General features: G+C 68.4%; 47 protein-coding genes (1 of these 47 only partly in view). 18 read left to right on the top strand and 29 right to left on the bottom strand.

Features of this window, described 5'->3' with window-relative positions; genetic code table 11:
- The 5 genes from FM069_RS17325 to FM069_RS17305 form a co-directional block, all read right to left on the bottom strand.
- Positions 1 to 2536: the 5' portion of a multidrug efflux RND transporter permease subunit gene (locus FM069_RS17325; RefSeq protein ID WP_143489632.1), read on the bottom strand. It extends 566 nt beyond the left edge of the window; 2536 of the gene's 3102 nt are visible here — the first part of the coding sequence; its start codon is at positions 2534 to 2536; the stop codon falls past the left edge of the window.
- Between the two features lie 34 nt (positions 2537 to 2570).
- Entirely contained in the window at positions 2571 to 5645 is a 3075-nt protein-coding gene (locus tag FM069_RS17320) for an MdtB/MuxB family multidrug efflux RND transporter permease subunit (RefSeq protein ID WP_143489631.1), read from the bottom strand.
- Positions 5645 to 6892, bottom strand: a complete 1248-nt coding sequence (locus FM069_RS17315) for an MdtA/MuxA family multidrug efflux RND transporter periplasmic adaptor subunit (protein ID WP_143489630.1) — start codon at positions 6890 to 6892, stop codon at positions 5645 to 5647. The genes FM069_RS17320 and FM069_RS17315 overlap by 1 nt, the downstream gene beginning before the upstream one ends.
- A 219-nt stretch (positions 6893 to 7111) precedes the next feature.
- Positions 7112 to 7612, bottom strand: a complete 501-nt coding sequence (gene tpx, locus FM069_RS17310) for a thiol peroxidase (protein ID WP_143489629.1) — start codon at positions 7610 to 7612, stop codon at positions 7112 to 7114.
- Between the two features lie 38 nt (positions 7613 to 7650).
- A complete protein-coding gene (locus FM069_RS17305) occupies positions 7651 to 8592 on the bottom strand; it encodes a LysR family transcriptional regulator (RefSeq protein WP_143489628.1) in 942 nt (313 codons plus the stop codon).
- A gap of 123 nt (positions 8593 to 8715) precedes the next feature.
- Here FM069_RS17305 and FM069_RS17300 point away from each other — a divergent pair, with 123 nt between their 5' ends.
- Positions 8716 to 9711, top strand: a complete 996-nt coding sequence (locus FM069_RS17300; RefSeq protein ID WP_143489627.1) for an aldo/keto reductase — start codon at positions 8716 to 8718, stop codon at positions 9709 to 9711.
- Between the two features lie 233 nt (positions 9712 to 9944).
- Here the strand turns inward: FM069_RS17300 and FM069_RS17295 are convergent, their stop codons facing one another.
- Genes FM069_RS17295 through FM069_RS17285 form a run of 3 tightly spaced genes read right to left on the bottom strand, consistent with a single transcriptional unit; the run spans position 9945 to position 16090 of the window.
- Positions 9945 to 13601: a translocation/assembly module TamB domain-containing protein gene (locus FM069_RS17295; RefSeq protein ID WP_143489626.1), complete on the bottom strand. Its 3657-nt coding sequence runs from the start codon at positions 13599 to 13601 to the stop codon at positions 9945 to 9947.
- Complete coding sequence (locus FM069_RS17290; protein WP_143489625.1) at positions 13598 to 15403, bottom strand: autotransporter assembly complex protein TamA; 1806 nt, start codon at positions 15401 to 15403, stop codon at positions 13598 to 13600. The genes FM069_RS17295 and FM069_RS17290 overlap by 4 nt, the downstream gene beginning before the upstream one ends.
- A gap of 45 nt (positions 15404 to 15448) precedes the next feature.
- A complete protein-coding gene (locus FM069_RS17285; RefSeq protein ID WP_143489624.1) occupies positions 15449 to 16090 on the bottom strand; it encodes a GNAT family N-acetyltransferase in 642 nt (213 codons plus the stop codon).
- A gap of 159 nt (positions 16091 to 16249) precedes the next feature.
- On the opposite strand from FM069_RS17285, the gene xthA reads away from it, so the two are divergent.
- From xthA to FM069_RS17260, 5 genes are all read left to right on the top strand, one after another.
- Complete coding sequence (gene xthA / locus FM069_RS17280) at positions 16250 to 17062, top strand: exodeoxyribonuclease III (protein WP_143489623.1); 813 nt, start codon at positions 16250 to 16252, stop codon at positions 17060 to 17062.
- 112 nt (positions 17063 to 17174) lie between these two features.
- Positions 17175 to 18539: a substrate-binding domain-containing protein gene (locus tag FM069_RS17275; protein WP_143489622.1), complete on the top strand. Its 1365-nt coding sequence runs from the start codon at positions 17175 to 17177 to the stop codon at positions 18537 to 18539.
- 499 nt (positions 18540 to 19038) lie between these two features.
- The gene (locus FM069_RS17270) at positions 19039 to 20346 is read left to right on the top strand and encodes a phosphate ABC transporter substrate-binding/OmpA family protein (RefSeq protein ID WP_143489621.1); all 1308 of its coding nucleotides are present in this window, start codon (positions 19039 to 19041) and stop codon (positions 20344 to 20346) included.
- An 80-nt stretch (positions 20347 to 20426) separates the two neighbouring features.
- The gene (locus FM069_RS17265) at positions 20427 to 21404 is read left to right on the top strand and encodes a TerC family protein (protein WP_143489620.1); all 978 of its coding nucleotides are present in this window, start codon (positions 20427 to 20429) and stop codon (positions 21402 to 21404) included.
- A 12-nt stretch (positions 21405 to 21416) separates the two neighbouring features.
- Positions 21417 to 21611 (top strand): hypothetical protein, encoded by a 195-nt coding sequence (locus FM069_RS17260; RefSeq protein WP_143489619.1) that lies wholly within the window; start codon positions 21417 to 21419, stop codon positions 21609 to 21611.
- Between the two features lie 129 nt (positions 21612 to 21740).
- Here the strand turns inward: FM069_RS17260 and FM069_RS17255 are convergent, their stop codons facing one another.
- Both FM069_RS17255 and sohB read right to left on the bottom strand, forming a co-directional pair.
- Positions 21741 to 22733: a YhdH/YhfP family quinone oxidoreductase gene (locus FM069_RS17255; protein ID WP_143489618.1), complete on the bottom strand. Its 993-nt coding sequence runs from the start codon at positions 22731 to 22733 to the stop codon at positions 21741 to 21743.
- A 9-nt stretch (positions 22734 to 22742) separates the two neighbouring features.
- The gene (gene sohB, locus FM069_RS17250; protein ID WP_143489617.1) at positions 22743 to 23765 is read right to left on the bottom strand and encodes a protease SohB; all 1023 of its coding nucleotides are present in this window, start codon (positions 23763 to 23765) and stop codon (positions 22743 to 22745) included.
- Positions 23766 to 23961: 196 nt separating this feature from the next.
- On the opposite strand from sohB, the gene FM069_RS17245 reads away from it, so the two are divergent.
- From FM069_RS17245 to FM069_RS17230, 4 genes are all read left to right on the top strand, one after another.
- Positions 23962 to 24672, top strand: coding sequence for a histidine phosphatase family protein (locus FM069_RS17245; RefSeq protein WP_143489616.1), 711 nt, complete (start codon positions 23962 to 23964; stop codon positions 24670 to 24672).
- 63 nt (positions 24673 to 24735) lie between these two features.
- Entirely contained in the window at positions 24736 to 25047 is a 312-nt protein-coding gene (locus FM069_RS17240; protein ID WP_143489615.1) for an SCP2 sterol-binding domain-containing protein, read from the top strand.
- A gap of 193 nt (positions 25048 to 25240) precedes the next feature.
- The gene (locus FM069_RS17235; protein WP_143489614.1) at positions 25241 to 26308 is read left to right on the top strand and encodes a phosphotransferase family protein; all 1068 of its coding nucleotides are present in this window, start codon (positions 25241 to 25243) and stop codon (positions 26306 to 26308) included.
- A gap of 20 nt (positions 26309 to 26328) precedes the next feature.
- Positions 26329 to 27096 (top strand): SDR family oxidoreductase, encoded by a 768-nt coding sequence (locus FM069_RS17230; protein ID WP_143489613.1) that lies wholly within the window; start codon positions 26329 to 26331, stop codon positions 27094 to 27096.
- A gap of 198 nt (positions 27097 to 27294) precedes the next feature.
- Here the strand turns inward: FM069_RS17230 and FM069_RS17220 are convergent, their stop codons facing one another.
- Complete coding sequence (locus FM069_RS17220; protein ID WP_143489612.1) at positions 27295 to 27945, bottom strand: hypothetical protein; 651 nt, start codon at positions 27943 to 27945, stop codon at positions 27295 to 27297.
- Positions 27946 to 28045: 100 nt separating this feature from the next.
- Here FM069_RS17220 and FM069_RS17215 point away from each other — a divergent pair, with 100 nt between their 5' ends.
- Positions 28046 to 28831, top strand: coding sequence for a TSUP family transporter (locus FM069_RS17215; RefSeq protein ID WP_143489611.1), 786 nt, complete (start codon positions 28046 to 28048; stop codon positions 28829 to 28831).
- Here FM069_RS17215 and nudC read toward each other — a convergent pair.
- The 13 genes from nudC to FM069_RS17150 all read right to left on the bottom strand — a co-directional run bounded on the left by nudC (position 28799) and on the right by FM069_RS17150 (position 43520).
- A complete protein-coding gene (nudC, locus tag FM069_RS17210; RefSeq protein ID WP_143489610.1) occupies positions 28799 to 29632 on the bottom strand; it encodes an NAD(+) diphosphatase in 834 nt (277 codons plus the stop codon). The two genes, FM069_RS17215 and nudC, sit on opposite strands and share 33 nt — an antisense overlap.
- A complete protein-coding gene (locus FM069_RS17205; protein WP_143489609.1) occupies positions 29632 to 31314 on the bottom strand; it encodes a penicillin acylase family protein in 1683 nt (560 codons plus the stop codon). Before FM069_RS17205 ends, nudC begins: the two co-directional genes overlap by 1 nt.
- A 38-nt stretch (positions 31315 to 31352) precedes the next feature.
- Positions 31353 to 32165 (bottom strand): crotonase/enoyl-CoA hydratase family protein, encoded by an 813-nt coding sequence (locus FM069_RS17200; RefSeq protein ID WP_143489608.1) that lies wholly within the window; start codon positions 32163 to 32165, stop codon positions 31353 to 31355.
- 156 nt (positions 32166 to 32321) lie between these two features.
- A complete protein-coding gene (locus FM069_RS17195; protein ID WP_143489607.1) occupies positions 32322 to 34577 on the bottom strand; it encodes an Orn/Lys/Arg family decarboxylase in 2256 nt (751 codons plus the stop codon).
- A gap of 126 nt (positions 34578 to 34703) precedes the next feature.
- Positions 34704 to 35459, bottom strand: a complete 756-nt coding sequence (gene dnaQ, locus FM069_RS17190; RefSeq protein WP_143489606.1) for a DNA polymerase III subunit epsilon — start codon at positions 35457 to 35459, stop codon at positions 34704 to 34706.
- A gap of 252 nt (positions 35460 to 35711) precedes the next feature.
- Complete coding sequence (locus FM069_RS17185) at positions 35712 to 36983, bottom strand: OprD family porin (RefSeq protein ID WP_143489605.1); 1272 nt, start codon at positions 36981 to 36983, stop codon at positions 35712 to 35714.
- 118 nt (positions 36984 to 37101) lie between these two features.
- Positions 37102 to 38487 carry a tripartite tricarboxylate transporter permease gene (locus FM069_RS17180; protein ID WP_143489604.1) on the bottom strand — a complete coding sequence of 462 codons (1386 nt, stop codon included), beginning with the start codon at positions 38485 to 38487 and terminating at the stop codon, positions 37102 to 37104.
- Positions 38487 to 39023, bottom strand: coding sequence for a hypothetical protein (locus FM069_RS17175; RefSeq protein WP_143489603.1), 537 nt, complete (start codon positions 39021 to 39023; stop codon positions 38487 to 38489). The genes FM069_RS17180 and FM069_RS17175 overlap by 1 nt, the downstream gene beginning before the upstream one ends.
- An 86-nt stretch (positions 39024 to 39109) precedes the next feature.
- Positions 39110 to 39523, bottom strand: coding sequence for a hotdog family protein (locus tag FM069_RS17170; RefSeq protein ID WP_218570310.1), 414 nt, complete (start codon positions 39521 to 39523; stop codon positions 39110 to 39112).
- Between the two features lie 2 nt (positions 39524 to 39525).
- Positions 39526 to 39981, bottom strand: a complete 456-nt coding sequence (locus FM069_RS17165; protein WP_143489602.1) for an FAS1-like dehydratase domain-containing protein — start codon at positions 39979 to 39981, stop codon at positions 39526 to 39528.
- Between the two features lie 49 nt (positions 39982 to 40030).
- Positions 40031 to 41269, bottom strand: a complete 1239-nt coding sequence (locus tag FM069_RS17160; RefSeq protein WP_143489601.1) for a CaiB/BaiF CoA transferase family protein — start codon at positions 41267 to 41269, stop codon at positions 40031 to 40033.
- Positions 41270 to 41322: 53 nt separating this feature from the next.
- Positions 41323 to 42231, bottom strand: a complete 909-nt coding sequence (locus tag FM069_RS17155; RefSeq protein ID WP_143489600.1) for a hydroxymethylglutaryl-CoA lyase — start codon at positions 42229 to 42231, stop codon at positions 41323 to 41325.
- Positions 42232 to 42233: 2 nt separating this feature from the next.
- Positions 42234 to 43520, bottom strand: coding sequence for a hydroxymethylglutaryl-CoA reductase, degradative (locus FM069_RS17150; RefSeq protein WP_143489599.1), 1287 nt, complete (start codon positions 43518 to 43520; stop codon positions 42234 to 42236).
- 123 nt (positions 43521 to 43643) lie between these two features.
- Between FM069_RS17150 and FM069_RS17145 the strand changes: the two genes are divergently transcribed.
- From FM069_RS17145 to FM069_RS17130, 4 genes are all read left to right on the top strand, one after another.
- Positions 43644 to 45041, top strand: coding sequence for an aminotransferase-like domain-containing protein (locus FM069_RS17145; protein ID WP_143489598.1), 1398 nt, complete (start codon positions 43644 to 43646; stop codon positions 45039 to 45041).
- 187 nt (positions 45042 to 45228) lie between these two features.
- On the top strand, positions 45229 to 45621 hold the full coding sequence (locus FM069_RS17140) for a GFA family protein (RefSeq protein ID WP_143489597.1): 393 nt from the start codon (positions 45229 to 45231) through the stop codon (positions 45619 to 45621).
- A 244-nt stretch (positions 45622 to 45865) separates the two neighbouring features.
- Positions 45866 to 47041, top strand: a complete 1176-nt coding sequence (locus FM069_RS17135) for a MerR family transcriptional regulator (protein WP_143489596.1) — start codon at positions 45866 to 45868, stop codon at positions 47039 to 47041.
- A gap of 315 nt (positions 47042 to 47356) precedes the next feature.
- Complete coding sequence (locus FM069_RS17130; RefSeq protein ID WP_218570309.1) at positions 47357 to 47857, top strand: GNAT family N-acetyltransferase; 501 nt, start codon at positions 47357 to 47359, stop codon at positions 47855 to 47857.
- Between the two features lie 273 nt (positions 47858 to 48130).
- Here FM069_RS17130 and map read toward each other — a convergent pair whose 3' ends face one another.
- The 4 genes from map to FM069_RS17110 all read right to left on the bottom strand — a co-directional run bounded on the left by map (position 48131) and on the right by FM069_RS17110 (position 50811).
- Positions 48131 to 48910 (bottom strand): type I methionyl aminopeptidase, encoded by a 780-nt coding sequence (gene map, locus FM069_RS17125; RefSeq protein ID WP_143489594.1) that lies wholly within the window; start codon positions 48908 to 48910, stop codon positions 48131 to 48133.
- Positions 48907 to 49119 (bottom strand): ParD-like family protein, encoded by a 213-nt coding sequence (locus tag FM069_RS17120; protein WP_143489593.1) that lies wholly within the window; start codon positions 49117 to 49119, stop codon positions 48907 to 48909. The genes map and FM069_RS17120 overlap by 4 nt, the downstream gene beginning before the upstream one ends.
- Before the next feature lie 492 nt (positions 49120 to 49611).
- On the bottom strand, positions 49612 to 50049 hold the full coding sequence (gene rnhA / locus FM069_RS17115) for a ribonuclease HI (protein WP_143489592.1): 438 nt from the start codon (positions 50047 to 50049) through the stop codon (positions 49612 to 49614).
- Entirely contained in the window at positions 50050 to 50811 is a 762-nt protein-coding gene (locus FM069_RS17110) for a methyltransferase domain-containing protein (RefSeq protein WP_143489591.1), read from the bottom strand. It lies immediately after the preceding gene.
- Positions 50812 to 51058: 247 nt separating this feature from the next.
- On the opposite strand from FM069_RS17110, the gene gloB reads away from it, so the two are divergent.
- Both gloB and FM069_RS17100 read left to right on the top strand, forming a co-directional pair.
- Positions 51059 to 51838 (top strand): hydroxyacylglutathione hydrolase, encoded by a 780-nt coding sequence (gloB, locus tag FM069_RS17105; RefSeq protein ID WP_143489590.1) that lies wholly within the window; start codon positions 51059 to 51061, stop codon positions 51836 to 51838.
- Positions 51839 to 51936: 98 nt separating this feature from the next.
- Entirely contained in the window at positions 51937 to 53571 is a 1635-nt protein-coding gene (locus FM069_RS17100) for a lytic transglycosylase (protein WP_143489589.1), read from the top strand.
- Between the two features lie 222 nt (positions 53572 to 53793).
- Here the strand turns inward: FM069_RS17100 and FM069_RS17095 are convergent, their stop codons facing one another.
- The gene (locus tag FM069_RS17095; protein WP_233282074.1) at positions 53794 to 55224 is read right to left on the bottom strand and encodes an HDOD domain-containing protein; all 1431 of its coding nucleotides are present in this window, start codon (positions 55222 to 55224) and stop codon (positions 53794 to 53796) included.
- 352 nt (positions 55225 to 55576) lie between these two features.
- On the opposite strand from FM069_RS17095, the gene FM069_RS17090 reads away from it, so the two are divergent.
- On the top strand, positions 55577 to 57393 hold a 1817-nt coding region (locus FM069_RS17090; RefSeq protein WP_143489588.1), incomplete at its 3' end, for an extracellular solute-binding protein.

Genomic DNA, 57393 nt, shown 5'->3' with positions numbered 1-57393 from the left:
TGTCGCCGCTGCCCCCCATGCGCCCCTGCACCTCGGTGGGCATGCCGATGCCGGCCACCGCCCGGTCGATGGCGCGGGTCGCCTGGTCGAGGCTGACCCCGGGGGCCAGGTCGAAGGAAATGCTTTCCGAGGCGAACAGCCCGTCGTGGCTGACCCGGTCCTCCTGCAGGCTGCGCTCGTAGTGGGAGAAGGCCGAGAGGGGCACGCGCTTGCCGTCGCCGGTGATCACCTGCACCTGGTCCAGCACCTCCGGGTTCTGGGCGAAGGCCGGGTCCACCTCCATCACCACCTGGTACTGGTTGAGGCTCTCGTAGATGGTAGAGATCTGCCGCTGGCTGAAGGCGTTGTTCAGCAGGGTGGTCACCGTGCTCATCTCCACCCCCAGGCGGCGGGCGGCGTCGCGGTCGATCTTCAGGCTGACCTGCTGGGCGCCGCCGCCTTCGTTGGCGTCGATGGCGGTGAGTTCCGGCAGGGTCTTGAGGGCCTGGGTCAGCTTGGGCAGCCAGGTGCGCAGGTCGGCCAGGTCGCCGGCCAGCAGGGTGTATTCGTACTGCGAGCTGCGCTGCTCGCGCCCGCCGAACATCAGGTCCTGGTCGGCCATCAGGAACAGCTGGCCGCCGGGCACCTGGGGCATGTTGGCGCGGATACGCTCCAGCACCTGCTGGGCCGAGGCCTGGCGCTCGGCCATGTTCTTCAGGCGGACGATCATGAAGGCGTTGTTGATGCCGCCGTTGCCGCCGATGAAGCCCGCCACGCTGGCCACCGCCGGGTCGGCCAGCACCGCGCGGCGGAACACTTCCATCTTCGGCTGCATCACCTGGAACGACAGGCCGTCGTCGCCGCGGATGAAACCCATCAGTTGCCCGGTGTCCTGGGCCGGCAGGAAGGTCTTTGGCACCAGGATGTACAGCGCGACGTTCAGCACGATGGTGGCGATCAGGCTGGCCAGGGTGATGCGCGGGTGGCGCAGCGCCCAGCCCAGGCCGCGGTCGTAGACCGCCACCAGCCGCCCGTGGATACGGTGGCTCCAGCGTTGCAGGCGGTTCTCCCGCGGCCCGTGGGGCTTCAGCCAGCGGGCGCAGAGCATCGGTGTGAGGGTCAGGGAGATCAGCAGCGACACCAGGATCGCCGCCGCCAGGGTGATGGCGAACTCGCGGAACAGCTGGCTGACGATACCGCCCATGAACAGGATCGAAACGAACACCACCACCAGCGAGAGGTTCATGGACAGCAGGGTGAAGCCCACCTCGCGGGTGCCCTTGTAGGCGGCGCGCAGGGGCGTCTCGCCGTCGTCGATGTGGCGGGCGATGTTCTCCAGCACCACGATGGCGTCGTCCACCACCAGGCCGGCGGCGAGGATCAGCGCCATCAGCGAGAGCACGTTGAGGGAGAAGCCGAAGAGGTACATCACGGCGAAGCTGCCCACCAGGGAGATGGGTACCGCCAGGGCCGGGATCATCGAACTGCGCAGGCTGCCGAGGAACAGGAACACCAGCACGATCACCAGCCCCACGGCGATCAGCAGGGTCCGCTCGGCCTCGTGGAGGGTGGCGCGGATCACCGGCGAGCGGTCCATGGCCACGTCCAGCTCGGCGCTGCCCGGCAGCACCGCGCGCAGCGACGGCAGCTGGGCGCGGATACCCTGGGTGGTCTCGATGATGTTGGCGCCGGCCTGGCGGTTGACCACCAGCAGCACCGCCGCCTCATCGTTGAAGAAGCCGCTGTTGTAGCGGTCCTCGACGCTGTCGCGGACCTTGGCCACGTCCTGCAGGCGCACCGCCGCGCCGTCCTGGTAACGGATGATCAGCGGCTCGTAGTCGGCAGCCTTGCGCAACTGGTCGTTGGCCTGCACCTGCCACTGCCGCTGGGCATCCTCGACGAAGCCCTTGGGCCGGCGCTGGTTGCTTTGGGAAATCGTCGTGCGCACCTCGTCCAGGGTGATGCCGTACTGCTCCAGCTGCTTGGGCCGCAGCTCGACCCGCACCGCCGGCAGCGAGCTGCCGCCGATCTGCACCTCGCCGACGCCACTCACCTGGGACAGCTTCTGCGCCACGATGGTGGAAGCCAGGTCGTACAGCTGGCTCTTGTCCAGCACCGAGGAGGTCAGGGACAGCACCATGATCGGCGCCTGGGACGGGTTGACCTTCTTGTAGGTGGGCATGCTGCGCATGCCGCTGGGCAGCAGGTTGCGCGAGGCGTTGATGGCCGCCTGCACGTCCCGGGCGGCGCCGTTGATCTCCCGGTCCAGGTCGAACTGCACGATGATCCGCGTCGAGCCCTGGCTGGTGCGGCTGGTCATCTGGCTGATCCCGGCGATGCTGCCCAGGGCCCGCTCCAGGGGCGTGGCGACGGTGGCAGCCATCACTTCGGGGCTGGCGCCGGGCAGGCTGGCCTGGATGGTGATGGTGGGGAAATCCATCTCCGGCAGCGGCGCCACCGGCATCAGCCGGAAGCTCATGGTGCCCAGCAGGAGGATCGCCAGGCTCATCAGCAGGGTGGCCACCGGACGCGCGATGAACGGCGCGGACAGGTTCACCGCCGGCGCTCCGGGAGGGATACGGGGCGCCGGGTCATGCCGGCACGTCCAGCGGCCGGTGACGGCGCCAGCGGGTGGCCAGGCGGTCGAAGGCCAGGTAGATCACCGGGGTGGTGAACAGCGTCAGCAGCTGGCTGACCAGCAGCCCGCCCACCATCACCAGGCCCAGGGGCTGGCGCAGTTCGGCGCCGGAGCCGCTGGCGAACATCAGCGGCACGGCGCCGAACAGCGCCGCCAGGGTGGTCATCAGGATCGGCCGGAAGCGCAGCAGCGCGGCGCGGTAGATCGCGTCCCGCGGGCTCATGCCCTGGCCCCGCTCCGCCTCCAGGGCGAAGTCGATCATCATGATCGCGTTCTTCTTGACGATGCCGATCAGCAGGATGATGCCGATGATGGCGATCAGCCCCAGGTCGTTGCCCGACAGCAACAGCGCCAGCAACGCCCCCACCGCCGCCGAGGGCAGCGTGGAGAGGATGGTCACCGGGTGCACGTAGCTCTCGTAGAGCACCCCCAGCACGATGTACATGGTGACCACCGCCGCCAGCACCAGCCAGAGGGTGCTGGCCAGGGAAGCGCGGAACGCCTCGGCGGCGCCCTGGAAGCGGGTCTGGACGCCTTCGGGCAGGCCGATGTCGCGCTGTGCCTGCTCGATGATCTCCACCGCCTGGCCGAGGGACACGCCGGGGCTGAGGTTGAACGACAGGGTCACCGCCGGGAACTGGCCGACGTGGTTGATCAGCAGCTGCGCCGGACGCTCCTCGATGCGGGCCAGGCTCGACAGGCGCACCTGCTTGCCGTCGCCGCCGGGTACGTAGAGCTGCTCCAGGGCCTGGGGCCCGAGGCGGCTGCCGGCCTGGGCCTCCAGCACCACCCGGTACTGGCTGGCCTGGGTGAAGATGGTGGAGATCTGCCGCTGGCCGAAGGCGTCGTACAGCGCGTCGGTGAGGGCAGACACGCTGACCCCCAGGCGCGAAGCGGCATCCCGGTCGATCTCCAGGAAGGTCTGCAGGCCCTGGCTCTGCAGGTCGCTGTTGACGTCGGTGAGCTCGGGGTGCTGGCGCAGCGCCTCCACCAGCTTCGGCGTCCAGCTGTCCAGCAGCGCCGAGTCCGGCGACTCCATGGTGAACTGGTACTGGGTGCGGCTGATCCGGTCCTCGATGGTCAGGTCCTGCACCGGCTGCAGGTACAGGCGGATGCCCGGCAGCCGCGCCAGTTCGGGTCGCAGCCGCTCGATCACCTCGGCGGCGCTGGCGTCGCGCTCGCCGTGGGGCTTGAGGTTGATCAGCAGGCGTCCGCTGTTGAGGGTGACGTTGTCGCCGTCCACGCCGATGTAGGAGGTCAGGCTGGCCACTGCCGGGTCGGCGAGGATCACCGAGGCGAGGCTCTGCTGGCGCTCGCTCATGGCGGCGAAGGACACCGACTGCGGCGCCTCGGAGATGCCCTGGATGGTGCCGGTGTCCTGCACCGGGAAGAAGCCCTTGGGCACCACCAGGTAGAGCAACACCGTGAGGCCTAGGGTGGCCAGCGCCACCAGCAGGGTGAACGGCTGGTGCCGCAGCACCCACTCCAGCCAGCGGCCATAGCCCTCCACCAGCCGCTCCAGCCACAGCGGCTGGTGCTCCCGGGCGGTCTCCGGGCGCAGCAGGCGTGCGCACATCATCGGCGTGAGGGTCAGGGACACCACCAGGGAAATCAGGATCGCCACCGCCAGGGTGATGGCGAACTCGCGGAACAGCCGGCCCACCACGTCCTGCATGAACAGCAGCGGGATCAGCACGGCGATCAGGGAGAAGGTCAGGGAGATCAGGGTGAAGCCGATCTGCCGGGCGCCCTTGAGGGCCGCCTGCAGGGGCGTATCGCCCTCCTCCAGGTGGCGGGCGATGTTCTCCAGCATGACGATGGCATCGTCCACCACGAAGCCGGTGGCGATGGTCAGGGCCATCAGGGTCAGGTTGTTCAGGGAGAAGCCGGCCAGGTACATCACGCCGAAGGTGCCGATCAGCGACAGCGGTACGGCGATGGACGGGATCAGGGTGGCGGAGAGCTTGCGCAGGAAGATGAAGGTGACCATCACTACCAGCGCCACCGCGAGGAACAGCTCGTGCTGCACGTCGGTGACCGCCGCGCGGATGGTCTGGGTACGGTCGGTGAGCACCGTCACCTCCAGCCCCGCCGGCAGGCTGGCGCGCAGCTGCGGCAGCAACGCCTGGACCCGCTCCACCACCTCGATGACGTTGGCGCCGGGCTGGCGCTGGACGTTCAGCAGGACCGCCCCGGCGCGATCGGCCCAGGCCGCCAGGCGCTCGTTCTCGGCGCCCGCGACGATGTGGGCGACGTCCTTCAGGCGCAGGGCCGAGCCGTTGCGGTAGGCGAGGATCAGCTCGGCGTATTCCGCCGGGGTCTTCAACTGGTCATTGGCGTCCAGCATCGACACCCGGGTCGGGCCGTCGAAGTTGCCCTTGGGCTGGTTGACGTTGGCCGCGGTGATCAGGGAGCGCACGTCGGCCAGGGACAGGCCGTACGCCGCCAGGGCCTCCGGGTCGGCCTGGATGCGCACCGCCGGGCGCTGGCCGCCGGCGATGCTGACCATGCCCACCCCGGAAATCTGCGAGAGCTTCTGGGCCATGCGGGTGTCGGTGAGGTCGTGCAACTCCGGCAGCGGCAGCGTCGAGGAGGTCACCGCCAGGGTCAGCACCGGAGTATCGGCCGGGTTGACCTTGTTGTACACCGGCGGCGCCGGCAGGTCGTTGGGCAGCAGGTTGGTGGCGGCGTTGATGGCCGCCTGCACTTCCTGCTCGGCCACGTCCAGCTTGATCTCCAGGCTGAAGCGCAGGGTGATCACCGAAGCGCCGCCGGAACTGGACGAGGACATCTGCTGCAGCCCGGGCATCTGCCCGAACTGGCGCTCCAGGGGCGCCGTCACCGCGCTGGTCATGACGTCCGGGCTGGCCCCCGGGTAGAGGGTCATGACCCGGATGGTCGGGTAGTCCACCTGGGGCAGCGCCGCCACCGGCAGCAGCCGGTAGGCGATCAGGCCGGCCAGGAGGATCGCCACCATGGTCAGGGTGGTGGCGACCGGACGCAGGATGAAGACGCGGGAAATGTCCATCAGCCGCCGAGCCCGCCACGGCGGCGCGGCACATGCTGCTGGGTCTCGTCCACCGGGGCCGCCGCCGGTGGCGCGGAGACGCCCTCCACCACTTCCACCTCGGCGCCTTCGCGCAGCCGGTCGGTGCCTTCCATCACTACCCGCTCGCCGGCCTGCAAGCCACTGCGCACCACGGTGTTCTCGCCGTCGCTGGGGCCGGTCTCCAGGGTACGCAACTGCACCTTGTTATCCGCCCCGACCACGTAGACGAAGGTGCCTCGGGCGCCCACCTGCACCGCCGCCGAAGGGATGCGGATGGCGTCGGCCAGCACGTCGGCGCGCAGGTGGATGTTGACGAACTGGTTGGGGAACAGTGCCTCGTCCTGGTTCTCGAAGCGCGCCTTGAACTTCAGGGTGCCGGTGCTGGTGTCGATCTGGTTGTCCAGGCTCTGCAGCACGCCGCTGGCCACTTGCTTGCGATCGCCGCGGTCCCAGGCCTCCACCACCAGGCTGTCGCCGCTGCGGACCCGCTCCAGCACGGCCGGCAGGTCGCCCTCGGGCAGGGTGAAGGCCACGGAGATGGGCTGGGTCTGGGTGATCACCACCAGGGCGGTGCTGTCATTGGCTGCCACCAGGTTGCCCTGGTCCAGCTGGCGCAGGCCGAGGCGCCCAGCGATGGGCGCGCGGATCTGGCTGTACTGCAGGTTCAGCCGGGCATCGGCGACCGACGCCTGGTTGGCCTTGAGGGTGCCCTGGTACTGGCGCAGCAGCGCTTCCTGGGTGTCCAGAGTCTGCTTGGCGATGCTGTCCTCGGCGTACAGGCCCTTGTAGCGGGCCAGGTCGATCTCGGCGTTCTTCAACTGCGCCTGGTTCTGCGCCAGGGTGCCCTCGGCCTGCTGCAGGGCCACCTCATAGGGACGCGGGTCGATTACCGCCAGCAGGTCGCCGGCCTTGACCCGCTGGCCTTCCTCGAAGAGCACCTTGACCAGTTCCCCCGCCACCCGGCTGCGCACGTTGACGGTGTTGAGCGCGGTGACCGTGCCCAGCGCCTTGTAGTAGACCGGGAAGTCTCCCTGGGTGGCGGGCGCAACCCGCACCGGCACCGCGCCGCCGAAATTGCCGAAGCCGGCGCGCCCGCTCGGCCCCGCGGTCTTTTCCTTGGGATGCGGCCAGAACCACCAGGCCAGGGCCACGGCCAGTACCAGCAGAACGACGATCAGCAACCAGCGGCGGGAAAGACGGGAGGAACGCGGACTGGAATCGGACATTGAGAGGGGCATCGCTTCGGGGGGAGCGTGAACGATAAGGATTCCGTTGCGTCAAGCAAAGCCTGACCGGTTGCCTTTACCTACCTTTTACTGACGCCAAGCCTATGACATGGCAGGTAAAAGCCCGGCGGGCGCCGGTTACGCCGAATCGTTGCGAAGTATGTGGGACGACCCGGCGGCGCATCGCGCACCGCCGGGTGGGGCGAAACCGCGGCCGGCTTACTTCAACGCCGCAGCCGCCGCCTCGTAGTTGGGTTCCTCGGCGATCTCCGGGACCAGCTCGCTGTGCAGCACCTTGTCCTGCTCGTCCAGCACCACCACCGCGCGGGCGGCGACGCCGGCCAGCGGGCCGCTGGCCAGGGCCACGCCGTAGTCCTTGAGGAACTGGCTGCCGCGCATGGTGGACAGGTTGACCACGTTCTGCAGCCCTTCGGCACCGCAGAAGCGCGCCTGGGCGAACGGCAGGTCAGCGGAAATGCACAGCACCACGGTGTTGTCGAGCTGGCTGGTGCGGTCGTTGAAGGTGCGCACCGAGGTGGCGCAGGTGGGTGTATCGACGCTGGGGAAGATGTTCAGGACCTTGCGCTTGCCGGCGAACGTGGTCAGCGACACGTCGCTCAGATCGGCCCCCACCAGGGTGAAGGCCGGCGCCTGCTGGCCGGGTTGCGGCAGCTGTCCGTCGACCTGTACCGGGTTGCCTTTCAGAGTCACTTGAGCCATGGATTTCGTCCTTACGGTTGGCGGGTTGAGGGGCCGATTTAAGCACGCCCCGGTGCAAATTGCCCGTTGCCCGGCGGCGGCCGCCCCGGGTCCGCGGGAAAGCGCTCCGCCAGCCAGTCGACGAACACCCGCACCCGCCGCGACAGCTGGCGGTGCCGCGGGTACAGGACGGTCAGCGCCAGGGGCGCTGGCCGGCAGTCCTCCAGCACTTCGCACAGGGTGCCGGCCGCCAGCTGCGCGGCCACATGGTAACGCGGCACCTGGATCAGCCCCAGCCCCGCCTCACAGGCAGCCACGTAGGCGTCTGCGCTGCTCACCGCCACCCGGCTGGGCAGCCGCAGGCAACGCTCGGCGCCGTGCTCCACGAACGCCAGATCGAAACGGCGACCGCTCAGGGCGGACAGGAAATCCACCGCCACGTGCCCCTCCAGTTGCTCGAGCGTCTCGGGGCGGCCATGGCGACGCAGGTAGTCGGCGCTGGCGCAGGTGAGCTGCACCAGGCTGCCCAGGGGCCGCGCCACCAGGCTCTGGTCATGGACGTCGCCGGCCCGCAGCACGCAGTCCACGCCTTCGCGGATCAGGTCCACCGGGCGATCGCTGGCGCCGATCTCCAGCTGGATGCGCGGGTAGCGGGCGCAGAACGCCGGCAGCGCGGGGATCACCAGCAAGCGCCCCAGGGAGGCCGGCAGGTCCACCCGCAGCACGCCCTGGGGGTTGCCCCGGGCGGTGGAAAAGCATGACTCGGCCTCCTCCAGGTCGGCCAGCAGGCGCAGGCAGCGCTCGTAGTAGGCCTGGCCATCCAGGGTGGCCGCCACCTGCCGCGTGGTGCGCTGCAGGAGCTGCACGCCCAGGTGCCCCTCCAGTTGCTTGATCAGCGCGGTGACCGAAGCACGGGACAGCCCGAGGCTGTCCGCCGCCTTGCCGAAGGCGCCCAATTCGACGATGCGCACGAAGACCTGCATGGCCAGCAGACGGTCCATGGCGACGCGCTCCCAGTGGATTATTCGGATTATCCGAATGGTAAATGCGCAGATTGGCGGTTTATCCCGGCTACCGCAATAACCAACAATGGCCGGGTCGAACAACCCACGGAGACCCCGTCCATGAAAACCCGCCGCCTCGGACACAACGGCCCGCTGCTTTCCGCCATCGGCCTCGGCTGCATGGGGATGAGCGACTTCTATGTCGCGGGCCGCGACGACCGCGAGTCCATCGCCACCCTGCACCGCGCCCAGGAGCTGGGGGTGAACCTCCTCGACACCGCCGACATGTATGGCCCCCACACCAACGAAAAACTGCTGGGCGACGCCCTGCGCGGCCGCCGTGAACAGGCGTTCCTGGCCAGCAAGTTCGGCATCCTCCGCGACCCGGCCAACCCCCATCTGCGGGGCGTATGCGGGCGGCCCGACTACGTGCGCCGTGCCCTGGAGGGCAGCCTCCAGCGGCTGCGCACCGATCACCTGGACCTCTACTACCAGCACCGCATCGACCCCGAGGTGCCCATCGAAGACACCGTCGGCGCCCTCGCCGACCTGGTGAAGGAAGGCAAGGTGCGCTACCTGGGCCTGTGCGAAGTGGCGCCCGATACCCTGGAGCGCGCCCACCGCGTCCACCCCATCAGCGCGGTGCAGAGCGAGTACTCGCTGTGGACCCGCGACCCGGAGGAAAACGGCGTGCTCGCCACCTGCCGGCGCCTGGGCATCGGCTTCGTCCCCTATAGCCCCCTGGGGCGCGGCTTCCTCACCGGCGCCCTGAAGAGCCCGGCGGATTTCGCCGAAGACGATTTCCGCCGCTTCAACCCGCGCTTCCAGGGCGAGAACTTCACCCGAAACCTGGCCCTGGTCCACCAGGTGGAACGCCTGGCCCGGGAGAAGGACGTGCTGCCGGCGCAGCTGGCCCTGGCCTGGGTGCTGGCCAAGGGCGAGGACCTGCTGCCGATCCCCGGCACCAAGCGCCGCCGCTACCTGGAAGAGAACGTCGCGGCCGTGGACATCCAACTGAGCGCGGCGGAAGTGGCCTCCCTGGACGCCATCTTCCCGCCCCAGGCAGCAGCGGGCGACCGCTACGGCGCCGAGTCCATGTCGATGCTCAACCGCTGAAGCCGAGGACGGCGACCCGACGTCAATGTGCAGGGTCGGGAGTCCGCGCCGGGCGCCCGGGCAGGCGCTCACGCTGGGGTGCCTGACGGAAGCGGCGCGCCGAGCGGAGCCGAGCGCTGAGCGCACGGACCCGCCGACAGGTGTCGCTTTCAGGGGCTACTGCCGGATCGGCGGTAGCCGCCCGGTGGCCCTGCCGGCGAGCGCATCGGCCTTCTCATGCGCCCGGCCGGCCCTCAGAAATCGCGCTTGTAGAACAGGTCCAGGGAGCTGGCCAGGCCACTGGCGGCCTCCAGGTAGAGCCGCTTGGTCAGCTCGTAGCGCACCGCCACCACGCTGGAGGATTCCTGCATGCCGAGGCTGTAGCGCACCGTCAGGCGGTCGGAGAGCCGGCCGCTGGCGCCCTCGTCGTCCAGCTGGAAGTCCTTGATGCCGAGCCGCTGGGCCAGCTCGCCGGTGATCGGCGCGCTGCCCGACAGGCCCATGGCCAGGGCGGCCTGGCCCAGGGCGTTGTTGTCGCTGCCGCTGTTCATCGGCCGCCCCAGCACCAGGTAGGACAAGGCCTGTTCCTGGCTCATGGCCGGGGTGGAGAACACCTCGGTGGTGGGTCCGTCGGCGCGGCCGGTAAGGCGCACGCCAGCGGTCACGTCGCCCACCTGGCGCACCGCTTCCACGTCCAGGTAGGGCTGGTCCAGCGGGCCGGTGAACAGCAACCGCGCCCGCTTCAGGTCCAGACGCTGGCCATAGGCCCGGTAGCGGCCGTTCTTCAGGGTCAGCTCGCCATGACCGGTGAGGTTGTCGCCCACCTGCAGGCGCCCGGCCAGGTCAGCGTTGAGCCCGAAACCGGAGAACTTCAGGCGGTCCTCGCCCACCACCACGGTCACGTCCATGGCCAGTTGCGGCCCGCGCTGCTCCACGGGCGCCGCGCCCACCACCTGGGCATCGCCGGAGACCCGCACCGCCTGGGGCGGCAGTGACTTCACGGTGATGCTGCCCCGCGGTATCGCCACCTGGCCGCCCAGGACCAGGCGCCCGTCGGCCAGGCGTACCCGCAGGTCCGGGGCCACTTCCAGGTCCGCATAGGGCTCCACCTGCACCGGCAGGCGCGTGCCGCGCAGGGCGATGTCCACCGTGGGCGCCGCGCCCCAGCCAACGTTGCCGGAGACCGACGCCTGGCCCTGGCCGGCGTGCCAGCCGCCGCTGAGGGTGGCCTGCTCGCCGACGATGTGGGCGTTGAGGGTCAGGCCCTCCAGCCGGGTCGGCAGGGCATCGCCCGCCACCCGCCCATCCCGCAGGTTGAGGTCGCCGTCCACCCGGGGCGCCAGCAGCGTGCCGCCCAGGGTGCCGCTGCCGTCCAGGTGGCCTTCCAGGGTTTCCGCATCGGGCACGAAGGGGCGCGCCACGGCGAGGTCAAGGCCCGACAGGCTGAAACGCCCGGTCAGTGGCTTGTCCTGGGGCCGCGGGTCGATCTGCGCCTCCAGGGTCAGCGCGCCCAGGGTCGGTCCGCCGAGGCGACCGCCGGCGAAGTTCAGCTGCAGGTCGACCCGCTGGGGTTGCAGGTGGCTGTCCAGGCTCAGGCGCTGGTAGGGGAAGTCCACCCAGCCCTGGTCGTCCTTCAGGCGCAGAGTACCGGGCCCGGCATCCAGGCTGACGTGGCCCTGGGGACCGGCCTTGGGCAGGGCCAGGTCCAAGTCGCCGCTCAGGGTGCCGCGCCAGGCCAGGTCGGGCGGCAGCCAGCGGGCCAGGCTGTCCAGAGGGAAGTCCCGCAGGCGGTAGCTGAGCTGCGGCTCGGGCGCCAGGCGCTGTTCGCCGGCGCATAGGCTGGCGGCGCCGGACGCCCAGCAGTGGGCGCCGAAGGTAACGCGGCCATCGGCGAAGCGGCGCAATGGCGCCGGCTCGCGCAGCCGCCAGGTCTGCCCGGCACCGCTCACTTCACCGCGGGCCAGGCGGCCGTTCCAGGCATCGCCGTCGCGGCGGCCGTCGAGGCCAACGTTCAGCACCAGACTCGGGCCGTTGAGGGCCAGGTCCAGTTGCTGCTGGCGGGCGTCCCCTTGCAGGCGCGCGGTGAGGTCCCCTAGGGCCGTCTCGCCGGCCGCCAGGGCACGGGCGTCCACTTGCAGCTGGCCGCGCTGGCGGGCGTCCAGTTCGCCGCGCACGGCCAGGCGTTGCAGGCGCAGGTCGCCCTGGGCCAGGCCCTGGCCGTCCAGGCTCAGCCGCCCCTGAGGGGCGTCGAGGCTGCCGGCCAGGTCGAGGCGCCCGCTGGCGCGACCGGCAAGACCGGGCCAGAGCTGGCCCAGCCGCTCCAGGGCGATGTCGAGCCGCCCCGACAGCTGCGGGTCGAGGGCGCCGCTGCCACTGATGCGGTTGCCCCCCAGCCGCGCCAGCAGGTCGTCCACGCGCCAGCGGCGGTCCTCGCCGGCGGCCCGCAGCCGCAGGCCGGCCGGCTGATTGCGCAGGCGCCCCTGGACATCCAGGTCCGCCTGCAAGGCCAGGGCGCCATCGGCGTAGCGGCCTTTACTGTTCAGCGGGCCGGCCAGCCGGCCCGGCAGCTCGGCGACCCAGTAGGCCGGGTCGACATCCTGGAGGGCCAAGGCCGCATCCCAGTCGATGGCGTCGGCGAAGCCCAGGTGCAGGCGCCCCTGCACGCGCCCCTGGCCGGCCACCAGGCGCAGGTCGTCCAGGCTGACCTGGCCCAGGTCGCCGCTGACCGGGCTGGCCAGGCTGAACGGCCCGGCCGGCCCCTGCAGCTCCCCTTGGAAGCGGCCGTTGTAGGCCTCGCCGGCGTAGTGCAGGTCCGCCTGGAGCCGGCGCACGCTCACCGGCGGTTCATCCACCTGGGGATACAAGCGCCGCCAGGGGAAGTCCTGCCAGTCCAGGTGGGTGTCGGCGGCCAGGCCGTCCTGCCAGTCCAGGCGGCCCTTGAGCCCGACCCGCCGCTGGGCATCCGCCGCCAGTTCGAGGCGGGCGATGTCCGCCCCCTGGGTGGTGACCCGACCCTGCAGGCCGAGGGCCACCGGGCCACCCTCCCCCGGCAGGTTCGCCTGGCCCTGGACCTGATAGCCCTGCTCCAGATCGCCCCGGGCCTCGAGGGTCAGGCCCTGCAGGCGCAAGGTATCCGGCAGGGTCTCGACGGCCTTGAAATCCTCGGCGCTCAGGCGCAGCTCCGCCGGCAGGTGCTCGGCCAGGGGCTGCAGCGAACCCTCCAGGCGCGCCGCCAAATAGCCGCGGCTGTCCGCCCGCAGCGCCACGCGGTCCCGCAGGTTGCCGTCGGCCTCCAGCGCCACGTGCCAAGGCTTGCCGTCCACCGCCGGCAGGGTCAGCGCCCCCCGGGCCTGCATCGGCCAGTCGCCGCGGGGGCTGATGTGGCCGCTCAGTTCCAGGGCCAGGTCGTCCCGCTGCAGGCCGAGACGCTCGATTTGCAGCCCATCGGCGCGCCAGGCGGCGCTCAGGTGCAGGTCGCTGAAGGCGTCCTGGTCGTCCAGGCGGAAGCGCTCGACGCGCACCGTGCCCAACTCCAGCTCCAGGGGCAGGCGCAGGTCCGGCAGGCTGGGCGGACCGGACGACGGCGCCTGGTCGGGAGGCAGCGCCAGCGTCACCGCCGGGGTGACCAGGCGATCGATGCACAGGGTCGCGCGCAGCAGGCAGGACGGCCGCCAGGCCATCTCCGGCGCCTGCACCTGCAGGTGGCTGCCGTCGTCGCCGCGCCACGCCAGCGCGGCCGCCTGCCAATGGCCGCCCAGGCGGCCCTGGAACTCGTCCACCGTCAGCCCCGGCACCCGCGCCAGCAGCCAGCGGCTACCGGCTTCGGTGCCCAGCAGCAGGCCCAGGGCGAGCGCCACCGCCAGCAGCAGGGCCAGCAGGCCGAGGCCGGCGATCTTCAGGCCGCGCCTCATAGCTCCGGCCCCATGGAGAAGTGCAGGCGCACCCCGCCCGGATCATCCAGGGCATGGGCCAGGTCGAGGCGCAGCGGCCCGACCGGCGAGACCCAGCGCACGCCGAAGCCGATGCCGGTCTTGAGCCGGTCGTCGAGGCCGTTCACCGCGTTGCCGCGGTCGACGAAGCCGGCCAGGCGCCAACGCTCGGCGATGCGGTACTGGTACTCGGCGCTGCCGGCCGCCAGGTAGCGGCCGCCGACCCGGTTGCCATGACGGTCCCGGGGCGCCAGGGTCTGGTAGTCGTAGCCGCGCACGCTCTGGTCGCCGCCGGCGAAGAAGCGCAGGGAGGGCGGGATGACGGCGAAGTCGTCGGTGGCGATGCCACCCACCTGCACCCGACCCAGCAGCCGGTGGGACCCGCCAAGGGTGACCAGGCCCTTGGCCAGGGCGCTGGCGCGCAGCATGTCGGCATCGGAGCCCAACTCGCGCTTGGCGCCACTGACCTCGGCCTGCAGGCGGTAGCCGCGACTGGGGTCGAGGGCCGAATCGCTGCGCAGGAAGGTGTAGCCCAGGCCCGGCATGAGGAAGGTGCTCTGCCCGTCCGGGCTGCCGTCGCCGTAGTCGTAGTCCTCCTGCTCCCAGCGCAGGAACACCACCCGCTGCAATTCCTCGCTCAGCTTGGTCTGCCACTGGGCAGCCAGGGTCAGGCGCCCGCTTTCCACGTCCACCAGCTCCTCGTGCTGATAGCCGGCGGTGAAGCGCAGGCTGTCGGTGAGGGGCGGGTCGAGGGGAATCTGGTACCAGGCGGCGATGCTCTGCTGGACCGCGGACACCTGGGTCTCCTCTCCCAGGCTGTGGCCCTTGGCGTTGACCCAGTGGCGCGTCCAGTCCAGGCGCGCGCGGGGACCGACGTCGGTGGAGTAGCCGAGCCCCAGGCCCAGGGTGCGCGGCTTCACCGGGGCCAGCTGGACCTGCACCGGGATCGCCCGGTCGAGGGCGGTGGCCGGCAGCGCATCGATCCGCACCTCGTCGAAATAGCCGCTCTCGCGCAGGTTCTGGTTGAGCTTGGCCACCAGGTCGGCGTCGTAAGAGGCGCCCTCCGCGAACGGCACCATGCGCGCCAGCAGCGCCGGCTCGAAGGGGTTGTCGCCCTTGAACGCCACCGGTCCGAAGCGGTAGCGCGGGCCGCTGTCATAGACCAGCTCGATGTCGGCGCTGTCGGTCTGCGGGTCGATGCGCAGTTGCTGGCGGGTGAAGCGACCGTCGAAGAAGCCGTAGCGCAGGGCCTGGCTCTGGATCAGCTTCTTGGCGTTCTCGTAGACCCCGTGGTCCAGCTGAGCGCCGGGCGCCAGGTCCTTGCCGTCCGGCACCTGAAAGGCCTTGAGCGCGGCGGCCTCGCCTTCAACTCGCACCGTCACTTGGCGCAGGTGCACCGGCTCGCCGGGCCAGACGTCCAGGTGCAGCACCGGCGGCGGCCCGGCGTCCACCCGGCTCTCGACCCGCACGTGGTAGTAGCCCAGGGCCTGGGCAGCCAGCTCGGCCTGGTGCTCGGCGCTGCGCCGGTAGCGTTGCAGGGCGTTCTCGTCCCGCTCGCCGAGGCTGCCTATATAGGCCTCGATGTTGGCCTTGAGGGCCGCCTGGGCGTCGGGACCACGCAGCGGCAGGTGCTTCAGGGGGTGGACGCCGGACGCCGACGCCTGGCCGGCCTTCCCGCCGGCAGGGTCAAGGGTCACGTCGAGCAGGGCCTGGGCGACGCTCCGGTCGCTGGCGCATAACAGGCCGCACAGGAGCAGGCGGCGAAATCCTGGGGGAAAACTCATGGGCCGGGATGCTACCACGGCGCTCCGCCGGCTCGCGCCGGCCTGTCAGCCGCTGGCCTGCAGCGCCAGGCGCGGGTTGGGGTGGAACAGCACGTGCTGACGGATCGGGCCGATGGCCACCTCGCCGATCTCCTCGTAGCCCAGGCGCTGGTAGAAATCCAGGTAGTGAGGGTTGCCGGTGTCGATGACCATGCCATGGGAGCCGTCGTCCTGGGCGCACCAGTCATGCAGCGCCTGGAGCAACTGCCCGCCCACGCCGTGCCCCTGGAAACGCGGATGGACCCCTAGCAGCGGCAGCACGTGGTACGGCCCCGGCGGCAAGCAGGCCAGCACCGCGTCGTGATAGGCCAGGTAGCGCTGGGTGCAGCGGAAGCCGGTGCTGAATACCATGCGCATGCGCCACAGCCAGCTCTCGGTGATCTCCAGGCGCCGCTGGGGCGGCGCGATCAGCGCCAGCCCGGCGAGGCGGTCGTCGATCAGCACGCCGATGGCCGGTAGTTCCTCGAGGAAGTGCTGCTGCACCAATTCGCGCACGCTGGCCCGCACCCGATGGTCGTACCCCGGGCGTTCGGCTTCGAACAGGTAGGCGAAGGTAGGTTCGTGACGGTAGGCGTGGTACAGCAGGGAGCGCGCTTCGCGGGCGTAACCGCCATCGAGCAGGTGCACCTGGAGGACTGGGTCGGACATCGGGCTGACCTCTTTTTCTCGTCGGAGGGGGCCTGGCGAGGGTTCGCGCGGAGTGGCCCGCGGGTCCTCTGGATTGAAGCTAGCACGCGCCTCGTGGGGTCGCCAGGCACGCGAGCGATGGGCTAGCATCGCCCCTTTTCCTGTCCCCGGCGGTTCCCCATGAAGATCGTGTCCTTCAACATCAACGGCCTGCGCGCCCGCCCCCACCAGTTGGCGGCGCTGATCGAGAAACACCAGCCGGACGTGATCGGCCTGCAGGAAACCAAGGTCTCCGACGAGCAGTTCCCCCTGGCGGACATCGAGGCGCTCGGCTACCAGGCCCACTTCCACGGCCAGAAAGGCCACTACGGCGTGGCACTGCTGTCGCGCCAGGCGCCCCTGGAACTGCACAAGGGCTTCCCCAACGATGGCGAAGACGCCCAGCGACGCTTCATCTGGGGCGTCTACGCCGACGCCGCCGGCCAGCCGGTGACCGTGATGAACGGCTACTTCCCCCAGGGCGAAAGCCGTGTCCACCCGACCAAGTTCCCCGCCAAGGAGCGCTTCTACGCCGACCTGCAGGCGCTGCTGGAGAGCCGTTTCCAGCCCGCCCACGCGCTGGTGGTGATGGGCGACCTGAACATCTCCCCCGAGGACTGCGACATCGGCATCGGCGAGGAGAACCGCAAGCGCTGGCTGAAGGCCGGCAAGTGCAGCTTCCTGCCGGAGGAACGGGACTGGTTGCAACGCCTGAAGGGCTGGGGCCTGCTGGACAGCTTCCGCCACCTGAACCCAGAGGTGAACGATCGCTTCAGCTGGTTCGACTACCGCAGCCGCGGCTTCGAGGACGAGCCCAAGCGTGGCCTGCGGATCGACGCGATCCTGGCCAGCCACGGCCTGGGTGAGCGGATCGCCGAGGCCGGGGTGGACTACGAGTTGCGCGGCATGGAAAAACCGTCGGACCACGCGCCGATCTGGCTGCGCCTGCACTGAGCCCGCGCGCACGGCGGCGCCCGTCCGACGCGCCGCTGTCACATGCCTGTCATCCCCCTGGCCTACCCTGCGCGGCACTTTCTCCCCGCCACGCCAGCCAGGTGCCAGCAGTATGTCGAGCGCCCCTTTCCTTCGAGCCCGCGGCTCGCGCCGCCGGCTGATTCCCTGGATCGCCTGCCTGCTGCTGCCGCGGCTCCTGCTGGCGACGCCGTTGCCGATCCCTTCGAACGATGCGCCGGTGCTGCGCATCCAGGGCTCCAACACCATCGGCGCGCACCTGGGGCCGGCCCTGGTGGCCGGCCTGCTCAAGGCCGAGGGCCTGGCGAACGTGCGCATCGAGTCCGCCGGGGAGAACGAATGGCGCGTCAGCGGCCGTGACGGCCAGGGCCACACGGCCTGGGTGCGACTGGCCGCCCATGGCTCCGGTACCGGCTTCGTCGCCCTGCGGGACGGCAGCGCCGAGGTGGCGGCCTCCTCGCGCCCGGTCAAGGACGACGAGGTGGCGGCCCTCGCCGGCCAGGGCGAACTGCGTGGGGAGCGCGCCGAGCAGGTGATCGCCATCGATGGCCTGGCCATCATCGTCCACCCCGGCAACCCGCTGGCGTCCCTGGACAGCGAGCACCTGGCCAAGCTATTCGCCGGCGAAGCGAAGACCTGGGAGGAGATAGGCGGACGCGGCGGCGCCGTGCACCTGTACGCCCGGGACGATCGCTCGGGGACTTATGACACCTTCAAGGAGCTGGTCCTGGCCGCCCATGGCAAGGGCCTGGCAGCCAGCGCGCGGCGCTTCGAATCCAGCGACCAGTTGGCCGCGGAGGTGGCCCGCGATCCCCAGGGCATCGGTTTCGTCGGGCTGCCCTCGGTGGGCGCCGCGCGGGCCCTGGCCCTGGCCGACGGCGCGTCCCGGGCCATGCCGCCGAGCATTGCGCTGATCGCCACCGAGGATTACCCCCTGGCCCGGCGCCTGTACCTCTACCTCACGCCCGGCGAGGCCAACCCCTGGGCCCAGGCCTTGGTGAATTTCGCCCAGAGCCCGGCGGGACAGGCCATCGTCGCCGAGAGCGGCTTCGTCGCCCAGACCGTGCAGGTCATCGACGCCGCCATCGACCCGGGAATGCCGGGGGACTACCGCCGCCTGGCCGCCGAGGCGAAGCGGTTGAGCGTCAACTTCCGCTTCCAGGAAGGCAGCGCGACCCTGGACACCAAGGCCCGCCAGGACATCCGCCGCCTGGTGGACTATCTCGCCGCCGAGGGCAATGGCCATGCCGTCACCCTGGTGGGTTTCGGCGACGCCAAGGCCGACCCGCAGCGCACCGCCCTGCTGTCGAAGCTGCGGGCCATGGCGGTCCGCCGGGAGCTGGCCAAGGCCGGGGTGGTCCCCGAGGACGTGATCGGCCTGGGGGACGCGCTGCCGGTGGCCGCCAACGACGAGGCCGGGCGCCTGCGCAACCGCCGGGTGGAAGTCTGGGTGCGATGATCGCCCTGCCTCGGGAACGCTGACTTCGCGGCAGGCAGAAGGCGCTGTCGGACGAACGTCCGGGCGTTGGTGGCCGAACGGCCTCGACTGGCCGGCCGGTGGAAGTAGGAACGTCGCCGGACAACGGAGTCCTGACCGCGCCCTCGCCTGAGCCAACGTGCTTATCGCGCACTATTCCGCTCAACTCTCCATTGCCGTATCGAAGGGCTTCACCGGCCGCGCGTTTCAGCGCCCAGGACGATTTGCCAGGTCGACTGCCACGCCTCGCCACGACCACACACAGAACCAGCAGACGCAGCTGGATACCTTTCAGGACCACCTGAAACCACGCGGTCACGCTGAAACGATTCTTTTCGGGTCATCCATCACATTTCGGCAGGATCGTGCTGACTTTTTCCCTCCAGCCCTTACTATTCGCGCCCTCATTTTTCACTGGATTCCCCCGATGACTCGTTTTCCCGGCACCGTCGCCCGGACGGCCGGCTTGTTTGTGCTTTGCATGCTCGCCTCGCTCCGCCCCGCTCACGCCGCCCTTCCCGTTTCCGCCGGCACCCAGCCGGTCCTGCGCATCGAAGGCTCCAACACCATCGACGATGTCCTGGCACCGGCCCTGGTAAAAGCTCTGATGCAACGCGAAGGCTTCCAGGCGCCCCAGGAAGAGACCAGCGCCGATGGCCTGGTGAAGCGCATCACCGGCAAGAACGCCCAGGGCCAGCCGGTGATCGTCGAGATCGCCGCCAAGGGCTCGGCCAGCGGCTTCGCCGCCCTGCAGGCCAATACCGCGCAACTGGTGGCCTCGGCGCGTCCCATCGCCGCCAGCGAGGCGACCCTGCTCAAGGACCTGGGCGATATGCACGCCGACGGTGCCGAACAGGTGATCGCCCTGGATGCCCTGGCGGTGGTGGTGCACCCCAGCAACCCGCTGCAGCGCATTTCCCCGCAGCAACTGGCCGCGGTGTTCGCCGGCGAGATCAAGACCTGGGAAGAACTTGGCAGCCACGGCGGCCCCATCACCCTGTACGCCATGGCCAATGAGTCCGGCAGCCACCAGGAATTCGTCGAATCGGTGCTGGCGCCCCAGGGCAAGGCCCTGGCGACCACTGCCAACCAGGCCGCCACCAGCGCCAAGCTGGCCGAAGCGGTGGGCCTGACGCCCCAGGCCATCGGTTTCGTCGGCATGGCCTATGCGGACAAGCTCAAGGCCCTGGCCATCGGCGACAACGGCGCGGCGGCCATCGCCCCCAGCCCCGCCAGCGTGCGCAGCGAGGACTACCCGCTGACCCGCCGCCTGTACTTCTATGCCCGCCCCCACACCAGCGACCCCTGGGCCCATGGCCTGCTGGAGTTCGCCCAGAGCGCCGAGGGCCAGGCCCTGGTGGCGCAGAACGGCTTCGTCGCCCAGACCATCGAGGCCGTGGCGGTAGCGCCGGCGGACGGCATGCCCGACGCCTACAAGGCGCTCGCCGGCGGTGCCCACAAGCTGTCCATCAACCTGCGTTTCAAGGAAGACAGCGCCAAGCTGGACAGCAAGTCGGAGCAGGACCTGCCACGGGTCATCGACTACCTGAAGCGTCAGAACAAGTTGGCCAAGCAGGTGGTGCTGGTGGGCTTCGGCGATGCCAAGGCCGACCCGGCGCGCACCGCGCTGCTGTCGAAGCTGCGCGCCATGGCCGTGAGCCGGCAGTTGGGCAAGGCCGGCGTGAGCGTGCGCGACGTACTGTCCCTGGGCGATGCGCTGCCGGTGGCCGGCAACGACAGCGAGGCAGGCCGGCTGAAGAATCGCCGGGTGGAAATCTGGGTCTACTGACCCTGCTCCGGGCGGGGGCCTGAACTCTTCCCGAAGCGGCGTAGTCAGTGGAACGTTCGCCACTGCCGCTCGGGAGCCGCATGACCGCCGCCTTCGCCTTCCTCGCCACCCCGTTCCTCGGCACGCCGCTGGGGTTCTGGCTGATCTTTGTGGCGGTGGTCCTGGTGTTGCTGGTGCTGGACCTGGGGGTCCTGCACCGCCACCAGCGCGAGATCGGCATGCGCGAAAGCCTGCTGATGTACGCGGCCTACTTCGCCGTGGGCCTGCTGTTCGGCGCCTGGGTCTGGTACGAGATGGGCGCGCACCCCGCCCTGGAGTTCTACACCGGGTTCCTGGTGGAACAGTCGTTGTCCATGGACAACGTGTTCGTCATGGCGATGATCTTCGGCTTCCTTAGCATCCCGCGCCGCCACCAGCACCGCGTGCTGTTCTGGGGCATCCTCGGGGTGGTGGTGCTACGGGCGCTGATGATCGGCTTCGGTACCCTGCTGGTACAGCGCTTCGACTGGGTGCTGTATCTCTTCGGGCTGTTCCTGCTAGTGAGCGGCGTGCGCATGCTGTTCAGCCGCGAGGACGACCCGGCGGACCTGTCGCGGAACCGCGTGCTGGCCTTCCTGCGCCGGCGCCTGCGGGTGACCGAGACCCTTCATGGCGGGCGCTTCTTCATCCGCCAGCCGCGCCATGGCCACCATCGGCTGCACGCCACCCCGCTGTTCCTCGCCCTGGTGCTGATCGAGCTGGCCGACCTGGTGTTCGCCGTGGACAGCGTGCCGGCGGTGTTCTCCATCACCCAGGACCCCTTCATCGTCTACACCTCGAACATCTTCGCCATCCTCGGCTTACGCTCGCTGTATTTCGCCCTGGCGGCGCTGATGCACCGCTTCGTCTACCTCAAGTACGCCCTGGCCCTGGTGCTGCTGTGCATCGGCCTCAAGATCATGCTGCACGACCTCTACCCGGTTTCCCCGGGCGTTTCCCTTGGCGTAACCTTCGCACTGCTGAGCGGCGGGGTGCTGGCGTCCTGGCTGAGGACCCGCGGGAGCCCGCCGGCGAACTGACAGGAGCGCGTCGTGCAGGCTGTACGCATCGAGTACCGGGAGCAGGACGGCGAGGCCTACTGGCAAGTGACCCTGGGTCGGCGCGCCCTCCGCTTTCACGACGAAGCGGCGGCCCGGGGATTCGCCGCCCAACTGCACATGCGCCTGGACTGGCTGAAAGCCCAGGCCGCCCTCCACGAAAGCGATGAGGAATCCCAGCCGTCCTAGGCGCTGGACAGCAGGCGCGCAGGGCACGCGACGCCGTGCGGTGGGGAGCAAAGAAGGAAGCCGATCCGCTGCGATATCGGCCTTGGAAGGATGGCGCGGACGCAGCCCAGGCCGCGTCCGCGAGGGGCGTCAGTCCAGGCGGACCAGCACGCGGCCTACCAGCTTGCCGGCGAGGATTTGCTTGATGGCGTCGGGCAGCTGTTCCAGCGTCACTTCGTGCGCCAGGGTTTCCAGGTTGTCCAGCTTCCATTGCAGGGACAGGCGGTCCCACATGGACGCCTTGACCACCAGGGGCAGCTCCACGGAATCCACCCCCAGCAGGTTCACCCCGCGCAGGATGAACGGCAACACGCTGGCCTTGAACTCGGCGCCGGCGGTGAGCCCGCAGCAGGCGACGCTGGCGCCGTACTTCAACGACTTCACCACGTTGAACAGAATGTCGCCGCCCACCGTGTCCACCGCACCGGCCCACTGCTCCTTGAGCAGCGGCTTGCCGACGCCGTCGGCAGCGGTGGCCCGGTCGAGGATCTGGCTGGCACCGAGCCGGTGCAGGTATTCCGCCTGCTCCAGCTTGCCGGTGGCCGCCGCTACGGTGTAGCCCAGGCGCGCCAGCAGGGCGACGGCGATGCTGCCGACGCCGCCGCTGGCACCGGTGACCAGTACCGGGCCGGCGCTGGCGTCGATGCCCGCCCGCTCCAGCTTGTCGACACACAGGCCGGCGGTGAGGCCGGCAGTCCCCAGCAGCATGGATTCCCGCAGGCTGAGGCCCTTGGGTCGCTTCATCACCCAGGCCGCCGGCACGCGGATGTACTGGCCGAACCCGCCCGGGGTGTTCATGCCCAGGTCGTAGCCGGTGACGATCACCTCGTCCCCGGCGGCGAATTCGCTGACCGCGGACTCGGCCACCACGCCGGCGGCGTCGATGCCCGGGGTATGGGGGTACTGGCGGGTCACGCCGCGGTTGCCGTTGGCGGACAACGCGTCCTTGTAGTTCAGCGAGGAATACTGCACGCGGATCAGCACGTCGCCCGCCGGCAGCTCATCGATGCCCAGCTCGACGATCGCCTGTTCGAATACCCCGTGGGGGGCTTCGGTGACCCGAAGCGCCTTGAATCTGCTCATTGATCCTCCTTACTGCCAGAAACGCTGTTGGTTGAGGCGGGTCAGCCCGGTCAGCAGCAGACGGTCCATCGCCATCCCGGCCGCCAGCCCGACGCGTTCCTGCAGACTCTTCTTCTCGACATAGTGCACCTGGAACAGTTCAGCATCCCTGGCGCGCTCCGCCAGGTACTCGTCGCTGGTCTTGAGCTCGTCCACCAGTTGCTTGCCCAGGGCCGACAGGCCCAACCAGATCTCGCCGGTGGCCACTTCGTCGATGGACAGCTGCGGGCGGTAGCGGGCGACGAAGTTCTTGAACAGCTCGTGGGTGATGTCCAGGTCTTCCTGGAATTTCTCCCGGCCCTTCTCGGTGTTCTCGCCGAACACCGTCAGGGTGCGCTTGTATTCGCCGGCAGTGAGCATCTCGTAGTCGATGTCGTGCTTCTTCAGCAGGCGGTGCAGGTTGGGCAACTGGGCCACCACGCCGATGGAGCCGAGGATGGCGAACGGGGTGGAGAGGATCTTCTCGCCAATGCAGGCCATCATGTAGCCGCCGCTGGCGGCCACCTTGTCCACGCACACGGTGAGGGGCACGCCGGCCTGGCGGATGCGCACCAGCTGGGAGGCGGCGAGGCCATAGCCGTGGACCATGCCGCCGCCGCTTTCCAGGCGAAGCACCACCTCGTCCTGGGGAGTGGCCATGGTCAGCACCGCGGTGACTTCGTGGCGCAGGCTTTCCACGGCGGAGGCCTTGATGTCGCCATCGAAGTCCAGCACGTAGACCCGCGGCTTCTGCTCGCCGCTCTTGCGCGCCTGCTTGGCGGCCTTCGCCTCGGCCTTGCGCAGCCCCTTCAGGCGCTCCTTGTCCAGCAGCGAGGTCTCCAGGCGCTCCCGCAGGCCTTTGTAGAAATCGTTCAGCTTGTGCACCTGGAGCTGGCCGCCGCCCCGACGCCCTCGTCCCCGAATGGCGGCCACGCACAGCAGGACCGCCAGGATGGCCAGAACCACGGTCACGGTCTTGGCCAGGAAACTCGCATAATCGGCAAGAAACTCCACGCACATCTCCTCGTACGCCCGGCCCCGATGGCCGCGAACGGCTGATGGGCAAGCATACCGGCGTCCCCCGGCGCCGGCCAGTTAACGCCTGCGCAGGGCGACGGCGGCCATTCAAACAAGCGTATGTTTTTCCGTTGACAGTCGCCCCGCCCTGCCCCTACCCTTGCCGAACCTCCACCCGACCGGACGCTGGGACGTGGGCAGCATCTACCTGATACGACATGGCCAGGCCTCCTTCGGCGCCGACGACTACGACGTGCTGTCGACGACCGGCATCCGCCAGGCGGAAGTCCTCGGGGAGCACCTGGCACGGCTCGGCGTGCGCCTGGACCGCTGCGTCGCCGGCGACCTGCGCCGCCAGCAGGACACCGCTCGCGCCGCCCTCGGCCGCCTCGAAGCGGCCGGCCTGCCCCGCCCCGATCTGGCAATCGACCCAGCCTTCGACGAATTCGAAGCCGACGAAGTGATCCGCGCCCACCTGCCGGACCTGCTGCAGGTCGAGCCCGAGGCCCTGCACATCCTGCGCAACGCCGGCGAGCACCGCGCCGAATTCCAGCGGCTGTTCTCGCTGATGATTGGTCGCTGGGTCTCCGGTGAACACGAAAAGGACGGCCTCATCAGTTGGCAGGCCTTCCGCTCCCGCGTCGAGGCCGGCCTGCAACGCCTGCTGGACGGCGCCGGCGAGAAGGAGCGCATCGCCGTCTTCACCTCCGGCGGCACCATCACCGCCCTCTTGCAGTCCATTGTCGGCATGCCGGCGATCAAGGCGTTCGAGCTGAACTGGCAGATCGTCAACACCTCGCTGAGCGTGCTGAAATTCCGCAAGGGCGAAGTATCCCTGGCTTCCTTCAACAGTCATGTGCACCTGGAGCTGTTGAAGATGCCCGAGCTCATCACCTACCGCTGAGCGAAGGCCCATCGCGCGACCGGATCGGTCGCCAGACAAAACCGAAAACGAAGGATAGAACCCATGAGCACCGCTGATATCGTCAAAAGCATGCAGTCCAAGTTCAACGCCAGCGCCGCTGCCGGTCTGGACCTGGTCTTCCAGTTCAACATCGAAGACGGCGAAAACCACTACCTGGTCGTCAAGGACGGTACCTGCGACGTTCAGCAAGGCGATGCGCCCAACCCCAACGTCACCCTGATCATGGACAGCGAAACCCTCAAGGGCATCACCAGCGGCGAAACCGACGGCATGCAGGCCTTCATGGCCGGCAAGCTGCGCGCCGAAGGCGACATGATGCTGGCGATGAAGCTGAGCGAACTGTTCCCGGTCTGATCCCGGCGCGGTTCACCCGAAAACCGGAGTCCTCGACTCCGGTTTTTTTTCGGCCACGTGTCGCGGATCAGGCGATTTGATCGTCGGGCAACACGCTGGTCTATAACGATCCGACGCGCCTTGTGGCGTTCCCATCCGAGACATTAGATTAGCCAATAGTCTCGGGAACCCATCATAAGCAGAAGGGATAGGCATGACGCTCACCGACCAGTCCACGCGGATTCGCGAAGGCGAAGAACTCGACCCCGCCCTCATCGACCCGTACCTCAAGGCGCGCATCCCCGGCCTGCAGGGTACGCCGCGCATCAGCCAGTTCCCGGGCGGCGCGTCCAACCTGACCTACCTGATCGAGTACCCGCAGCAGGAGTTCGTCCTGCGCCGCCCGCCGTTCGGCCACAAGACCAAGTCCGCCCACGACATGGGCCGCGAGTTCCGCATCCTCAACCAGCTCAACGCCGGTTTCCCGTACTGCCCCAAGGCCTATGTGCATTGCACCGATGAATCGGTGATCGGGGCGGAGTTCTACGTCATGGAACGGGTTCGCGGGATCATCCTACGGGCCGACCTGCCGACCGGCATGAGCCTCGACGAACAGCAGGCCCGCACCCTCTGCCACAGCTTCATCGACAAGCTGGTGGAGCTGCACAGCGTGGACTACGAGGCCTGTGGCCTGGCCGACCTGGGCCGCCCGGACGGCTACGTGAAGCGCCAGGTGGAAGGCTGGTGCGACCGCTACGAGAAGGCCGCGACCCCGGATGCCCCCGGCTGGGAGGCGGTGAAGACCTGGTTGCGGGAGAAGCAGCCGGCCGACCATGGGAAGCCGGCGATCATCCACAACGACTATCGCTTCGACAACGTCATCCTCGACCCTGAAGGCCCGCTGAGCATCATCGGCGTGCTGGACTGGGAGCTGACCACCCTGGGCGACCCGCTGATGGACCTGGGCAACACCCTCGCCTACTGGATCCAGGCCGACGACCCGGCCCCGGTGCAACTGATGCGCCGCCAGCCCAGCCACCTGCCGGGCATGCTCGGCCGCCAGGCCTTCGCCGACTACTACGCCGAGCGCGCCGGCATCGACCTGCCGTGCATCGACTTCTATTACGCCTACGGCCTGTTCCGGCTGGCGGGCATCGTGCAGCAGATCTACTACCGCTATTACCACGGCCAGACCCAGGACAAGCGCTTCGCCACGTTCATCCAGATGAACCGGCTGCTGGAGCGCATGAGCCTGAACGTCATCGATCAATCCCGGCTGTAAGCCGCCACCAGGGGAAGCCCATGTCCAAGACCCACCTGTTCGACCTCGACGGCAAGATCGCCTTCGTTTCCGGCGCCAGCCGCGGCATCGGCGAGGCCATCGCCAAGCTGCTGGCCCAACAGGGCGCCCACGTGATCGTCTCCAGCCGCAAGCTGGACGGTTGCCAGGCCGTGGCCGACGCCATCACCGCCGAAGGTGGCAAAGCCACCGCCATCGCCTGCCACATCGGCGAGATGGAGCAGATCCAGCAGGTCTTCGCGGACATCCGCGAGCGCTTCGGCCGCCTCGACATCCTGGTCAACAACGCCGCCACCAACCCGCAGTTCTGCAACGTGCTGGACACCGACCTGGGGGCGTTCCAGAAGACCGTGGACGTGAACATCCGCGGCTACTACTTCATGTCCATCGAGGGCGGCAAGCTGATGCGCGAGAACGGCGGCGGCAGCATCGTCAACGTCGCTTCCATCAACGGCGTCACCCCGGGGGACTTCCAGGGCATCTATTCAGTGACCAAGGCCGCAGTGATCAGCATGACCAAGGTCTTCGCCAAGGAATGCGCGCAGTACGGCATCCGCTGCAACGCCCTGCTGCCGGGCCTGACGGACACCAAGTTCGCCTCGGCCCTGACCAAGAACGACAGCATCCTGAAGATGGCGCTGCAGCGCATCCCGCTGAAGCGCGTGGCCGATCCGGGCGAGATGGCCGGGGCCGTGCTCTACCTGGCCAGCGACGCCTCCAGCTACACCACCGGCGTGGCGCTGAACGTCGACGGCGGCTTCCTGTCCTGAGGATCGCCGTCATGAAAAAGGGAGCCCGAGGGCTCCTTTTTCGTTGTCGCCAGTCGCGGGGTTCTGTACGAAAAGTCGTCGAGCGAAGGTCAGGCACGGCAAAAACAGGCGAAGAAGCGGAGTTCACGTGCTGTACATGAGCAGTCTGAGCCTGTTTTTTACGCAGCATCAGCGAGCGCAGGCATTTTTCGTAAGAACCTAGCGCCAGTCCTTCAATGCCTGGCTCGCCGCCTGGTTGAGGGGCTGCGCCAGCAGGCCGGTGGGCGACAGGTTGACCGCGTACACCGCGCCGTCGGCGATGGGCAGGTAGGTGACCCGCTGCGCCTGAGGGTCGAAGAGGAACAGGTCGTGCTGGCCCAGGCGCGCCCAACGCCAGAGGTCGATGCCGTAGGCGCTCTCGGCCAGCTGCACCCGGGCGTGCTGGGCCATCTGCTGCTGCTCGATGGCGAGGAAGCGTCCGGACAGCCGTTCCAGGCGGTAACCGGTCTGCAGGCCGATCAGCGCGGCCAGGCCCTTCCACTTGAACAGCCGGGCGTCCAGCTGCCAGAGGTCGCCGTCCAGCATCACCTGGTGCTCCTCGCCTCCCTGCATCAGGTTGACCCGGTAGCGCTGCGGCCCCTCGGCCTGGAAGCTCAGGGTGACCAGGGGCTTGCCCTCGGGCAGCGGGGCGTAGGTGGACAGGTCCTTCGCCACCAGCGCCACCAGCACCGCCGCAGCGACGAACAACAGGCCGCAGGTGCCGCGCAGCCAACCGGCCAGCCAGCGCCCGCCGGAAAGGATGCGTATCGCCACCCAGAGCGCGAGCAGCGCCAGCAGCGCGACGCCCAGGGCCAGGCCGAGGTATTGCATGGAAGACTTCCCTTCTTTCTGAAATTGCCGGCATTATGCGCAGCCCGCCTTGCCGCGGCCAGCCGCCAGGCCGCGCAATCAGTCACAGATCGAGTGTTTTATGCCCTTTCCTCTGGAACTCGCGGTGGACCCCGTCACCCTGGCCGTGCTCGCGGCCGTCGCTTTCCTCGCCGGGTTCATCGATGCCATCGCCGGTGGCGGCGGCCTGCTCACCATCCCCGCCCTGCTCACCGCCGGCCTGCCGCCCCACCTGGTGCTGGGCACCAACAAGCTGTGCGCCACCTTCGGTTCAGGGATCGCCAGTTTCACCTTCTACCGGCGCCGGCTGTTCGACCCGCGCCAGTGGCGCAACGCCCTGCTGGCCACCGCGATCGGCGCCGCCCTGGGCGCGGTCCTCGCCCACTGGCTGCCGGCCGAATGGCTGAACCAGATGCTGCCGGTGGTGGTGTTCGGCTGCGGGCTGTACCTGCTGTTCGGCCGCACCCCGGATACCGTCCAGGCCAGCGACGCCCCCATCGCCCGCGGCCGGCAATGGCCCCAGGGGCTGGGGCTGGGCTTCTACGACGGGGTGGCGGGCCCGGGTACCGGCGCGTTCTGGACGGTGAGCAGCCTGCTGCTCTATCCGCTGGATCTGGTCCGCGCCAGCGGCGTCGCGCGCAGCATGAACTTCGTCAGCAACGCGGTGGCCCTCGGGGTGTTCATCGTCGGAGGCCAGGTGGCCTGGCTGCTGGGCATCGCCATGGGCCTGGCGCTGATGGCGGGCGCCTTCCTCGGCGCGCGCACGGCGATCAAGGGTGGAGCGAAGTTCATTCGCCCGGTGTTCATCCTGGTGGTGCTGGCGCTGACCGCGCGCCTAGCCTGGCAGCACTGGTTCGGCGCCGCCTGAGCGACGGGCCAGGTACAGGTCGATCAGGTAGCGGGCGATGGAGCGCGACGCCGGCAGTGGCGGCAGGTTATCCAGCGGGAACCAGCGGGCATCCTCGATTTCCCCGGGCTGCGGCACGATCTCGCCGGAGCGGTATTCGGCGTGGAAACCGAGCATCAGCGAATGGGGGAACGGCCAGCTCTGGCTGGCGATGTAGCGCGGCGCCTCGATCTCCACCGCCACTTCCTCGCGCACCTCGCGCCGCACGCACGCTTCCACCGACTCACCGGGCTCGACGAACCCGGCCAGGGTGCTGTAGACCCCCGGGACGAAGCGCGGCGAACGGGCCAGCAGCACCTCGTCGCCCCGGGTGACCAGCACGATCATGCTCGGCGCCAGGCGCGGGTACAGGTGCAGGCCGCAGTCCGAACAGACCATGGCGCGCTCGCCCGGCAACAGCCGCAGGCCCACGCCGCAGCTGCCGCAGAAGCGGTTCTGCTGCGCCCAGGTGCCGATCTGGCTGGCATAACCGAGCATGCGAAAGGTCTCGGCATCGGCCTGCATCATGAATTGCCGCAGGCCCTGCCAGCTGCAGCCAGGCAGCTCGGCGCCGGGTGCGGCTTCCAGCAGGTACACCGGCTCGCCATCCAGATGGCCGATGCCGTGTTCGGCGAGAATCGGCAGGTTCTGGCGGGCCAGCCAAGCACGGGGGAACAGCACGCCGTTGGCGTCCGCCAGGAAGCGCTGCTGGCTGTGTACCAGGCTCCAGCCGCCCTCGGTCTGCTCCGCGAGCAGGCCCGGCTGCCAGCGCGGGGCGTCCATCAGGCCGCCACCGGCAAGCCGAGGGCGCGCACGCTGTCGGCCGCCAGGTCGAGGACGCTGGGCTGGGTCTCCGGCCGCATCACCGCCCCGCCTTCCAGGTAGTACTCCAGGCTGGTGAGGGCGTCGGCGAGGGTCTCCAGCATCTGCTCGGACGGCATCTGCGGGGCCTCCAGCATCTGCTTCTGGATGTATTCGGCGCAGGCGCCCACCAGGTTCGCCGCACGCTCGCGGCCGAGGAACCACAGGCCGCCGCGCACGGTGTGCAGGCTGAACGGCACGTTGGCCAGGTGCAGCTTGTCGCCGTTGGACTCCAGGTAGGCGGTGATGGCGCGCTTGGCCAGGCCGATGCCGGCCTGGGCTTCGTCCACCACGACGATACGGGCCTCGAACAGCTGGTGGTCGGCGAAGGACTCGGCTTCCTGGCCCACCACGGCCATCTGCGGACGGCTGTCCGGCGCCTGGCCGCGCTCCAGGCTGGCGACCATGCTCTCCACGTAGAGCACCGCGTCGGCCAACTTGTGCAGCGCCTGGCCGTCCGGTTCGCTCGTCTCGTCCCGGGCCCACCCGGCCACCACCGGCAACTGGGCCTGCAAGGCATTGCCCGCGGAGGTCAGCCCCACCATGCCCAGGGTCTTGGCCAGCTTGCCCAGTTGCGTGTGCAGGGCGCCGAACCCCTCGCGCTGGGCGGTGCCACGCTCGATCAGGTCGAGCATGTCCTTGACCCCGGCCAGTTCCTCGCGGATCGCCGAAGACAGGGAGCGCATGACCGCCTGGCCCGGACCCGCCAGGCGCTGGTATTCCTCTTCCAGCAGGTGGTCGGTGAACGGCAGCGACGCCAGGCCGAACACCTCGCGTACCTCGCCGACGCGCGGCCCCTGGCTGTCGGCCAGGGCCACCAGATAGAGCAGCTCCTTGAGCAGTGCCCGCGGCGCTTCGTAGGCGGGTACGCCCAGCAGCGCCTTGAGTTCGCGGTCCAGGCGGGAGAACAGCTGCTTGCGCGCCTTGCGCGGCAGCAACTGGGCATCCATCTGGGCTTCCAGGGCGGCGGCGCCGATCCAGCACAGGCGCGCCCGCGGCTCGCCGGCGTACAGCGCGTCCAGGCGAGCCAGGGCACGGGCCATCAGCTTCAGGCTGCCCAGGGGATTCTGTTCGCGGATGAAACCCAGCAGCCCCACCTGGTACATGTGGCGCAACCGGCGCGCCTCGCCGTCACGGTCCGCGGAGGTCACCGCCGTGGGCGGGATCGGCCGCGGCTGGTCGAGGCGCGCGCTGAAGAAGAAGCTCTCCGGCAGCGGCGGCTGCGCGCCCGCCTGGCGCAGGTCATTGATGGCCGGCAGCAGCAGCTCCGGCATTTCCCGGCGGTGGGCGTCCACCCCTTCCAGGTAACGTCGCAGCACGTAGAGGGCATTGCTCAGGGCGGCCAGCTGGCTGTCGCGCTCCTCGCCGGCGCCAACCGGAATATCGGTGGCCTGCTGCAGCACTTCCTGGGCCAGCAGCTCCGCGCCGGCCAGCTCGATCAGGGCCAGGGTGCCGCGCACCTGGTGCAGGCTTTCCACCGCCTGCTGCAACAGGCTGCCGTTCTGCCGTTCGACGATGAAATGTTCCAGGCTCTGTTCGGCCTGTTCCATGGTCGCGAACAACTCGTCGCGTACCAGGCTAAGGGACGTGGCTCCGGTGACCATGGGCTAGCGCGCCTCCCGCGCGACGTTCTCGTACGGCATCAGTCGGCGAATTCCGGTTTCTGCTTGTTCATATGGGCTGCCATGGCCACCCGCAGGTCGGCGGACTGCAGCATCGCCGCGTTCCAGGTGGCGATGTATTCCAGGCCGTCGTCGACCCGGTGGTCGCGCATGTAGCGAACCATTTCCTTGGTGCCGCGCACCGCCAGGGGCGACTTGGCGGCGATGTCGCGGGCGATGGCGAAGACCCCGTCGAGGAGCGCCTGGGGGTCGTCGAAGGTGCGGTTGACCAGCCCCATGCTCCGGGCTTCCTCGCCGTCGAAATGCCGGCCGGTGTAGGCCAGTTCGCGCATCATGCCATCGCCGATCAGCCGCGGCAGGCGCTGCAGCGTGCCGACGTCGGCGGCCATGCCGATGTCGATTTCCTTGATGGAGAACTGGGCGTCGCGGGTGGAATAGCGCATGTCGCAGGCGGCGATCAGGTCGATGCCACCGCCCAGGCAGTAGCCGTGGATGGCGGCCAGCACCGGCTTGCGGCAGAGGTCGACGGCGTTGAAGGAAGCCTGCAGTTCGAGGATCTTGCGCCGCAGGATCTCGGCGTTGCGCCCGATGTCCTTGCCCAGGACATTGGCCGCCTGGGCCAGGAGCATCAGGTCGATGCCGGAGGAGAAGTGCTTGCCGGCGCCCGACAGCACCACGGCGCGCACCTCGTCGGTGTCGTCGACCCAGCGGAAGATCTCGATGATCTCGCGCCAGAAGTCGGCGTTCATCGCATTGGCCTTTTCCGGCCGGTCGATGATGACATGGGCGATCTTGTCGGCCAGTTCGACGCGAAAGGCTTGGTAATCGGGCACGGGCGGGTCACCTTGGACGCGTGGCGCAGAGGCGCCTGGGTTGTCGTTGGAAGCGCGCCACTATATCAAGCGTAGGCGGATAGTTCGATGCTGGCCCCGGTGGGAAGCCCGCCGGCCGGGCATCCGCGGCGACCGGACGGCCGCCGCGGCGCGGGTTCAGCCCTTCAGGCAGTCCACCGTGTAGAGGCGCCCGTGGGGGCCGTCCTGGTGCTGCAGGCCGTGGACGTCGGAGTCGAAGCCCGGGAAGCGCCGGTCGAAGGTCCTGGCGAACTCCAGGTAGTCGATGATCGAGCGGGTCGCCTCGGTGAAGCGTTCCCCCGGCATGATCAGCGGGATACCTGGCGGGTACGGCACCAGCATCACCGCGGCCAGCCGCCCTTCCAGCGCCTCGATGGGCACCGCCTCCACTTCGCCGCGTACCAGCTGGTCGTAGGCATCGGCGGGCTTGATCGCCACTTCCGGCAGCACGGTGTACATGCGCTTCATGGCCTTTGCGGTGGCGTTCTCCCGGTAGCAGCCGTGCAGCTCGTCGCACAGGTCGCGCAGGCCCATGCCCTGGTAGCGGACCGCGTCGGCCTGGATCACCGAAGGCAACGCCTGGCTCAGGGGTACGTTGTTGTCGTAGTGGCGCTTGAACTCCAGCAGCTCGGTCAGCAGGGTGCTCCACTTGCCCTTGGTGATGCCCATGGAGAACAGCACCAGGAACGAGTACAGGCCGGTCTTTTCCACCACCAGGCCGCGCTCCCAGAGGAACTTGCTGACCACCGCAGCGGGGATTCCGCGGTCGTCCAGGCGCCCGCCGGCGGTGAGGCCCGGGGTGGTCAGGGTGACCTTGATGGGGTCCAGCAGCACGTAGTCGTCGGCCACCTCGCCGAAGCCGTGCCATTCCGCATCCGGGCGCAGCAGCCAGTCGGAGGTGGCAACGTCCTCCACGCCCTCGGCCCGCGGCGGTTGCCAGATGGTGAACCACCAGTCCTCGGCGCTGAGGTTCTGCCCCAGGTTGGCCAGGGCGCGGCGGAAGCTCAGGGCCTCGTCGAAGGTCTCCTGGATCAGCGAACGGCCGGCCGGGCCTTCCATCATGGCCGAGGCCACGTCCAGGGAGGCGATGATGCCGTACTGGGGCGAGGTGGAGATGTGCATCATGAAGGCTTCGTTGAAGCGGTCGCGGTCCAGGGGCCGCTGGCCGCCGTCCTGCACGTGGATCATCGACGCCTGGCTGAAGGCCGCCAGCAACTTGTGGGTGGAATGGGTGGAGAACACCAAAGGCGCGTTCTCGTGGCGCACCGTGCCCATACCGTAACGGCCGCGGTAGAACTCGTGGAAGGCGGCGTAGGCGTACCAGGCCTCGTCGAAGTGCAGCACCTCGGCGGAGTCCCCCAGGGTGCACTTGACCATCTCCGCGTTGTAGCAAAGGCCGTCGTAGGTGGAGTTGGTCACCACTGCCAGCTTCACCCGGGGCTCGCGGCCACGGGCCAGGGGACTGGCGTCGATCTTCGCCTGGATCGACTCGCGGGTGAACTCGCTCAGGGGGATCGGGCCGATGATGCCCAGCTCGTTGCGCTCGGGGGTCAGGTACAGCGGGATCGCCCCGGTCATGATGATGGCGTGGAGGATCGACTTGTGGCAGTTGCGGTCCACCAGCACCAGGTCGTCCCGGGCCACCATGGAGTGCCAGACGATCTTGTTGGCGGTGGAGGTGCCGTTGATCACGAAGAACGTGTGGTCGGCGCCGAAGTTGCGCGCCGCCCGGGCCTCGGCTTCCGCCAGGGGGCCGGTATGGTCCAGCAGCGAACCCAGCTCCGGTACCGACACGGACAGGTCGGAGCGCAGGGTGTTCTCGCCGAAGAACTGGTGGAACGCCTGCCCCACGGGGCTCTTGCGGTAGGCGACGCCGCCGCCGTGGCCGGGGGTGTGCCAGGAATAGTTGGACTGCGAGGTGTGCTCCACCAGCGCCTTGAAGAAGGGTGGCAGCAGGCCGGACAGGTAGTTGCGCGCGGCGCGGGCCACCTGGCGGGCGAGGAACGGCACGGTGTCCTCGAACAGGTAGAGCAGGCCGCGCAGGTGGTTGAGGTCGGCCATGGCCTCGGCCGGGGCGTTTTCGATGGTCACCTGCTCGCCCAGGGCGAAGATCGGCAGTTGCGGCGCGCGCACCCGGGCGACGCGGATCAGTTCCACCACGTCGTGGAGCAGCCGCTGGTTCTCGCCGGCGCCTTCGGCGGCGACCAGGATGCAGGCCAGGCCATGGTGGGTGGAGGCGACGATGCGCCCCTCGGCGGAGCTGGACGTGGAGAGGATGCTGAAACCGTCCAGTTCCAGTTCGCGGGCGATGCCGCGGACCCGCTCACCGGCCACGGTGTCGGCCTTGATGTCGCGGTGCACGATGAGGACGGGGAATTTTAGGTCTTTATACATTGTGGCGTCCTGAAGGCGGCGGGCAGCGGCCCGCTCGAGCCGTCAGGGTAGAGACTCACCCGGCGGCGCGGAACCCCCTGTTCCGGGCCGTGTAAGAAAAGGTCGCATCCGCGATGGGCCGCCGATTCAGGCCTCGGCGTCCAGCTGGCTCCAAAGCGCCGGCGCCCCGGCGGCCTTCTCGATGGCGGCCAGCCGCGCCAGGTGCGCGGCCAGTTCCTCGTCGCTGGCGGCGACCACCGGCAGCCGCGGGCGGTCGTCGGGCAGGCGGCGGATCGGCGAGGCCTGGGCACGCCCGGTGCCGTCGCTATCGCTGCCCTCCCCGGCCAAGGACAGGTGGGTCTGCCCGCCAGTCATGGCGAGGAACACGTCGGCGAGGATCTCGGCGTCCAGCAACGCGCCGTGGAGGTCGCGGCCGGAGTTGTCCACCCCGTAGCGCTTGCACAGGGCGTCCAGGTTGTTGCGCTGCCCCGGGTGGCGCTCGCGGGCCATCAGCAGGGTGTCGAGCACGCTGCAGTGCTCGGTGATCTCGCTGCGTTCGGTCTGCCCCTGGAGGGCGAACTCGTTGTTGATGAAGCCGATGTCGAACGCCGCGTTGTGGATGATCAGCTCGGCACCCTGGATGAACTCGAAGAATTCGTCGGCGATGTCCTTGAAGCGCTGCTTGCCTTCGAGGAATTCGTTGGTGATGCCGTGTACGGCGATGGCGCCTTCGTCCACTTCGCGGTCCGGCTGCAGGTAGACGTGGAAGTGCCGCCCGGTCAGGCGCCGACCGATCAGCTCGACGCAGCCGATCTCGATGATCCGGTGACCGTCGGTGACCGGCATGCCGGTGGTTTCGGTATCCAGCACGACGTAACGAGTACCCGAGTATTGCCCAGCCATTCCCACGAACCCTTTCGTAACCCACGGACAGAGATGAAACCGGTTTCCGGCGATCCGCCGGAGGGCGGGACGCCATGGCCGTCGGGTGCCCCCGGGGACGCCCCGGAAACCGCGACGGGGATTAGAACCTCCCGCGACGCGGATGGCGAGCGTTTCTCCCGACTTTGCGACGGAGCCGCCGCGGTCCAGGCCCGGCTCCGGGGTGCCCGGGCATGCCGCAAGGCCGCGCGGGACGGCCCTGCGGGCGGCGCCTCAGAAGATCGACAGCGGGTAGCTGACGATCAGCCGGCTCTCGTCGAAGGCATTGGTGCTGAAGTCCCGGCGCAGGCTGGAGTTGCGCCAGCGCAGGTTCAGCGCCTTGAAGGTGCCGCTCTGCACGACGTAGGCGAGTTCCGACTCGCGCCCCCACTCCCGGCCGTCGCTCACCGTGCCCACGTGGGCGTGGCTGCCGCGGATGTAGCGGGTCATGAAGGTCAGCCCGGGGATGCCGGCGGCGGCGAAGTTGTAGTCGTAGCGCACCTGCCAGGAGCGCTCGCCGGCGTTGTCGTAGCTGGAGTTGTAGCTGTCGTTGGCCAGGCTGGTGCCAGCGGTGCCGTTGACCCGCATCCACGGGCTGTCGCCGCTCATGCGCTGCAGGCCCAGGTAGACCGTGTGGCCCCCGGTGGCGGCCGAGAGCATCAGCGAGGTGGCACGGTTGTCCAGGTCGCCGGCCCGGGCGCCGCCGTCCTCGCGGCCGATGAAATAGCCGAGGTTGGCGGTCAGCATCCAGTCATCGCCCACCGGCTGGACATGGGTCAGGTTGTAGTACTGCTGCTGGTAGATATCCTCCAGCACCGAGTACCAGAGGCCCACCTGGGTCTTCTTGTCGTTGAACAGGTACTCGCCCCCGGCGAAGTCGAAGCGGTCGGAGGTGACGTCGGGGCGCCCGCCCATGAACAGGTCGTCCATGCTGGCGTCGTTGCGCGGGCTGTTACCGCGGAACTGGCCGCCGTAGAGCGCCAGGCCGTCCAGCTCCTGGGAGGTCACCTGGGCGCCGCGGAAGGTCTGCGGCAGGGAGCGTCCGTCGTCCGCGCGCAACACCGGCAGCACCGGCATCCACTCCCCCACCTTCAGTTCGGTCTCGCTCAGCTTGGCCTTGAGGGCGACGCCCAGGCGACCGAAGTCGTCCGCCGGCCGGCCATCGTCGTGGACCGGCAGCAATTGCGTATTGGCGGTGCCCTTGCCGCCGTCCAGCTTCAGCGAGTAGAGGCCCAGGACGTCCACCCCGAAGCCCACCGGGCCGGCGGTGTAGCCGGAGCGGGCGTCGAGGATGAAGCTCTGGGTCCACTCCTCGGCCTTGCCCTGGGGGTAGCCCGGGTCGACGAAATTGCGGTTGATGTAGAAGTTGCGCAGGGTCAGCACACCCTTGGCGTCGTCGACGAAGCCGTCGGCCCAGGCACCGCCGGCACCGAGGGCGGCGCAGACGATCCAGAGCCGGGAGGCCGGGGTCACGCGGGAGGGCGAAGCAGGGAAAAGGATCTTCATTGTTGTTATTCCTTTCTTGCAGGCAGTCGCCGTCCGCACGGGTCCGGGGACCCGTGCGGGAGCGGCATTGGGGGGGGTGGTACGGATCGAACGGTGCGCGGCAAGCCCCGCGGGCGGGCTAGGCGCCGGTCAGGGCGATGATCGCCGGCACGGACAGCACGGCGGTGTAGTAGCCCATGAACTGCACGCCCATGTTGAAGCCGATCAGCCGCGCCAGGAAACCGCCCAGCAGGCCGATGGTGAGGATCACCATGACGCCCAGCAGACCGCCCTCCCAGATGCCGATCACCAGCACCAGGCCGATGAAGGTGGCGATCACCGATTCATGGCTGACCTTGCGGGCGACGAACGATGCGGCCTTGTGGGCGAAGTTCATGGTGAACGGGTAGGCTACCAGGATCGCGACGATCACCGAGAGCAGGCCGTAGCCGAGGAACTCGTAGGTATTCAGCAGGTTGTGCAGGTTGTTGATCTCGCCCGTGGCGTTGTCGACGAAGAACCGCGGCGGCGCATTGAACAGCGGCGCGGCCGGGCCGGCGGCCACCGGGCTCAGGGGCAGGCCGAAGGCGATCAGCGGGATCAACGCCTCGGCGATGTAGGTGGACTCGGTGACCCCGTTGCGCGCGGTGATGACGGTGGTCAGGCGGTCATAGGCCTGCTTGATCCGCGAGCCGATGATCTCCCCCATCACCACGGTCATGGCCACCGGGCTGAATACGAAAGTGGCGCTGGACACGCTGGCCGCCACGGCAGTCATACGGGTCTGCTTCGGGTTGATCACCTTGAAGGGGTTGGGGAAGTAGCCGCTCCAGCTCTTCACGTCGGGCGCCAGGGAGAACAGCCGGTACTCGTCGCGGCGCATCCGCTCGCGCTCGTCGGGCGCCAGCAGGGCGAACAGCGAGGCGATCAGGGGCGCCACGGCGATGCCGAGGAAGTAGCTCACCGCCAGCTTCACGCCATAGTGGGCGGTCAGGGTCTGCAGGGCGACGATCACCAGCACGAAAGGCACCAGGGCCAGCACCGCAGCCCAACGGCCGGCGGAGAAGTAGGCGATGGTCAGGGCGGCACAGAGAAACACCCAGGGGGCGAATTCCTTGATCACATCGCCGAACGGCGCCAGCAGCACGGCGAACAGCACCGACAGCGGCACCGCGATCACCGCCGCCACGGCGGCACCGGAGATCATCTTGCGCAGGGCGATGTGCGGCACGCCCAGGCGCCGCAGGTGGTTGGCGTCAGCCAGCAGTGCGGTGGCCGCGGTGTCCCCGGGTATCCCCAGCAACGCGGTGGGCACCGCGTGGGTCATGTGCTTGGCCACCGCCCCGGCCAGGAAGAAGGTCAGCACGCCGGCGGGCGGCGCGCCCAGCAGCGCCACCAGCATGGTCAGGGGCGCCAGGGTGGTGGTCTCGTCGGTGCCGGATACCAGGCCGATGGCGGCGAACACCACCGCTCCCAGCAGGCCCAGGCCGAAGGCCATGAGGATTTCGTAGAGCAGGCCTTCCATCACGAACGCCCCCCGACCAGGCTGGCGTTCATCGGCAGGTGGCGATCCGGCTCGGCATCCGCCTCTCGGACGAGCGCCTCCTGGGCCTGGGCCTCGCGGAACAGCTCGTACAGCCCCAGCTCGTGCAACTCGGCCACCACGTGGGGCGAGAGCTCCTCGAGGCGCCCCAGGCTGCCGTATTCTTTCAGCAGCTCGGCCACCACCTGCTGGCGGAAGGCCGGGTCCACCACCTGTTCCAGCACCAAGCGCTTGGGCTTGAACAGCCAGGCGCTGGCCACGCCACCGGCCAGGCAGCCGAGGATGCCCACCAGCATGGAATAGGCCTTGGCCATCTGCACCGACTCCACCACCTGGTGCAGCGCCACGTGGGCCAGGCCGAAGGTGCCGAGGCTGACCGCCCCGCCGAGGAGGATGGACAGCATCAGGTCGCGTCCCGCCACCGTATCGCCCCAGACTTCGTAGAGGTTCGGCGTCCTGCCGTCCGTGGTTGCGGGTGGGGTCGGCGCCCCGAGGGGCTTGGCGAGCGATTGGTTCATGGTGTCCTCCGGCCCGTCGGGCCTTCTTGTTGTTATCGAGGCGTGTGCCATCGGCGATGGCGTGGGAGGCCCTCGGGCGGGCCGGCTCAGCGGCAGGCGGCCCTCCTGACGGTGGCGTGGCCCAGGGTGGTGGCCCGCCCCTGCCCGTTCAGCACCTGCAGCGCCAGGGTGATCCGCTCGCCGTCGACGGCGCTGACTTCGCCGCGGGCCACCAGCTCATCGCCGACGTAGGCCGCGCGCCGGTTGCTGTAGCCGAAGGCCAGCAACTCGTCGCCCTCGCCCATCCAGTCGTAGATCAGTTGAGTCAGCCAGTCGCCCTGCAGCGGGCCATCCACCAGCAGCGCGGGATGGTCCTCCTGCTGCTGGGTATAGGGCAGGTCGTAGTGGATGCGGTGGGGGTTCCAGATCGCCGCGTTGTAGAGGAACAGCTGCACCGTACCCGGCGTGAAGCGCCGTTCCGGCAGGGCCTGGCCCACCGGGGGCATCGTGTTGTCGGACATGCTCACCTCGCGATCCGGGTCAGGCGTTCGGTGACCACGGGCTCTCCCGCCTCGGTCTCGAACCGGTTCTCGAACACCAGGAAGATCAACGGGCCCTCCGTGCCCTGCTTCTCGTAGAGGTCCGCCAGGATCTGGCGCAGCACCAGGACGTCGCCGGCGACGATTCGCCGGTGCACCTGGTACTCGCTGCCGCCGGCCATGATCCGCTTGAGGGGCAGCTCCGGCAGCAGCGTGCTGTCCGGCTGGCGGCCGTCCTCCAGCAGCTCTTCCAGGGGCAGCACCGGCATCAGGGCGCTGAACAGGAACAGCAGCGGCGCTTCGTCGCCGTCCCGGTAGCGCGCCTGGCGCTGGCCGGTGGCGACCGCGTACTTGCGCAGGTCGCTGCGGGTCACCTCGAAGCGCTGCGGCGGCAGCGAGGTGCCGATGCGGCTGCGGATGGCTTCGTCGAGCAGGCTCATGGCCGCGCCCTCCGCCGGACCGGGTTGCGTAGCGTGGACGACAGGCGCATCAGATCACCCCCAGCCGGACCAGCTCGTCGTATTCCGCCTGCTCCAGGCCCAGCCACTCCCGGTAGACCTGCGGGTTGTGCTGGCCGACCCCCGGGGCGCTGGCGCCCTGTTCGAGGGTGCCGCCGGAAAGCTTCACCGGGTTGCCGAAGACGTCGAAGCGGGTGCCCTGGTAGTCCACCGAGACCACCATGTCGCGCTCCCGCAGGTGGGGGTCGGCCACCACCTCGTCCATGGTCTTGATCGGCGACAGCGGGAAGCGGTCGCCGGTCATGGCCTCCAGCTCGGCCTTGGTGTAGGCGGCGCACCAGCGCTCCACGGTGGGCTTGACCTTGCGCAGGTAGGTGTCGGGCGCGAAACGCTTGGCCATGGTATCCACTTCGGGATCGGTGGCCATCTCCAGGTCGCCGAAGGTGATGCAGGCCTCGCGCCAGAACTTGTCGGTGTAGGCGCCGAAGAACACGAAGCCATCCTTGCAGGCGTAGCGCCCGTACGGCTTCACGAACGGGTGGCCGTTGCCCTCGGGCTTCACCACCGTGCCGGTCTCGGTGTAGGTGACCAGGGCGTTCTCGGTCAGGGAGACGATGGCGTCCTGCTGGGACACGTCCACCAGTTGGCCCTGGCCGGTACGCTCCGCTTCCCGCAGGGCGCCCAGGGTGCCGATGGCGGCATAGAGGGCCGCGGCCAGGTCGCCGAGGACGGTGCCCACGCGCATCGGCTCTTCCACCGTGCCGTTCATGGACCAGAGGCCGCCGCTGGCCTGGGCGCTGCTGTCGAACGCCGGCCGCGAGGCGTTGGGCCCGCGCTGGCCGAAGCCGCTGATGGCGGTGAACACCAGGGCCGGGTTAACCCCCTTGAGCACCTCGTAGCCCAGGCCCAGCTTGTCCATGACGCCGGGGCGGAAGTTCTCGATGACGATGTCCGCCTTGCGCACCATCTCCAGGAAGGTGGCCTTGCCCTCGGGCTGTTTCAGGTCGAGGCTCACCGCCATCTTGTTGCGGTTGTACTGGGCGAAGAAGCCGCTGCGCGGTTCGCCGCCGCCCTGGCTCATGGGCGGGAATTCCCGGGTCAGGTCGGGATCGTTGGGGTTTTCGATCTTGATCACCGTCGCCCCCATGTCCGCCAGCAACATGGCGCAGTAGGGCCCCGCCACCACCCGGGTGAGGTCCAGGATGGTCACGCCCTTGAGCGGGCCCAGGGTCTTGCTGAAGGAGGCGAGTGTGTCTGCGAGAAGATTCATGGGTTCTCCTTTGTTGTTATGGGGCGCAGCCTTTATACGCGCAGCGATGGGGTTCAGGCGGCTTCGCGACCCGCCCGTGCGCTCATGGCGCGGGCGACCCGGGACCCGGTGGGGCGCTGGAGCGCCTGGTCGACAAACGCCCCGGCGGCCACCAGGGACGGCAGGTCGACCCCGGTGGACAGGCCCAGGCCGTGGAACAGGTACACCAGTTCCTCGGTGGCCACGTTGCCGGTGGCGCCCGGCGAATAAGGGCAGCCGCCCAGGCCCGAGACCGAGCTGTCGAACACCCGCACGCCCGCCTCCAGGGCGGCCTGCACGTTGGCCACCGCCATGCCGTAGGTGTCGTGGAAATGCCCGGCCAGGGCGTCCAGTGGCACCTCCGTGGCGCAAGCCTCCAGCAGCGCCCGGGTATGTCCGGGGGTGCCACGGCCGATGGTGTCGCCCAGGCTCACCTCGTAGCAGCCCAGCTCATGCAGGGCGCGGGTGACACGGACCACCTCCGCCACTGGCACTTCGCCGCTGAAGGGGCAGCCCAGCACGCAGGACACGTAGCCGCGCACCTTCACCCCGGCGTCCCGGGCGCGGGCCAGCACCGGCCGGAACCGTTCCAGGCTCTCGGCGATGGAGCAGTTGATGTTGCGCTGGGAGAACGCCTCCGACGCCGCGGCGAACACCGCCACCTCCTGGCAGCCGACGGCCAGGGCCCGCTCCAGGCCCTGCAGGTTCGGCACCAGGGCCGTGTAGGTCACCCCCGGCCGCCGCCCCAACTGGCGGACCACCTCGTCGGAGCCGGCCATCTGCGGCACCCAGCGCGGCGAGACGAATGCCCCCACCTCCAGGGTGCGCAGCCCCGCCTCCACCAGGCGTTCCACCAGCGCCACGCGGGTCGCCACCGGCAAGCTGCGGGGCTCGTTCTGCAAGCCGTCCCGCGCGCCCACCTCCACCAGCCTGACGGCGTCCATGGTCACTGCCCGCGCTTTTCGCGCAGCAGGGCCTCGGCGCGGTCGGCCCGCACGTCCCGGGTCTCCACCATGCGCTTGACCAGCCAGTCCACCTCGTCGCCGCGGGCACCGGCCGACAGCGCGACGTTGCGCGCGTGCAGCGCCATGTGGCCGCGTTGGATACCTTCGGTGGCCAGGGCGCGCAACGCGCCCAGGTTCTGCGCGAGGCCGACGGCCACGGCGATTTCCGCCAGTTCCTGGGCCGACTTCACGCCGAGAATCCGCAGGGACAGCTGGGCCAGGGGATGGGTCTTGGTGGCACCGCCCACCAGGCCCAGGGGCATCGGCATTTCCAGGGTGCCCACCAGGTGGCCCTCGCCATCCTTCTCCCAGGTGGTCAGAGAACCGTAGTGACCGCTGCGGCAGGCGTAGGCATGAGCCCCCGCCTCCACCGCGCGCCAGTCGTTGCCGGTGGCCACCACCAGGGGGTCGATGCCGTTCATGATCCCTTTGTTGTGGGTCGCCGCGCGGTAGGGGTCGATGGCGGCGAAGGTGTAGGCGTCGATCACCCCCTCGATGATCCGGGTGCCGCTGTACTGCGGGGTGTCCAGGTCCTCGGGCGCGATGCGCAGCTGGGCGCGGGCCAGGCGCAGGTCGGCCAGGTTGGACAGGATGCGCAGGCGCACCTCGCCGCCGGTGAGCCGCTCCATCAGCGGGGCCACCGTCTCGGCCATGGTGTTCACGGTGTTGGCGCCCATGGCGTCGCGCACGTCGACGATCAGGTGGGCCACCAGCATCGGCCCGCGCGGGCTGTCAGCGAAGGTGTGCACCTCCAGGTCGCGGCAGCCGCCGCCCAGCTTGTTCAGCACCTGGTCCTTGCTGTTGGCCAGGGCGATGATCTCCTCCTTGGCGCGCAGCAGGCTCAGGCGCGCATTGAAGGGATCGCTCAGGCCGATGATCTGCACCTGGGCACGCATCAGCGGCTCGCTGCTGGACGTGATGAAACCGCCCGCCGGCCGGGTCAGCTTGGCCATGAAGGACGCCGCGGCCACCACCGACGGCTCCTCCACCACCATGGGGATCAGCACGTCGCGGCCATTGATGCGGAAGTTGCTGGCGATGGCGTAGGGCAGCTCGAAGGTGCCGACCACGTTCTCGATCATGCCGTCGGCCACCTCCAGGGGCAGCGCGCCGGCATCCTGCAGCAGGCCTACGTCCTCGGCGCCGAGGCCCAGGAGTTGCTGGAGGTGTTCGAGCCGCTGGGCGGGAGCCAAGCTGCGGAAGTTGGGCAAACGTGAATCGACCGGCATGGGGGCGCTCCTTGAAAGAGTCGTTTGTTATTGGCTGGCGACAAATTGCCGCATCTGTATCCCTTAAAGAAGGTACAGTTTCGCCAGACACTACCCCCACCTGTACCCACCCGGACCCTTCCCATGGCTCGCCAGACACTCGCCCAGCAGGTCGCTGCCGCCATCGCCCAGCAGATCACCGACGGCGCCCTCAAGGCCGGCGACAAACTGCCCTCCCTGCGGGAATACATCCGCCTGCACGGCCACTCGAAGAACACCGTCATCACCGCCTATGAAAGCCTGGCCGCCAAGGGCCTGGTGGAGGCGCGCCACGGCCAGGGCTTCTTCGTCATCAAGCAGATCGCCGCGCCGGTGGAGGAAGAGGAAAGCCAGCCCTACAACCGGGCCCTGGACACCATCTGGATGATGCGCCAGCAGTTCGTCCGCGACCCCGGCCACTCCCACCTGGGGGAAGGCTTCCCGCCGGTGGAGTGGCTGATGGACATGCGCCTGGACAAGTTCCACCGCCAGGTGGTGCGGGCCGGCGTGACCACCCTGTTCCGCTACGGGACGCGCCTGGGCAACCCCGGCCTGCGGACCCGGCTGGTGCAGAAACTCGCCGACTACAGCATCCCGCTGTCGCCACGGCAGTTGGTCACCACCCTGGGCGCCAACCACGGCATGGACCTGGTCATCCGCCGCTACGTGCCGCCGGGCGACCCGGTGCTGGTGGAGGACCCCGGCTACTACCCGCTGTTCGGCAAGCTCCAGCTGCAGGGCGCACGCATGCTCGGCGTGCCGCGGGAGCCGGACGGCCCCAACCTCGACGTGCTGGAACGCCTGATCAAGGCCCACAAGCCGAAGCTGTTCTTCCTCCAGTCCATCGGCCACAACCCCACGGGCTCCGACCTCTCCCCCGCCAAGGCCCACCAGCTGCTGCGAATCGCCGAGGCCCACGACCTGCTGCTGGTAGAGAACGACGCCATGGCGGACTTCAAACCCAGCTCGTCCATCAAGCTCAGCGCCCTGGACCAGCTGCAGCGCACCCTCTATGTGGGCAGCTTCTCCAAGTCGGTGTCCGCCGCCCTGCGGGTCGGGTTCATCGCTGGCAGCAAGCAGCGCATCGAGGAGCTGGCGGATATCAAGATGGTGCTGCACAACAGCGGGGCCGAGTACAGCGAGCGCACCGTCGAAGTGATCCTCGGCGAAGGCCACTTCCTGCGGCACCTCGCCCGGTTGCAGGACCGCCTGCGCCAGGCCACGGCCGACGGCCTGCGCCTGCTGGACGAGCTGGGCGCGGAGGTGTTCTGCCGACCGGAGCAGAGCCTCTACCTGTGGGCGCGCTTCCCCGGCATCGACGACGCCAACCTGCTCACCCGCCAGTGCCTGGCCCGGGGCGTGATGCTGGCGCCAGGCGCGATCTTTTCCACCCGACCGAAGGAAGCCGCGCCCTGGACGCGCCTCAACGTGGCCTACCTGAACGACCCGCTGTTCAGCGAAAGCATCCGGCAGATCACACGGGACAGGAGCGCGTCGGGCTAGAGAGGCTGGCGAGCCTGTACGAAACAGGGGTCGGGCGAGCAAGGACAGAAAGACAGCGCTTACCGGGATAGCGCGCTCCCGCGGCTGTCACCTTCTCCATACGGGGTCGGGTGGCTGTCTTCGCCGAAGACCGATTGACGAAACGGCCTCCGCGACTCGATCGCGTGCCTTCAGAGGAGTCGATGCAATGGACCGATTCACCGGCGGTTGCCTATGCGGCGACGTGCGCATCGTGGCGTCGGGTCAGCCCTACCGGGTCGGCCTGTGCCACTGCCTGGATTGCCGCAAGCACCACGGGGCGCTCTTCCATGCCTCCGCGATCTTTCCTGAACACGCCGTGACCCTGGAGGGCGAAACCCGCGCCTACGCCGGCCGCCACTTCTGCCCCCGCTGCGGTTCCTCCGTCTTCTCCCGCAGCGCGGACGAAATCGAAGTCAGCCTCGGCAGCCTGGACGCCATCGACCAGTTGCAACCCACCTACGAACTGTGGACGGTCCGACGGGAACGCTGGCTGCCACCGTTCCCCCTGGCCCGGCGGTACGAGGAGGACCGGCAAGGGACCGGGCGATTCGAGCCATAGCCCAGGAGGCATGAAGATCCGTATATCGGGGTGCACCCAGGCAGCCCAACGCGCATAGCGTACGAACAGCCCTGGCCCGGGCTGACTGAATCGACCGAAGTCGCCGTCGAAGACGGCTCGTCGCTTGGCAGCGCGAGTCCATGTATTCGCCCACGATGACCGTGCCCTCCACCGAAACACGCCGCTTTACCTGTCTATAACTTCATGGTTTAGGGTCGTAGGCCACGGCATCAGGGGAAAGCTTATGTATCGCATCTCCGAACTGGCAGCGAAGGTGGGCTTGAGCCGCAGCACGCTGCTCTATTACGAAAAACAAGGGCTGATCGAATCGCGGCGACAGCCTAACGGCTATCGCATGTATTCCGACCATGATCTTCAGCAACTGAAAGTGCTGCAGCAGCTTCAAGCGGGCGGCCTGAGCCTCAAAGAGTGCCTGGCTTGCTTGAAAACACGCATCGACCGGTCGTTGCTGCTGGAACGCCTGAGGACTCTGGAACGGGAAATTGCCGAAAAACAGCAATCCCGGGACCTGCTCGCCGCCATGCTGGGAATGGCGCCCATGCGGGAATGGCACCAGACCCTGGAGACTCAGGCGCCCGGCGCGCATCTGGCCTGGTTGCTCAAGCAGGGCTTCAGTGAAAAACAAGCGTTGCGCTTGAGGTGGCTGTCGAAAGACATGAACGAGCACAACCGGTACATGGCGGAGTTCGAACGCATAGTCCATGGACTGGATCGCCTGGGACCGGGGTCCGCTGACGATACCGTGCAAGCGCTGCACCTGTTGCCCACGGTACCCCGCACGGTGCTGGACATCGGCTGTGGCAGGGGCGCCAGCGCACTGCTTCTAGCGGAGCACATCCAGGGGTGCGTTACCGCGCTGGATAACGATGAGTACAGCCTCGCCTGTCTGCGAAAAAAACTGCGTGATAACCCCCGGTATCAGCAGATCAGGCTGATCTGCGCGAGCATGACCGAACTGCCATTCGCCGAGCGGCAGTTCGACGCACTCTGGGCGGAGGGTAGCGCCTACATCATGGGCTTTGAAAAGGCCTTGGAACGCTGGAAGCCCTTTATCAGGCAACAGGGGTTTCTCGTGGTCAGCGACTTGGTGTGGTTCTCTGGCGAACCCTCGCAGGCAGCCTTGGAGTTCTGGCGCGAGAACTACCCGGACATGCAAACGACGAGCGCTCGCTCGGCAGCCATCGAACAACGGGGATATCGATTACTGCACAGTTTTCCGCTGAGCCGGCAGGCGTGGACTCACTATCTGGCGCCCCTGGAGCAGCGGATCGAAGAACTTTCTCCGAAAGAGTTTTCTTCGAATGCGCTCGTGGATCTCCAGAAAGAGCTGTACATCCATCGGCACCATCTAGGTGAGTACGGCTATCAATTCTTCATACTTCAAAAGAACTCGATTTAGGTTCTGTACGAAACGTCGTCGAGCGAAGGTCAGGAAAGGCAAAACAGGCGAAGAAGCGGAGTTTACGTGCTGTAACTGAGCACTTTGAGCCTGTCTTTAACGCAGCATCACCGAGCGCAGGCACTTTTCGTATAGAACCTAGCGCTTCACCACCCGCTTATTCCTTCAAGGATTGTGTTCGTGCACCGGGTCACTGAGCGCTTCCTGCACGTCCGCCCTTGAGTGACTTTTAACTCACAAGAGCGGAATACCCGGGATTCACCTAGGCCCCATGAACGGGGCTACATCACTTACCAAGCCATGGAGCGAAGCCGCATGATAATCCGCCATGAACGAACCGAAGACATCGACATGATCACGCAACTGACCAAAGCGGCCTTCGAACATGAAGCGCATTCGAGCCACACGGAGCAATTCATCGTCAGTTCACTGCGTCGCAGCAAGCACCTCACCGTTTCCATGGTGGCGGTGGAAAACGGCAAGGTATTCGGCCATGTCGCCATTTCTCCAGTACGAATTTCATCGGGCTCGACCGGCTGGTTCGGGCTCGGTCCGATTTCCGTATGGCCAGAACATCAAGGTCGGGGGATCGGCTCGAAATTGATGCACGCGGCTCTCGCCGAATTGCAACGCCTGGGCGGTGTCGGCTGTGTCGTGTTAGGCGACCCTGGCTACTATGGACGCTTCGGTTTCAAGGCGTACCCGACGTTAGAACTTCCAGGAGTGCCTCCCGCCTACTTCCAGGCGCAGGCGTTCTTCGGCGAGCCGCCCAAAGGAACAGTGCACTACCATGAGGCGTTCGAAGCCATCGAGTGATGGCAAGGAAATCAATGAAATAACGAAGATGCCTAAAGATGATCCTGGGCGATGAGCCACAACGTCGACATAAAGCAATCCTGAAAATGAAGACAATGCGCTTTCCCGTCAGAGTAACTTGCCTGACGGCACGCAACCGCCTGTCGTCATGCAACGGAATTCATTGCATCAATTTCGTCACTGTCGATAGGCATTCATTCATGGAAAAAAACAAAAAAGTGCCTGAGCCCACTTACCACTACTTACCCAGGATCTTTTTGCCAGGCACACGCGTCATTCCAGCGAAGGCATGGACAGCCTTTCCTCTCCCCGCACCGTCAGCACCCGCACCCCCTCGCCCGTCACCGCGACGGTGTGCTCGAACTGGGCGGAGAGCTGGCCGTCGCAGGTGACCACGGTCCAGCCATCGGCCTCGGTTCGGACCTGGTGGCGCCCCTGGTTGATCATCGGCTCGATGGTGAACACCATGCCTTCGCGCAGCACCAGGCCGGTTCCCGGCTTGCCCCAGTGCAGCACTTGCGGGGGCTCGTGCATCTCGCGGCCGATGCCGTGGCCGCAGTAGTCCCGTACCACCGAGTAGCCATGGTGCCGGGCATGTCGCTCGATGGCGTGACCCACGTCGCCGAGCCGCGCGCCCGGACGCACCGCCTCGATGCCCTTCCATAACGCCTCATAGGTCACCTGCACCAGCCGCCGCGCCTCCGGCGCCACTTCGCCGACCAGGTAGGTCTTGCTGGAGTCGGCGATGTAGCCGTTCTTTTCCAGCGTGATATCGAAGTTGACGATATCGCCATCCTGCAGCCGCACCGAAGCGGACGGGACACCATGGCACACCACGTGATTGCGGGAGACATTGAGGGCGTAGGCGTAGCCGTACTGGCCCTTGCTGGCCGGACGCGCCCCGAGTTCGTCGACGATGAACGCCTCCACCCGATCATTGATCTCCAGGGTGGCCATGCCCGCCAGGCTCATCCGGTCGAGATAGCCGAACACCTGCGCCAGCAGGCGGCCGGACTCGGCCATCAATTGGATTTCCCCGGGGGCCTTGATCATGGCAACGCCACCTCGCCGGCCTCGGGCGCGATGCCAACGGCGCGCAGTTCCTGGGCGATGATCGCGTTGAAGCTCTGGGTCGGATTCATCTCGCACAACATGCCGATCCTGATCCAGAACGCCGCCTGCGCGTTGATGGAGCGGTACGACACCAGGCACGCCTTGCGCAGCTTGTCGTGGAGGTCGTCGTCAATGTTCACGATGCCCATACTACTCTCCGTATATGTTCCATATATGAAGTATAGGAAGACAAAAAAGCGGAGGGCAAGGGCGCCGCTGAATTCCAGCCGCCGGTTGGGCGATGCTTTTGAACGCCAGCGACTCCAGGTGAGCCACTCGGCGGCTCACCTCTTCGGGCACCCTCTCAGCCAGGCAGTGGGCTGTCGAAAAGGGAATTCGAGGGGATGGCGAAAGCCAAGGCGCTGGACGCTCGAGCTGGAACGACTCGGCACCTGCAGCCGAGGTGAAAACCGGGCGAGCGGTAATGAGCACAGGCGGCTGTTGACTAAAAGTTGCCCAATAGGCGAGTCGGGAAGCCTGCGATCGTGCAGAAGCGCCGGCATTCGGCGCATGGCCCAGCGGGACGGTGCATCCGGCAGCGCCTGGAGGCACCCAGGCGCGACATTCGCCAGCCAGCGGTTCGAACCAATAAAAAGAATTCGATCACGCCCGGCCGCACCGGCCGGGGACATCCGGATGCGTTATGGCAGCTCGGCCACGCCGCGGTTGGCGAGCATGTCGGCCCGCTCGTTGCCGGGGTGGCCGGCGTGGCCACGCACCCATTGCCATTCCACCTGGTGCCGGGCGACTTCCTCGTCCAGGCGCTGCCAGAGGTCGGCATTCTTCACCGGCTGCTTGGCGGCGGTCTTCCAGCCGCGTTTCTTCCAGTTGGGCATCCATTCCTGGATGCCGCGCATGACGTATTCGGAGTCGGTGACCAGTTTCACCTGGCAGGAACGCTTCAGGGCCGTCAAGGCCTGGATGGCCGCCATCAGTTCCATGCGGTTGTTGGTGGTCATCGGTTCGCCGCCCCAGAGTTCGCGCTCGACGCCCTTGTAGACCAGTACCGCTCCCCAGCCACCGCGGCCGGGATTGCCCTTGCAGGCTCCGTCGGTGTAGACCTCGACCTTGTCGCTCACTCAGACCTCGTGTTTCGAATCGCGGCGGGACACCTTGGCCACCGGCAGCGGCAACAGTTTGCCCATGCTTTCGCGGCGCGGCTGGCGCAGCGGCCGCAGACCCACCACCAGCTTGCGCGCCGCCAGCAGGTAGACGCCGGCGCCGGGCGCCTGGGCGGCGGCGCCCCACGTTTCCAGCCGGGCCAGGCGGGATTGCCAGGCCGGCGACGCGAGCGGCGGACGATAGCACCCGAAGCGGCGTTTCTCCAGCGCGAAGCCCAGCAGCCGCAGCCAGTCGCTGACCCGTCCGGGGGCGATGCAACGGGCCTCGCGGAAGATGTCCCGGGCGAAGTAATGGCGCATGCCCCAGGTGCTCCAGGGGTTGATGCCAAGGATCAGCAGGTGGCCGCCGGGCCGTACGCTGCGGGCGGCCTCCCGCAGCAGGCTGTGGGGCGACAGGCAGAAGTCCAGGCCGTGCTGCAGCACCACCACATCGGCGGCATGCTCGCCCAGGGGCCAGGCGTGCTCCTCGCAGGCGATCTCCACCCCTGGCAGGGGCGCGCCCAGGTGCACGCTGCGCTGGATCTGGCGGGCGCCGGCGGGGCGCTCCGCGGGCGGGCCATAGTGCACCAGATAACCGCCGAAGTACCGCGACAGTTCCTCCTCCAGCAGCCGCTGCGCCTCGGCCCGCAGCAGGCTCCCCAGGGGGCCGGCGAACCAGTCGCGGGCGCGGCCGGTCATCTCCAGCCAGGCGGCATCGGCCTCGGCGAACGGCTCGTTCATGGGCGGTACCTGCTGCGGCGCGGGCCAGGCGACGCCATAATCCGGCACCTATGCGCCGGGAACAGCAAAAACGCGGGAAGGCTGTCGTACGGCATGGCGTTCGTACCTCTTTCCTCGATGGACACCGGGACCCAAGTCCCGAACCGGCGCACGGCGATCGACGGGAACCCGGCCCGCTCGGGAGCGGTCGCCCATTTAACCAGCCGCGCGACGTCGCGGCATCCGCCACCGGACCGACGAGCCTGCCATGATACAGATTGATGCCCTGCCCGCCTTTTCCGACAACTACATCTGGCTGTTGCAGGACCCCGCCAGCCGCCGCTGTGCGGTGGTCGACCCCGGCGACGCCGGGCCGGTACTGGAATGGCTGGCCGCCCACCCCGGCTGGCAGCTGGGCGATATCCTCGTCACCCACCACCACCACGACCACGTGGGCGGCGTCGCCGCGCTCAAGGAGGCCTCTGGCGCCACCGTGCACGGGCCGGCCGGCGAGCGCATCCCCGTGCGCGACCGGGCCCTGGCGGACGGCGACCGCCTGGAGGTGCTGGGCCTGGCCTTCGAGGTGATCGACGTGCCCGGCCACACCGCCGGACATATCGCCTATTACCACGCGAACGCCGAGCGCCCGCTGCTGTTCAGCGGCGACACCCTGTTCGCCGGTGGCTGTGGGCGACTGTTCGAAGGCACGCCGGAGCAGATGCACCACTCGCTGTCGCGGCTCGCCGCGCTCCCGGAGGCCACCGGCGTGTACTGCGCCCACGAGTACACCCTGAGCAACCTGCGCTTCGCCCGGGCCGTGGAGCCGGACAACGCGGCGCTGGCGGCCCGTTTCGAGGCGGTGTCGGCCCTGCGCGAACGGGGTTCCATCAGCCTGCCGTCGCGCCTGGACGAAGAACGGGCCACCAACCCCTTCCTGCGCACGGACGTGGATGCCGTCCGGCAGAAAATCGACGAACGGGAAGGCAGCCGGGAGCGCGACGGCAGCGCGGTTTTCGCGGCCTTGAGGCACTGGAAGGACACCTTCTGAGGGCCGCTTTGGCTCGGCAAGGGCGGGCAAAACTTGACCCTCCCCAGGTCGGTTCCTAGAATCGCCCGACCTTTTTGCCGAGCAAGTGCCCTCGACCAATGCCTCCAACGTCGCCTAAAACCCTTGATTTAGACGCTTTGGGGCGCATTTCACCCGCGCTCGTCCTGGCCCTCACCGCCTTGCTCGCCGGTTGCCAGAGCACCGGGGGGCAGCCGGAGAACCAGACCCCGGTACGCGACCTGACCGTCCAGGTGCCCCGCCAGCCAGTGATCCGGGTACAACCCAAGCTGGCGCCGCAGCCGCCCCAGGACATCTGGGAACGCATGCGCCTGGGCTTCCAGCTGCAGGGCGAGATCGGCACCAACCCGCGCATCGAGCGCCAGCGGCTGTGGTTCGTCGGCAACCCCTCCTTCATCGAGAACGCCAGCAGCCGCGGCAGCCTGTACATCCACTACGTGGTGGAGCGCCTCGAAGAGCGGGACATGCCCCTGGAGCTGGCCCTGCTGCCGGTGATCGAGAGCGCCTACAACCCCTTTGCCTATTCCCGCAGCGATGCAGTGGGGCTGTGGCAGTTCATCCCCTCCACCGGCCGTTACTACAACCTGCGCCAGACCAACTGGTACGACGGCCGGCGCGACATCACCGCGTCCACCAACGCCGCCCTGAGCTACCTGTCGCGCCTGCACGACATGTTCAACGGGGACTGGCTGCTGGCCCTGGCCGCCTACAACGCCGGCGAAGGCACGGTGAGCCGGGCCATCGAGCGCAACCAGAAACTCGGCCTGCCCACCGACTACTGGAACCTGGCGCTGCCCCAGGAAACCCAGGACTACGTGCCCAAGCTGCTGGCCCTGTCGCAACTGGTGCTGTCGCCGGTGGCCTACGGGGTGAACCTCAACCCCATCGCCAACGAACCCTACTTCGAAGTGGTGGAGTGCAAGCAGCGCCTGGACCTGTCCCGCGTCGCGGCGCTGGCCAACATCGAGGAAGACGAGCTGTACCAGCTCAACCCGGCATTCAAGAAGCGCATCACCCTGGACGGCCCGCAGCACCTGCTGGTGCCGACCCAGAAGGCCGGCCTGCTGGCCACCAGCCTGTCCAGCATGAAACCCGAGGACGTGCCGGACTGGCAGCAGTACCGGGTCCGCCGCGGCGACACCCTGGACCGGATCGCCGGCCGCTACGGGGTGCCGGTGGCGACCCTGCGCAGCATCAACGACCTGAGCAGCAACCGCCTGCGGGTCGGCCAGCAGTTGAGCGTGCCGATGTCGGCGGGCGCCCCGCGGCTCAGCGAACCGTCGGTGAGCCGCGCCCTGGCCAGCAGCGCTTCGGTTTCCCGCCCCACGGCCCGTGCCTACACGGTGCGCAACGGCGACAACCTCTGGCAGATCGCCAAGGTCAACAACGTCGACGTGAAGGATATCCAGCGCTGGAACAGACTCTCCGGCAACGCCCTGAAGACCGGCCAGGTGCTGCAGCTGCAGGCGCCGGCGGGCAAGGCGCCCAGCGTGATGCTGGCAAGCGCGGACAAGGCGCCGGCGGCGGCCAAGCCCGCGGCGACCAGCACCCGGCGCGAAGACGTCACCTACTACAAGGTGCGGGAAGGCGACTCGATGTACCTGATCGCCAAGCGCTTCAACGTCGAGATGCAGCACCTGCGCAACTGGAACCCCCGCAGCGGCCACGCCCTCAAGCCGGGCCAGACCCTGACCCTCCGGCTCGGCAGCCGCTGACCCCTTCGAATACCCCTTCCAGGCGACCCAGCGTGGTGCCGGCGAAGATCGCCGGTCGGCTGATGACCCGCGCTATCTGACGACAGGGCCGGTCAGGTGCGGCCGGTCAGGTACGGCCAGTTGGGCATGGCCAGTCAGGTACGGCCAGTCGGTGCGGTCGGCGAGACGCGTCAGCGACGCGGCCGGCAAGGCGCGGCCGGCAAGGCACCACACCACCCGCCCTCACCGCCGGGTCAAGGCCTCCAAGGCCCGCCCCGCCGCCTTGCACAGGTGGCGGAAGGCGACGAACTGCTCGTTCCGCAGCACCCGCCCCGAAGGCCGGCCATCGGCGTACAGCACCCCGACCGTCCGGGTGCCGGCCATGAGCGGTGCGACGAAGAACATGCCCGGGCCGAACCACTGGCGCATCGGCCGGGTGACCAGGTCGTTCAGGGTGCAGCTGGCAGGCGTCCCCATCCACAACGGCTCGCGGCTGCGCACCACGTAGTCGAACAAGTGCGGCTGCTCCGGCGACTGCACCGGCAGTTCGAAGCGCTCCAGCCAGTCGCCGGTGTCCTCGCCGGCCACCTGCTTGGCACGGAAGCGCCGCTGGCCGTCCGCCAGCACCGCCACCATCACCCGCTCCAGGCCGGCCCCGCGCTGCAGGCCCTGCAGCAGCAGGTCGAGGATGCGCCCGGGAGCGTCCTGCCGGGCCGCGGCCAGGCCCAGTTCGTGCAGCGTCTGGCTCAGGGTGTCGGTGTCCAGGCGTGGGACTTGGGCCGCCCGGCGCGCGCGGCCTGGGGTCAGGTCGCGGGTCGGGATCAACGGCACCAGCTGCTCGGCGCCGAAGGTGGCGGCAACCCGCACCGCCTCGTCGGCGCCGGCCAGCGCCAGTTGCAAGGCCTGGTCCGGCTCCACGCCGATGAAGGCCGCCATCCGCTCCAGTTGCTCGGCCATGGCCGGGGTGTCCCAGCCGTCCAGGGCCAGCTGGGCGATCTGCCCGCCCAGTTGCACGGCGTCTGAGGCGGAATCGCCCGGGTGGCCGGTCAGCGCCAGGCCGACGGTGCCGCCCAGCCCCCAGCTCTTGGCCAGGCCCTGGGTCAGTTGGCGGAAGCCGGTGCCGAGCCGGTCCCGGACCGTCGCCTCCACGTCCACCCCCGGCTCCGCCAGGGCAGCCGCCAGGTCGTCCGCCTGGCTGCCGGCGCAGCCCCAGAACGCCAGTTCGCCCAGGTCCTTGAGCAGCGCAGCGATGAACACCTCTTCCTGCTGCCGGCCCAGTACGTAGCCGGCGATGGTCCGCGCCTGCACCGCGCCATGGAAGGCGCGGGCCAGCAGCGCGGTCAGCTGCTCCCGGGGCGCCTTGCCCAGCAGGCCGTCCACCAGGCACACCGATACGCCGATGGCGCGCACCGTATCGAAGCCGATCAGCACGATGGCACGGGACAGGGTGCGAATGGGCTCGCGGGCCGGGTTGTAGTGGGCACTGTTGGCGACCCGCAGCACCTTGGAGGTTAGGGTCGCATCGCGCAGCAGCACATCCGCCAGCTGCTGCACCGAAGCGCTGTGTTCCGAGGTCAGGCGCTGGAGGTCATGGACTACCGCCGCCAGTGCGGGTAATTCGGCTTGGTTGAGACGATCGATCCATGACTGCAACCCATGGGTACGCGTAACCACATTGATCCCCTCGATCGCTTTCCCGCAGTGTAGCCAAAATGATGGCACGGGCTACCCATCGCACCGGCTTTTTCGAGGGGATACAAGCTGTTACTGTACCCGGCAAACTGGCGTTCCGGGCCCTCGCGCCCGGGCCCGCCGCGATCGGCAGCACGAGGAGAGAACGATTTGATCACGTCCGCCCTGTACCTCCGTGATAACCGGCCCGTCCGCCTTGCGTCCCCTCGCCCGCTCGCCTCGCCCCGCACCGTTCCCCACCGCCCCTCGCGCTGATGCGCCCCCGCCGACCGCTTTCGATGCCACGCCTTTGCGGCGGGCGGCGCGTCGTGCCCCGTTCTTCGGAGATCGCTCGATGACCCTCGCCCTGCGGAGTTTCTGCCGGCGGGCCTGCGCCGTCCTGCTGCTGGGGATGGCCGGGCTGGCCGCCGCCGAGCCGCGCCACGCGCTGACCCTGTACGACGAGCCGCCGAAATACCCGGCCGGCTTCAGCCATTTCGGCTACGTGAACCCGGACGCGCCCAAGGGCGGCCTGCTGCGGCTGGCGGCCTTCGGCAGCTACGACAGTTTCAATACCTTCATCCCCAAGGGAAACCCGGCCGACCAGATGGGCCTGGTCTACGACTCCCTGACCTTCCATTCGCCGGACGAGCCCTTCACCGAGTACGGCCTGCTGGCGGAAAAGATCGAGAAGGCGCCGGACAACGGCTCGGTGCGCTTCTACCTCAACCCCAAGGCACGCTTCAACGACGGCACGCCGGTGACCGCCGACGACGTGGTGTTCACCTTCGAACAGCTGATGCAGCACGGCGACCCGATGTTCCGCCACTACTACGCCGACGTCGCCCAGGTGATCGCCGAGGACGCGCGCAAGGTGCGCTTCGACTTCAAGGCGCCGGGCAACCGCGAGCTGCCGCTGATCCTCGGGCAGATCCAGGTGCTGCCCCGGCACGCCTGGAAGGATCGCGACTTCGGTCGCTCGACCCTGGAGCCGCCGGTGGGCAGCGGCCCCTACCGGGTCGCCGCGTTCGAGCCGGGGCGCTCGGTGCGCTTCGAGCGGGTGAAGGACTGGTGGGCCAAGGATTTGCCGGTGGCCCGCGGCTACTACAACTTCGACGCCATCACCGTGGACTACTACCGGGACATGTCAGTGGCGCTGGAAGCCTTCAAGGCCGGCCAGTTCGACCTGAACCAGGAGTACTCCGCCAAGGACTGGGCCACCGGCTACGACAGCCCGGCCCTGCGCGCCGGCCGCTTCCGCCAGGTCAGCCTGCCCAACCACAACCCGGCGGGCATGCAGGCTTTCACCTTCAACCTGCGCCGGCCGATGTTCCAAGACCGCCGGGTGCGCGAGGCCATCGCCTGCCTGTTCGACTTCGAATGGGCCAACAAGCAGCTGTTCTTCGGCTCCTACAAGCGCACCCGCAGCTACTTCGAGAACTCGGAGATGGCCGCCACCGGGCTGCCGGACGCCGAGGAACTCAAGCTGCTGGAACCCCTGCGCGGCCGCATTCCGGACGAGGTGTTCAGCCAGCCCTTCTCGCCGCCGGTCACCGACGGCAGCGGCATCGTCCGCGAGCAGATGCGGCACGCCTACCGGCTATTGCTGGACGCCGGCTACCGCATCGAGAACGACCGCATGGTGGGCCCGGACGGCAACCCCCTGGTGTTCGAGTTCCTCCTCGCCCAGGCCAACCTGGAGCGGGTCATCCTGCCGTTCAAACGCAACCTGGCGGAGCTGGGTATCGAGCTGCAGATCCGCAAGGTGGACGTGTCCCAGTACATCAACCGGATACGCTCCCGGGACTTCGACATGGCCTCCGCCATCTGGCCGCAGTCCAACTCCCCGGGCAACGAACAGCTGGAATTCTGGCATTCCCGCAGCGCCGACAGCCCCGGCAGCCGCAACCTCATCGGCCTGCGCGACCCGGCCATCGATACCCTGGTGGAAGGCCTGATCCGCGCCGATTCGCGGCACAGCCTGATCATTCACGCCCGGGCCCTGGACCGGGTACTGCTATGGGGCCACTACGTGGTGCCCAGCTACTTCCTGGACAGCTGGCGCATCGCCTACTGGAACCGGCTGGAGCGGCCACCCCAGCCGCCCTTGTACGACCCCGGCCTGTTCACCTGGTGGCAGAAACCCGACGCGGCCCCGCCGCCGCCCGCCAC

This window comes from Pseudomonas mangiferae (assembly GCF_007109405.1).
In the GTDB taxonomy this organism is placed as follows: Bacteria; Pseudomonadota; Gammaproteobacteria; order Pseudomonadales; family Pseudomonadaceae; genus Pseudomonas_T; species Pseudomonas_T mangiferae.
Note: the sequence above shows the minus strand (reverse complement) of the source record. Positions and strands in the feature narration are given on the sequence as shown.

What these genes read in the sequence shown, in the direction of transcription:
- FM069_RS17195 (WP_143489607.1), bottom strand. Translation starts at nt 34,577, where the DNA reads ATGTATAAAGACCTAAAATTCCCCGTCCTCATCGTGCACCGCGACATC.
- FM069_RS17165 (WP_143489602.1), bottom strand. Translation starts at nt 39,981, where the DNA reads ATGAGCCTGCTCGACGAAGCCATCCGCAGCCGCATCGGCACCTCGCTG.
- FM069_RS17320 (WP_143489631.1), bottom strand. Translation starts at nt 5,645, where the DNA reads ATGGACATTTCCCGCGTCTTCATCCTGCGTCCGGTCGCCACCACCCTG.
- FM069_RS17305 (WP_143489628.1), bottom strand. Translation starts at nt 8,592, where the DNA reads ATGGACCGTCTGCTGGCCATGCAGGTCTTCGTGCGCATCGTCGAATTG.
- FM069_RS17145 (WP_143489598.1), top strand. Translation starts at nt 43,644, where the DNA reads ATGGCTCGCCAGACACTCGCCCAGCAGGTCGCTGCCGCCATCGCCCAG.
- FM069_RS17285 (WP_143489624.1), bottom strand. Translation starts at nt 16,090, where the DNA reads ATGTCCGACCCAGTCCTCCAGGTGCACCTGCTCGATGGCGGTTACGCC.
- FM069_RS17175 (WP_143489603.1), bottom strand. Translation starts at nt 39,023, where the DNA reads ATGAACCAATCGCTCGCCAAGCCCCTCGGGGCGCCGACCCCACCCGCA.
- nudC (WP_143489610.1), bottom strand. Translation starts at nt 29,632, where the DNA reads ATGGACGCCCCGCGCTGGCAGCCGGGCCTGCTCGCGGAGCAGACCGAG.
- FM069_RS17295 (WP_143489626.1), bottom strand. Translation starts at nt 13,601, where the DNA reads ATGAGGCGCGGCCTGAAGATCGCCGGCCTCGGCCTGCTGGCCCTGCTG.
- FM069_RS17120 (WP_143489593.1), bottom strand. Translation starts at nt 49,119, where the DNA reads ATGGGCATCGTGAACATTGACGACGACCTCCACGACAAGCTGCGCAAG.
- FM069_RS17155 (WP_143489600.1), bottom strand. Translation starts at nt 42,231, where the DNA reads ATGGACGCCGTCAGGCTGGTGGAGGTGGGCGCGCGGGACGGCTTGCAG.
- FM069_RS17275 (WP_143489622.1), top strand. Translation starts at nt 17,175, where the DNA reads ATGTCGAGCGCCCCTTTCCTTCGAGCCCGCGGCTCGCGCCGCCGGCTG.
- FM069_RS17230 (WP_143489613.1), top strand. Translation starts at nt 26,329, where the DNA reads ATGTCCAAGACCCACCTGTTCGACCTCGACGGCAAGATCGCCTTCGTT.
- FM069_RS17255 (WP_143489618.1), bottom strand. Translation starts at nt 22,733, where the DNA reads ATGAGCAGATTCAAGGCGCTTCGGGTCACCGAAGCCCCCCACGGGGTA.
- FM069_RS17265 (WP_143489620.1), top strand. Translation starts at nt 20,427, where the DNA reads ATGACCGCCGCCTTCGCCTTCCTCGCCACCCCGTTCCTCGGCACGCCG.
- FM069_RS17290 (WP_143489625.1), bottom strand. Translation starts at nt 15,403, where the DNA reads ATGAGTTTTCCCCCAGGATTTCGCCGCCTGCTCCTGTGCGGCCTGTTA.
- FM069_RS17110 (WP_143489591.1), bottom strand. Translation starts at nt 50,811, where the DNA reads ATGAACGAGCCGTTCGCCGAGGCCGATGCCGCCTGGCTGGAGATGACC.
- dnaQ (WP_143489606.1), bottom strand. Translation starts at nt 35,459, where the DNA reads ATGGCTGGGCAATACTCGGGTACTCGTTACGTCGTGCTGGATACCGAA.
- FM069_RS17100 (WP_143489589.1), top strand. Translation starts at nt 51,937, where the DNA reads ATGCCTCCAACGTCGCCTAAAACCCTTGATTTAGACGCTTTGGGGCGC.
- FM069_RS17315 (WP_143489630.1), bottom strand. Translation starts at nt 6,892, where the DNA reads ATGTCCGATTCCAGTCCGCGTTCCTCCCGTCTTTCCCGCCGCTGGTTG.
- FM069_RS17185 (WP_143489605.1), bottom strand. Translation starts at nt 36,983, where the DNA reads ATGAAGATCCTTTTCCCTGCTTCGCCCTCCCGCGTGACCCCGGCCTCC.
- FM069_RS17170 (WP_218570310.1), bottom strand. Translation starts at nt 39,523, where the DNA reads ATGTCCGACAACACGATGCCCCCGGTGGGCCAGGCCCTGCCGGAACGG.
- map (WP_143489594.1), bottom strand. Translation starts at nt 48,910, where the DNA reads ATGATCAAGGCCCCCGGGGAAATCCAATTGATGGCCGAGTCCGGCCGC.
- FM069_RS17215 (WP_143489611.1), top strand. Translation starts at nt 28,046, where the DNA reads ATGCCCTTTCCTCTGGAACTCGCGGTGGACCCCGTCACCCTGGCCGTG.
- FM069_RS17130 (WP_218570309.1), top strand. Translation starts at nt 47,357, where the DNA reads ATGATAATCCGCCATGAACGAACCGAAGACATCGACATGATCACGCAA.
- FM069_RS17300 (WP_143489627.1), top strand. Translation starts at nt 8,716, where the DNA reads ATGAAAACCCGCCGCCTCGGACACAACGGCCCGCTGCTTTCCGCCATC.
- FM069_RS17140 (WP_143489597.1), top strand. Translation starts at nt 45,229, where the DNA reads ATGGACCGATTCACCGGCGGTTGCCTATGCGGCGACGTGCGCATCGTG.
- FM069_RS17160 (WP_143489601.1), bottom strand. Translation starts at nt 41,269, where the DNA reads ATGAATCTTCTCGCAGACACACTCGCCTCCTTCAGCAAGACCCTGGGC.
- FM069_RS17205 (WP_143489609.1), bottom strand. Translation starts at nt 31,314, where the DNA reads ATGGTCACCGGAGCCACGTCCCTTAGCCTGGTACGCGACGAGTTGTTC.
- xthA (WP_143489623.1), top strand. Translation starts at nt 16,250, where the DNA reads ATGAAGATCGTGTCCTTCAACATCAACGGCCTGCGCGCCCGCCCCCAC.
- FM069_RS17240 (WP_143489615.1), top strand. Translation starts at nt 24,736, where the DNA reads ATGAGCACCGCTGATATCGTCAAAAGCATGCAGTCCAAGTTCAACGCC.
- FM069_RS17270 (WP_143489621.1), top strand. Translation starts at nt 19,039, where the DNA reads ATGCTCGCCTCGCTCCGCCCCGCTCACGCCGCCCTTCCCGTTTCCGCC.
- FM069_RS17150 (WP_143489599.1), bottom strand. Translation starts at nt 43,520, where the DNA reads ATGCCGGTCGATTCACGTTTGCCCAACTTCCGCAGCTTGGCTCCCGCC.
- FM069_RS17220 (WP_143489612.1), bottom strand. Translation starts at nt 27,945, where the DNA reads ATGCAATACCTCGGCCTGGCCCTGGGCGTCGCGCTGCTGGCGCTGCTC.
- tpx (WP_143489629.1), bottom strand. Translation starts at nt 7,612, where the DNA reads ATGGCTCAAGTGACTCTGAAAGGCAACCCGGTACAGGTCGACGGACAG.
- FM069_RS17180 (WP_143489604.1), bottom strand. Translation starts at nt 38,487, where the DNA reads ATGGAAGGCCTGCTCTACGAAATCCTCATGGCCTTCGGCCTGGGCCTG.
- FM069_RS17135 (WP_143489596.1), top strand. Translation starts at nt 45,866, where the DNA reads ATGTATCGCATCTCCGAACTGGCAGCGAAGGTGGGCTTGAGCCGCAGC.
- gloB (WP_143489590.1), top strand. Translation starts at nt 51,059, where the DNA reads ATGATACAGATTGATGCCCTGCCCGCCTTTTCCGACAACTACATCTGG.
- FM069_RS17235 (WP_143489614.1), top strand. Translation starts at nt 25,241, where the DNA reads ATGACGCTCACCGACCAGTCCACGCGGATTCGCGAAGGCGAAGAACTC.